This window comes from Dactylosporangium siamense, from assembly GCF_016862795.1.
In the GTDB taxonomy this organism is placed as follows: Bacteria; Actinomycetota; Actinomycetes; order Mycobacteriales; family Micromonosporaceae; genus Dactylosporangium; species Dactylosporangium siamense.
On the sequence record NZ_BONQ01000019.1, the window covers coordinates 1 to 53,136 of the forward strand.

40 protein-coding genes are annotated in these 53,136 nt (G+C 72.7%); 23 read left to right on the forward strand and 17 right to left on the reverse strand.

Annotation, left to right across the window (positions count from 1 at the left end):
• From Dsi01nite_RS05555 to Dsi01nite_RS05570, 4 genes are all read left to right on the forward strand, one after another.
• Positions 1–1,771 (forward strand): M14 family metallopeptidase (locus tag Dsi01nite_RS05555; protein ID WP_203844937.1); only part of this gene is annotated, 1,771 nt, incomplete at its 5' end.
• 69 nt (positions 1,772–1,840) lie between these two features.
• Entirely contained in the window at positions 1,841–2,344 is a 504-nt protein-coding gene (locus Dsi01nite_RS05560; protein ID WP_203844938.1) for a SigE family RNA polymerase sigma factor, read from the forward strand.
• Entirely contained in the window at positions 2,344–3,375 is a 1,032-nt protein-coding gene (locus tag Dsi01nite_RS05565; RefSeq protein ID WP_203844939.1) for a hypothetical protein, read from the forward strand. Before Dsi01nite_RS05560 ends, Dsi01nite_RS05565 begins: the two co-directional genes overlap by 1 nt.
• 73 nt (positions 3,376–3,448) lie before the next feature.
• Positions 3,449–5,749: a fibronectin type III domain-containing protein gene (locus Dsi01nite_RS05570; protein ID WP_203844940.1), complete on the forward strand. Its 2,301-nt coding sequence runs from the start codon at positions 3,449–3,451 to the stop codon at positions 5,747–5,749.
• Positions 5,750–5,807: 58 nt separating this feature from the next.
• On the opposite strand, the gene Dsi01nite_RS05575 is transcribed toward Dsi01nite_RS05570, so the two are convergent.
• The 6 genes from Dsi01nite_RS05575 to Dsi01nite_RS05600 form a co-directional block, all read right to left on the reverse strand.
• Positions 5,808–6,818, reverse strand: coding sequence for a sulfate/molybdate ABC transporter ATP-binding protein (locus Dsi01nite_RS05575; RefSeq protein WP_203844941.1), 1,011 nt, complete (start codon positions 6,816–6,818; stop codon positions 5,808–5,810).
• Complete coding sequence (locus Dsi01nite_RS05580) at positions 6,815–7,681, reverse strand: sulfate ABC transporter permease (RefSeq protein ID WP_239135713.1); 867 nt, start codon at positions 7,679–7,681, stop codon at positions 6,815–6,817. Before Dsi01nite_RS05580 ends, Dsi01nite_RS05575 begins: the two co-directional genes overlap by 4 nt.
• Positions 7,674–8,531, reverse strand: coding sequence for a sulfate ABC transporter permease subunit CysT (gene cysT, locus Dsi01nite_RS05585; protein ID WP_203844942.1), 858 nt, complete (start codon positions 8,529–8,531; stop codon positions 7,674–7,676). The genes Dsi01nite_RS05580 and cysT overlap by 8 nt, the downstream gene beginning before the upstream one ends.
• On the reverse strand, positions 8,528–9,565 hold the full coding sequence (locus Dsi01nite_RS05590) for a sulfate ABC transporter substrate-binding protein (RefSeq protein ID WP_203844943.1): 1,038 nt from the start codon (positions 9,563–9,565) through the stop codon (positions 8,528–8,530). The genes cysT and Dsi01nite_RS05590 overlap by 4 nt, the downstream gene beginning before the upstream one ends.
• Before the next feature lie 20 nt (positions 9,566–9,585).
• Entirely contained in the window at positions 9,586–10,014 is a 429-nt protein-coding gene (locus Dsi01nite_RS05595) for an RrF2 family transcriptional regulator (RefSeq protein WP_203844944.1), read from the reverse strand.
• 151 nt (positions 10,015–10,165) lie between these two features.
• Positions 10,166–11,977, reverse strand: a complete 1,812-nt coding sequence (locus tag Dsi01nite_RS05600) for a serine/threonine-protein kinase (protein ID WP_203844945.1) — start codon at positions 11,975–11,977, stop codon at positions 10,166–10,168.
• 403 nt (positions 11,978–12,380) lie between these two features.
• On the opposite strand from Dsi01nite_RS05600, the gene Dsi01nite_RS05605 reads away from it, so the two are divergent.
• The 13 genes from Dsi01nite_RS05605 to Dsi01nite_RS05665 all read left to right on the forward strand — a co-directional run bounded on the left by Dsi01nite_RS05605 (position 12,381) and on the right by Dsi01nite_RS05665 (position 29,906).
• Positions 12,381–13,433 carry a PstS family phosphate ABC transporter substrate-binding protein gene (locus Dsi01nite_RS05605; protein WP_203844946.1) on the forward strand — a complete coding sequence of 351 codons (1,053 nt, stop codon included), beginning with the start codon at positions 12,381–12,383 and terminating at the stop codon, positions 13,431–13,433.
• 34 nt (positions 13,434–13,467) lie between these two features.
• A complete protein-coding gene (locus tag Dsi01nite_RS05610; RefSeq protein WP_203844947.1) occupies positions 13,468–15,189 on the forward strand; it encodes an Ig-like domain-containing protein in 1,722 nt (573 codons plus the stop codon).
• A 95-nt stretch (positions 15,190–15,284) separates the two neighbouring features.
• Positions 15,285–16,316 carry a WxL protein peptidoglycan domain-containing protein gene (locus tag Dsi01nite_RS05615; protein WP_203844948.1) on the forward strand — a complete coding sequence of 344 codons (1,032 nt, stop codon included), beginning with the start codon at positions 15,285–15,287 and terminating at the stop codon, positions 16,314–16,316.
• Positions 16,313–17,131, forward strand: a complete 819-nt coding sequence (locus tag Dsi01nite_RS05620; protein ID WP_203844949.1) for an LPXTG cell wall anchor domain-containing protein — start codon at positions 16,313–16,315, stop codon at positions 17,129–17,131. Before Dsi01nite_RS05615 ends, Dsi01nite_RS05620 begins: the two co-directional genes overlap by 4 nt.
• Before the next feature lie 452 nt (positions 17,132–17,583).
• Complete coding sequence (locus tag Dsi01nite_RS05625) at positions 17,584–18,387, forward strand: phosphate ABC transporter ATP-binding protein (protein WP_203844974.1); 804 nt, start codon at positions 17,584–17,586, stop codon at positions 18,385–18,387.
• Entirely contained in the window at positions 18,384–19,433 is a 1,050-nt protein-coding gene (gene pstC / locus Dsi01nite_RS05630; protein WP_203844950.1) for a phosphate ABC transporter permease subunit PstC, read from the forward strand. Before Dsi01nite_RS05625 ends, pstC begins: the two co-directional genes overlap by 4 nt.
• A 14-nt stretch (positions 19,434–19,447) precedes the next feature.
• Positions 19,448–20,551: a phosphate ABC transporter permease PstA gene (gene pstA / locus Dsi01nite_RS05635; protein ID WP_203844951.1), complete on the forward strand. Its 1,104-nt coding sequence runs from the start codon at positions 19,448–19,450 to the stop codon at positions 20,549–20,551.
• Positions 20,552–20,598: 47 nt separating this feature from the next.
• Positions 20,599–22,236, forward strand: coding sequence for a phosphate ABC transporter substrate-binding protein PstS (locus Dsi01nite_RS05640; RefSeq protein WP_203844952.1), 1,638 nt, complete (start codon positions 20,599–20,601; stop codon positions 22,234–22,236).
• On the forward strand, positions 22,233–24,992 hold the full coding sequence (locus Dsi01nite_RS05645; RefSeq protein WP_203844953.1) for a hypothetical protein: 2,760 nt from the start codon (positions 22,233–22,235) through the stop codon (positions 24,990–24,992). Before Dsi01nite_RS05640 ends, Dsi01nite_RS05645 begins: the two co-directional genes overlap by 4 nt.
• Positions 24,989–25,921 (forward strand): sortase, encoded by a 933-nt coding sequence (locus tag Dsi01nite_RS05650; RefSeq protein ID WP_203844954.1) that lies wholly within the window; start codon positions 24,989–24,991, stop codon positions 25,919–25,921. Before Dsi01nite_RS05645 ends, Dsi01nite_RS05650 begins: the two co-directional genes overlap by 4 nt.
• Before the next feature lie 138 nt (positions 25,922–26,059).
• Positions 26,060–27,628, forward strand: coding sequence for a TerD family protein (locus Dsi01nite_RS05655; RefSeq protein ID WP_203844955.1), 1,569 nt, complete (start codon positions 26,060–26,062; stop codon positions 27,626–27,628).
• Positions 27,629–27,701: 73 nt separating this feature from the next.
• The gene (locus Dsi01nite_RS05660) at positions 27,702–28,487 is read left to right on the forward strand and encodes a threonine/serine exporter family protein (RefSeq protein ID WP_203844956.1); all 786 of its coding nucleotides are present in this window, start codon (positions 27,702–27,704) and stop codon (positions 28,485–28,487) included.
• Between the two features lie 15 nt (positions 28,488–28,502).
• A complete protein-coding gene (locus Dsi01nite_RS05665) occupies positions 28,503–29,906 on the forward strand; it encodes a TY-Chap domain-containing protein (protein ID WP_203844957.1) in 1,404 nt (467 codons plus the stop codon).
• A gap of 13 nt (positions 29,907–29,919) precedes the next feature.
• Here Dsi01nite_RS05665 and Dsi01nite_RS05670 read toward each other — a convergent pair whose 3' ends face one another.
• Together Dsi01nite_RS05670 and Dsi01nite_RS05675 are read right to left on the reverse strand one after the other, a co-directional pair.
• On the reverse strand, positions 29,920–31,116 hold the full coding sequence (locus Dsi01nite_RS05670) for an MFS transporter (protein WP_203844958.1): 1,197 nt from the start codon (positions 31,114–31,116) through the stop codon (positions 29,920–29,922).
• Positions 31,113–31,799: a FadR/GntR family transcriptional regulator gene (locus Dsi01nite_RS05675; RefSeq protein ID WP_203844959.1), complete on the reverse strand. Its 687-nt coding sequence runs from the start codon at positions 31,797–31,799 to the stop codon at positions 31,113–31,115. The genes Dsi01nite_RS05670 and Dsi01nite_RS05675 overlap by 4 nt, the downstream gene beginning before the upstream one ends.
• Before the next feature lie 65 nt (positions 31,800–31,864).
• On the opposite strand from Dsi01nite_RS05675, the gene Dsi01nite_RS05680 reads away from it, so the two are divergent.
• Positions 31,865–32,350: a DinB family protein gene (locus Dsi01nite_RS05680; protein WP_203844960.1), complete on the forward strand. Its 486-nt coding sequence runs from the start codon at positions 31,865–31,867 to the stop codon at positions 32,348–32,350.
• 72 nt (positions 32,351–32,422) lie between these two features.
• On the opposite strand, the gene Dsi01nite_RS05685 is transcribed toward Dsi01nite_RS05680, so the two are convergent.
• From Dsi01nite_RS05685 to Dsi01nite_RS05700, 4 genes are all read right to left on the reverse strand, one after another.
• On the reverse strand, positions 32,423–32,929 hold the full coding sequence (locus tag Dsi01nite_RS05685) for a DUF1269 domain-containing protein (protein WP_203844961.1): 507 nt from the start codon (positions 32,927–32,929) through the stop codon (positions 32,423–32,425).
• 115 nt (positions 32,930–33,044) lie between these two features.
• Positions 33,045–33,938, reverse strand: a complete 894-nt coding sequence (locus tag Dsi01nite_RS05690; RefSeq protein WP_203844962.1) for a polyphosphate kinase 2 family protein — start codon at positions 33,936–33,938, stop codon at positions 33,045–33,047.
• Positions 33,935–36,670, reverse strand: coding sequence for a cation-translocating P-type ATPase (locus tag Dsi01nite_RS05695; RefSeq protein WP_239135715.1), 2,736 nt, complete (start codon positions 36,668–36,670; stop codon positions 33,935–33,937). Before Dsi01nite_RS05695 ends, Dsi01nite_RS05690 begins: the two co-directional genes overlap by 4 nt.
• Before the next feature lie 150 nt (positions 36,671–36,820).
• Positions 36,821–40,648 (reverse strand): nSTAND1 domain-containing NTPase, encoded by a 3,828-nt coding sequence (locus Dsi01nite_RS05700; RefSeq protein ID WP_203844963.1) that lies wholly within the window; start codon positions 40,646–40,648, stop codon positions 36,821–36,823.
• Between the two features lie 347 nt (positions 40,649–40,995).
• Here Dsi01nite_RS05700 and Dsi01nite_RS05705 point away from each other — a divergent pair, with 347 nt between their 5' ends.
• The gene (locus Dsi01nite_RS05705; protein ID WP_203844964.1) at positions 40,996–41,856 is read left to right on the forward strand and encodes a hypothetical protein; all 861 of its coding nucleotides are present in this window, start codon (positions 40,996–40,998) and stop codon (positions 41,854–41,856) included.
• On the opposite strand, the gene Dsi01nite_RS05710 is transcribed toward Dsi01nite_RS05705, so the two are convergent.
• From Dsi01nite_RS05710 to Dsi01nite_RS05725, 4 genes are all read right to left on the reverse strand, one after another.
• Positions 41,853–43,925 carry a DUF4132 domain-containing protein gene (locus Dsi01nite_RS05710; RefSeq protein ID WP_203844965.1) on the reverse strand — a complete coding sequence of 691 codons (2,073 nt, stop codon included), beginning with the start codon at positions 43,923–43,925 and terminating at the stop codon, positions 41,853–41,855. The genes Dsi01nite_RS05705 and Dsi01nite_RS05710 overlap by 4 nt on opposite strands.
• 187 nt (positions 43,926–44,112) lie before the next feature.
• The gene (locus Dsi01nite_RS05715) at positions 44,113–44,472 is read right to left on the reverse strand and encodes a GntR family transcriptional regulator (protein ID WP_203844976.1); all 360 of its coding nucleotides are present in this window, start codon (positions 44,470–44,472) and stop codon (positions 44,113–44,115) included.
• Positions 44,473–44,477: 5 nt separating this feature from the next.
• On the reverse strand, positions 44,478–45,293 hold the full coding sequence (locus Dsi01nite_RS05720) for a hypothetical protein (protein WP_203844966.1): 816 nt from the start codon (positions 45,291–45,293) through the stop codon (positions 44,478–44,480).
• A 71-nt stretch (positions 45,294–45,364) separates the two neighbouring features.
• A complete protein-coding gene (locus Dsi01nite_RS05725) occupies positions 45,365–46,585 on the reverse strand; it encodes a DUF1444 domain-containing protein (RefSeq protein ID WP_203844967.1) in 1,221 nt (406 codons plus the stop codon).
• A 61-nt stretch (positions 46,586–46,646) separates the two neighbouring features.
• Here Dsi01nite_RS05725 and Dsi01nite_RS05730 point away from each other — a divergent pair, with 61 nt between their 5' ends.
• Both Dsi01nite_RS05730 and Dsi01nite_RS05735 read left to right on the forward strand, forming a co-directional pair.
• Entirely contained in the window at positions 46,647–47,456 is an 810-nt protein-coding gene (locus tag Dsi01nite_RS05730) for an SDR family NAD(P)-dependent oxidoreductase (protein WP_203844968.1), read from the forward strand.
• A complete protein-coding gene (locus tag Dsi01nite_RS05735; RefSeq protein ID WP_203844969.1) occupies positions 47,457–48,755 on the forward strand; it encodes an MFS transporter in 1,299 nt (432 codons plus the stop codon).
• On the opposite strand, the gene Dsi01nite_RS05740 is transcribed toward Dsi01nite_RS05735, so the two are convergent.
• Positions 48,752–49,456, reverse strand: a complete 705-nt coding sequence (locus Dsi01nite_RS05740; protein WP_203844970.1) for a hypothetical protein — start codon at positions 49,454–49,456, stop codon at positions 48,752–48,754. The two genes, Dsi01nite_RS05735 and Dsi01nite_RS05740, sit on opposite strands and share 4 nt — an antisense overlap.
• A 309-nt stretch (positions 49,457–49,765) precedes the next feature.
• On the opposite strand from Dsi01nite_RS05740, the gene Dsi01nite_RS05745 reads away from it, so the two are divergent.
• Both Dsi01nite_RS05745 and Dsi01nite_RS05750 read left to right on the forward strand, forming a co-directional pair.
• Positions 49,766–51,181, forward strand: coding sequence for a glycoside hydrolase family 15 protein (locus tag Dsi01nite_RS05745; protein WP_203844971.1), 1,416 nt, complete (start codon positions 49,766–49,768; stop codon positions 51,179–51,181).
• Positions 51,182–51,193: 12 nt separating this feature from the next.
• Complete coding sequence (locus Dsi01nite_RS05750) at positions 51,194–53,098, forward strand: GMC family oxidoreductase (protein WP_203844972.1); 1,905 nt, start codon at positions 51,194–51,196, stop codon at positions 53,096–53,098.
• The last annotated feature ends 38 nt before the right edge of the window (positions 53,099–53,136 follow it).

The following is a 53,136-nucleotide window of genomic DNA, read 5'->3' on the forward strand; positions in this document are numbered from 1 at the left end:
CGCGCCGACCGACGCGGCACCCGCCGAGACCTCCGCTCCCTACCTGGTGAGTGGCGTCACCACCCTCGACCAGCGCAACCAGATCGCGGCCACCGGTGCGGCGATCGACAGCGTCGACCACGGCGTCGTCGACATCAGCGCGACCCCGTCGGAGGTGGCGAAGCTGCGGCAGCAGGGCTTCACCGTCACCCGGGCGCTGCGACCCGCCACCCCGTCCGGCCCGGCCACGATCCTCGACTTCCCGTCGGCGGACTCGGGCTACCACAACTACGCGGAGATGACCGCCGAGCTCAACCAGGCCGTCGCCGACCACCCGGCGATCCTGAGCCGGACCAGCCTCGGCAACTCCTACGAGGGCCGGTCCATCCCCGTCATCAAGATCTCGGACAACGTCGGCGTCGACGAGAACGAGCCCGAGGTGATCTACACCGCGCACCAGCACGCCCGGGAGCACCTCACTGTCGAGATGGCGCTGTACCTGATCCGCCAGCTCACCGACGGCTACGGCACCGACGCGCGGATCACGAACATCGTCAACTCGCGCGAGATCTGGATCGTGCCGGACATGAACCCCGACGGTGGCGAGTACGACATCGCGACCGGCGCCTACCGCTCCTGGCGCAAGAACCGCCAGCCGAACAGCGGCAGCAGCAACGTCGGCACCGACCTGAACCGCAACTGGTCCTACAACTTCGGCTGCTGCGGCGGCTCGTCGGGCACCACCAGCTCGGAGACCTACCGCGGGCCGTCGGCGTTCTCCGCGCCGGAGACCCAGCGGGTGCGTGACTTCGTGCTCAGCCGGCGGGTCGGCGGGGTGCAGCAGATCAAGACGCACATCGACTTCCACACCTACGGCAAGCTGGTGCTCTGGCCGTTCGGCTACACCACCGCCAACACCGCGCCCGGCCTGGACGCCGACCAGGAGGCCACCTTCCGCACCCTCGGCATCCAGATGGCCGGCACCAACGGCTACACCCCGGAACAGGCCAGCGACCTGTACATCACCGACGGGTCCATCGACGACTGGATGTGGGGCGACCAGCGCATCTGGTCCTACACGTTCGAGATGTATCCGGGCAACTCCGGCGGCGGCGGCTTCTACCCGCCCGACGAGGTCATCGCGGCGCAGACGGCACTCAACCGCGAGTCGAGCCTGCAGATCGCCGAGTACGCCGACTGCCCGTACCGGGTGATCGGCAAGGAGGCCCAGTACTGCGGGGCGAGCCCGGGCACCACCGTGTGGTCCGACGACTTCGAGACCAACCTGGGCTGGACGGTCAACCCGGCCAGCACGGACACGGCGACCAGCGGCGCCTGGGAGCGCGGTGACCCCGAGGCCACCGACTCCAGCGGCCCCAAGCAGCTCGGCACCACGGTCAGCGGCAGCAACGACCTGGTGACGGCCCGCCTGGCCGGCGCGAGCGCCGGCGCCAACGACGTCGACGGCGGCACGACGAGCGTGCGCTCGCCGAGCATCACGCTGCCGGCGACCGGGACGCTGACGTTGAGCTACTCGTGGTACCTCGGCCACGGCAGCAACGCCTCGTCGGCCGACTTCCTCCGGATCAGCGTGGTCACGGGCAGCGGCACCACGGTGCTGTTCACGGCCGCGGGCGCCGCCACCGACCGGGACGCGTCCTGGGCGACCGGCAGCGTCAACCTGACCCCGTACGCGGGGCAGAGCGTCCAGATCCTGATCGAGGCCGCGGACGCCTCCACCGCGAGCCTGGTCGAGGCCGGCGTCGACAACGTCGTTGTCCGCCAGGCCTGACAGGCAGGCTTGAGAAACAGTGAGCCGCCCGTGTCTACGGCACGGGCGGCTCACCGCGTCTGTAGGGGCGTGACGTTCGAGGAGTACGCGTTCGCCCGCACCGCGGCGCTGGTGCGCTTCGCCCGGCTGCTGACCGGCGACGAGCACCGCGCCGAGGACCTGGTGCAGGACGTCCTCGCCAGGGCGTACGCCCGCTGGGGCCGGATCTCGCGCACCGACCGCCCGGACGTCTACGTCCGCCGGATGCTGGTCAACGCCCACCACTCGTGGTGGCGGCGGCGCAGCAGCGGGGAGGTGTCCGTGGCGGCGCCGGGGGAGCGGCCCACGACCACGGACGAGGCGGCCGAGGTCGCCGAGCGCGACGCGCTGTGGCGGCTGGTCCGCGACCTGCCCGCGCGCCAGCGCACCGTGATCGTCCTGCGCTACTACGAGGACCTGGACGACGCGCGCATCGCGGAGATCCTGGACTGCTCGACCGGCACGGTGCGCACCCACGCGAAGCGGGCGCTGACGGCGCTGCGCGAGCGGCAGGGCGCGGCCGTGCCGGCGACCACAACCACCGGAGGTTTCTGATGAGCACCGATCTCGACCAGCGGCTCGCTGCGACGCTGCGGGACCGCGCCGGCGGTGACGTGGATCCGGCACCGATCGTGGCGTGGGCCCGCCACCGTGGCGGCCGGCTGCGGTTCCGGCGCCGGATGCTGGCCGGAGCCGCCGCCGGGTGCACTGTCGTGCTCGCGGCGGTGGCGTTGGTACGGGTGGAGCCCCGGCCGCACACCCCGGCCATGCCACCCAGCACGCTCGCGCTGCCCGTGGCCCCCGGCCTGCCCGGTGCGCTGCAACGCCCCGGCGCGGTCGGTGCCGACCCCGGCGTGGTGCACTTCTCCGCCGACGACGTGCTCGGCGGCGCCGAGTACGCCACGTGGCAGGCCGGCCGTGGCACGGAGAGCGTCGAGATCCCGAACAAGGCCCGGGTCCTGCTCGCCACCGACGTCGCGGCGCTCGACGCGGCGGGGCTGCACCTGGCCTCGGCGAGGCAGCCGCGGCCACCGGTCGACGTGCTGGTCGGTGACCGTCCGGGGACGGCGTGGTCGGACGCGGCGCCGACCGGCGGCGGCACCCTGTGGACCGTCCGCTGGCAACCGGCCGGCGGCCTGTGGGCGCAGCTCGACCTGTACACCGGCGAGCGCGGCGAGGCGACCGCCGCCGCGGCCCGGGTGCGCTTCGACGCCGCCCACCGGTGCGTGGTGCCGTTCCGCCTGGACGTGCTGCCGGTGGGGGCCCGGATCCGCGAGTGCTCGGTCCGCCTCGGCGCGGGCGGCTTCGTCTCGGGCGCCCTCATCGTCGACGGCGGCGGCGGCCGCTGGCTGGCGGTCCGGGCGGAGCGCCGGCCGCCCGGCGTGGGGGAGAGCGGCGGTGACCTGGTGGCGGGGCCGTACCGGGTCAGGCGCGTCATCGACGGCCAGCTCGAGATGCTGGTCCAGCAGTGCCTCGTCGACGCGTTTCTCGCCGACCGCGGCGACGACTTCACCGAGCAGGACGCGCTCACCGTCCTCGGCGGCTACCGACCCGCGCTGGACCTGGACCATCCGGACACCTGGTGACACCCAATCCCCGTTTTCCTCCTCCTTTTCAGGTGATTTCTTCTAGATTGCCCGAAGAGGAGCGGGGGTCGAGATGGTGTTCGGCAGGCTGCTGGCGGCGGTGCTGATGGCGGGTGCCTGCGGGCCGGTGGCGGTCGCGGCGCCCGCGACCGCGGCCACCGGCGTCGCGACCGAGTTCGTGGCCACGGTCCAACCCGGATGGGCCGGCATCGGCGACCTCCAGTCGCTGGTGCTCATGTTCATCCACGACGCTCCGGGCAACCCCGCGGTCTCGGAGGGCAACGGCGCGACGTTCACCGTGCCGGTGGACATCGAGGTCGACGACGGTCACCCCAACTGGTGGCAGAGCACCTGCACCGGGCCGGTGACCGTGACGAAGGCGATCGTCGCCGGCGTCACCAAGGTCACCGTCGGCGGGGCGGCCGTGGCCAACGGGGACTCCTGCGACGTCCGCGTCGACATCACCAGCAGCGTCGCCAAGTACACCCTCTTCGCCGACGAGACCGTCAGCGCGCCGACCGCCGGCCTGTGGCACCTGTTCGGCGACCAGGGCATCTTCTTCCTGTCACCGCCGGAGCTGACCGCGAGCTTCGCCGCCGCCACCATCAACCCGGGCGGCACCACGATGCTGAACGTCCGCATCGACCGCACCGACAACACCGTGCCGAGCCTGCCGGGGTTCCAGAACGCCAACTACATGCTCACCCTCCCCGCCGGCCTGACCGTCGCCGCCGGGACGCCGGTGGTCGCCGACTGCGGCGGCGGCCCGGTGCTGACGGCCGCGGGCAGCACGATCACGCTGACCGGCAACACGGTCACGGTCACGGACCCCTGCGCCGTGCAGGTCCCCGTCACCGCACCGGCCGCGCAGCTGTTCGACGTCGACGACCTCGGCTTCACCTCCACCGGGCGGGCCACCCTCGTCGCCGACCTCGACGCCGACGTGTCCTGCTCCGACGTGGTGCTGTGCGGCTCGCCGACCCTGACCGTGGGCACCCCGGCACCGCCGGTGCCCCCGCCGCCGCCGGCTCCCGCCGTGACCGTCCCGGCCGCACCGGCCGCGCCGACGGCCACCGCCGCGCCGGGCGAGGCGACCGTCACCTGGACCGCGCCGGCGTCCACCGGCGGGTCGGCGGTCACCTCGTACACCGTGCGGGCCTTCCGCGACGGCAGCCCGGTCACGGGCAGGACGTGCACGCTCGGCGCCCCGTTCACGGCGCCGCTGCGGTGCACGGTCGGGTCGCTCACCAACGGCACCGCGTACACGTTCCGGGTCACCGCGACCAACGCCGCCGGCTCCGGGTCCGCCTCCGGCGACTCGGCACCCGTCACGCCGCGGGCCGCCACGACCGCCCCGGGCGCACCCGTCGCGGCCGCCGCCGTGCCGGGCAACGGTGCCGCGACCGCCACGTGGACCGCGCCGCCGTCCGACGGCGGGTCGCCGGTCACCACGTACACGGCGCAGGCCTACCGCGACGACCAGCCGGTGGCGGGCGCGGCCTGCACCATCGCCGCGTCGCCGCCGCTGGCGTGCACCATCACGGGCCTGACGAACGGCACCACGTATCAGATCCGGGTCCGCGCCACCAACCTCGCCGGCACGTCGACCGGCAGCGCCCCGGCGACCGTCGTCCCGCTCGCGCCGCCGGCCGTCCCGGGCGGGGTCACGGCCACCGGCGGCACCTCGTCCATCACCGTCGACTGGACCGCGTCCGCGTCCTCCGCCGGCGCCGCCGTCACCGGCTACACGGTCACCGCCGCGCCGGGGCCGTCCACCTGCACGACCCGCGTCACCGACCCGGACCCGACCCGCTGCGTCCTCGGCGGGGTCGCCGGCACCACGTACACGTTCACGGTCGTCGCCGACTCCGCCAGCGGCCCGTCGGACCCGAGCGCGCCGTCGGGCCCGGCAACCGTCGCGGCTCCGGTCGCCCCGCCGACCCCACCGCGGACCACGCTCGAGCTGACCACCGACAAGGGCCGCATCGACACCGCCGCGCCGGGGGAGCAGCTCGTCGTCATCGGCAACGGGTTCGCCGCCCACTCCACCGCCACCATCACCATCTACTCCGACCCGGTCAACCTCGGCACCGTGGTCACCGACGAGCACGGCGACTTCACCAGACCGGTCACCATCCCGGCCGGTCTGGCCGCGGGCGGCCACGCGGTCGTCGCCCAGGGCGTCGACCCGGACGGCCACCAGCACGCGATGCGCCTGGACGTCACCGTGACCACCGCCCTCGCGGTGACCGGCCCCGCCACGCCCCGCCTGCTGCTCACCGGCCTGCTGGCCCTCACCGCCGGCGTGGCCCTGCTGCGCACCCGCCGCCGCCCCACCACGCACCTGCTGCCGCCGGGCGTCGCGTACAACTGACCGGGGCCGGGAGCCCGGCTGTGCGCCGGGCCGTCGCCGTTGCCGGAAACCTGGTTGGTCAGTGGCTGGAGGTGGCCACCTCGAGCGGGACCTCGGCCGGGACCGGGCCGGCGGGAGTGGTGGGGCTGCCCGGGGTGATCCGCAGGTGCACCGTCGTGCCGACGTCGAGGCCGAGCGCGAGGAACTCGTTGCGGGTCAGCGTGACGATGACGGCCTGGCCGGTCGCGGTGGTCACGTCGATGCGGATCTCGAAGCCGATCCGGGTGATGCGCGAGACCTGGCCGGCGACGTCGTCGGGGCCGGCGGGGGTGGTGCTGATCTGCAGGTCGTGCGGGCGCACCAGGTGGTCGCCGAGCTGCGTGACCGGGCCGAGGAACCGCATGACGAAGTCGTTGGCCGGGCGGTCGTACAGGTCGTCGGGGGAGCCGATCTGCTCGATGCGCCCGTCGTTGATGACCACGATCTCGTCGGCGACCTCGAGGGCCTCCTCCTGGTCGTGGGTGACGAAGACGGTGGTGACCTCGACCTCGTCGTGCAGCCGGCGCAGCCAGTCGCGCAGCTCCTTGCGGACCTTCGCGTCCAGGGCGCCGAACGGCTCGTCGAGCAGCAGCACCGTCGGCTTGATGGCGAGGGCCCGGGCCAGGGCCATGCGCTGGCGCTGGCCGCCGGACAGCTGTGCGGGCAGCCGGTCGGCGAACTGCTGCAGGTGCACGAGCTTGAGCAGCTCGTCGACCCGCTCCGCGATCTCGTCCTTGGGGCGCTTGCGGATCTGCAGGCCGAAGGCGACGTTGCGGCGCACCGACATGTGCTTGAACGCGGCGTAGTGCTGGAACACGAAGCCGACGTTGCGCTTCTGCGGCGGCAGGTCGGTGGCGTCGATGCCCTCGATCTCGACCCGGCCGGTGTCGGCGCGTTCGAGGCCGGCGATGATGCGCAGCAGGGTGGACTTGCCGCCGCCGGACGGGCCGAGCAGTGCCGTGAGCCGGCCCGAGGGGATGCTCACCGTGACGTTGTCGAGCGCGACGAAGTCCCCGAAGCGCTTGCCGACTCCTGCGATTTCGATGCTCAACGGTCTTCCTTCGGCCGGAGGACGGATACGACGATGATGCTTGCCACGGCGACGAGGGCGAGCAGGAACGCGGTGGCGTAGGCGCCGCCCTTGTCGAAGTTCAGGTACTTCTCCTCGACCACCAGCGGTGCGGTGCGGGTGAGTCCCAGCACGTTGCCCGACACGATCTTCACGGCGCCGAACTCGCCGAGCGACCGGGCGAGGCTCAGCACGACGCCGTAGATGATGCCCCACTTGATCGAGGGCAGGGTGATGCGGCGGAAGGTCTGCCAGGCGTTGGCGCCGAGGCTGCGGGCGGCCTGCTCCTGCTCCTCGCCGACCTCCTCGAGCACCGGCACGACCTCGCGGATGACCAGCGGCAGGGCCACGAAGACGGTGGCCATGACCATGCCGGCCTCGGCGAAGATGATCTGCAGGCCCCAGCTCTCCAGGGTCGGGCCGAACCAGCCGTTGCGGCCGCCGTAGACCAGCACCAGGGAGAGGCCCACGACCACGGGCGACACCGACAGCGGCACGTCGAGCAGGGCGTTGAGGAACCGCTTGCCGGGGAAGCGGTAGCGCACGAGCAGGATCGAGATGGTGACGCCGAAGACCGTGTTGATGATGACGGAGATGATGGCGATCTCGACCGACAGGTGCAGCGCGTGCACGATGTCGGGGTCGGTGAGGATCGCCCGCAGGTCGTCGAAGCCCTTCTTGAAGGTGTTCTGGCCGACCAGGTACACCGGCCAGGCCACCAGGAAGAACAGGTAGGTGACGACGACGAGCCGGATCAGGTAGGTGACCGGGCCGCGCTTGCGGGTCCAGGCCTTGCCGGCGGACGCCTTCTTCACCGGGGCGGGCTTCACCAGGGTGTCAGCCACGGCGCACCGTCCTTCGCTGGATCACGTCGAGGATCACGATGACGGCGAACGAGATCACCAGCAGGACGGTGGCGACCGCCGCCGCGTTCTCCAGGTGGTCGTTCTCGATGCTGCTGAAGATGCGCACCGAGGTCACCTCGGTGCGCATCGGGAGGTTGCCCGACAGCAGGACCAGCGAGCCGTACTCGCTGACGCCGCGGGCGAAGGACAGCGCGGCCCCGGCGGTGATCGCCGGGGTGAGGCTGGGCAGGATGACCTTCCAGAAGATCGTGAACCGGCTGGCGCCGAGCGAGGCGGCGGCCTCCTCGACGTCCTGGTCGATCTCGGCGAGCACCGGCTGCACGGTCCGCACGATGAACGGCAGCGTCACGAACAGGAACGCGACGAAGACCGCGGTCCGCGTGTTGGCGATGTCGATGCCGAGCGGGCTGTTCGGTCCGTACAGCGACAGCAGCACCAGGCCGGCGACGATCGTCGGCAGCGCGAACGGGATGTCGACGAGCACCTCGAGGACCCGCTTGCCGAAGAACCGGTCCCGGACCAGCACCCAGGCGATGAGCGTGCCCATCACGACGTTGACCAGCGTGACGCCGATCGAGGTGAAGACGGTGAGCTCGATCGAGGCGAGCGTCTGTTCGGCGGTGATCGCCTCCCAGAAGCCGCTCCACCCCTCGGAACCGGCGACCGCGATGACCGCGGCGAGCGGGATGAGCACCAGGAGGCTGAACCACAGCATCGCGACCCCGAGCCCGAGCCCGGAGACGCGTGTGAGGGGGTGGCCGGAAACGGCCGACCGGGCCGGCCGGCGGTTGCCCGCCGGCCGACCCGAGTCAACGGTCGCGGATGTCACTTGGCTTTGCCCGACGCGGCGATGATCTTCACGATCAGGCCCTCTTTCTCGTCGAAGAACTTCTTGGAGAGCTTCGACCAGCTCTCGAAGTCCTTGTCGACGGTGAGCAGCTTCTTCGGCGTCGGGAACGGGCTGTTCGGGTCGATGGCACCCTCGACGCCCTTGGTGTCGACGCCGGAGATGATCGGCCGGAAGCCCTTGAGCACGAACTGGCGCTGACCGTTGGTGCTCAGCACGAAGTCGAGCCAGTCCTTCGCCTTCGGGTTGGCGTTGGTGAGGATCGCGCCCGGGTTCTCGATCAGGATCGTGGTGTCCGGGTAGACCCAGTCCAGCTTCTCGCCGCTCTGGCGGGCCAGGATCGCCTCGTTCTCGTAGGCGAGCAGGACGTCGCCGGTGCCGCCGATGAACGCGGTGGTGGCGTCACGGCCGCTGCCCGGGAGGGCGACGACGTTGCCGAAGAGCTTGGTGAGGAACTCGCCGGCCTGCGCGTCGGTGCCACCGTTGGCGGTGATGTGTCCCCACGCGGCCAGGGCGTTCCAGCGGGCCGCGCCGGAGGAGGCCGGGTTCGGGGTGACGATGCCGATGCCGGGCTTGATCAGGTCGTCCCAGCCCTTGATGTTCTTCGGGTTGCCGGGGCGCACCGCGAGGACCACGACCGAGGAGGACACGATGCCCTTGGTGGGGCCGGCGTTCCAGGTCGGGTCGACCAGCTTGGCGTCGACCAGGCGGGTCACGTCGCTGGACACCGAGAAGTGCACGTAGTCGGCCTTGAGGCCGGCCACGACCGCGCGGCTCTGGTCGCCGGAGGCGCCGTAGGAGGTCTGGAACTTGACGCCCTTGCCCGCCGGGGTCTTGTTGAACTCCGTGGCGATGGCCTTGTTCGCGGCCTCAGGCACCGCGAAGCCGACGATGCTGAGCGTGGTCGACTCGCCGCTGGCGCCGCCGGCGTCCTTCGCCGTGGTCCCCGCGCACGCCGACAGCAGTAAGCCGGCGGCGAGCATGAGAGCGGCGGTCGCTCTGATCGGGTGCTTCATGGGGAACCTGTCCTCCTGGGTCAGCGATGCGCAAGGGGGTCGTGCGGTGATTCGTCTGCGAGCAGGTCGGCGAGCGTGGCCTGATCGACGATCTCGTTGACGGCGGTGTCCACCGACAGCCAGACCCTCTGTAGGCCGCGCCCGACCCCTTCGTACGTGGCCTGCTGGGTTGGCAGTCCCCGCACCGTGGTCAGTGCGCCGTTCATGGCGCGCAGGATCTCGCCCACCGTGATGGCTGCCGCCGGGCGGGCGAGGCCGTAGCCGCGCTCGGTGCCGCGGTGGCTGTGGACCAGCCCGACGCGGCGCAGTTCGAGAAGGACCGTCTGCAGCGAGCCGATGGACATCTGCTCGCTCTGTGCCAGCTCCGCTGCCGTGATCCGGCCCGGGTCCGCTGCCGCGATGGCGAGCATGGCCCGGATCGCATAGTCGGCCCGCACGGAGATGTGCACTTCAAGGTCCCCCGTTGTGCTGCCATTGCCTATCTTGTCTAGTTACTAGGTAGGAATAGAATAATTGCAGGACGGCGGCTGTCAAGGTTGCGCACCGCAGTCGGCCCGTGTGGGTTGCGTTACATCGTTCGATCGGTGGGGGTGCCGCCGGTCAGGGCTTCGCCGCCCGCTCGTGCACCATCCGCAGCAGGATCGGGTCGATGACCAGGGGGTCGGCGCCGGCGAGGAGGCGCACGACGGCCGGCCCGGCGTCCCGGGCGACCACGACCGTCAGGCCCGTCGACTCGAACTGGGCCGGCGCGAGCCGGATGCCGTCGGACCGGGTGCCGTCCGTGGTGAGCACCACCACGCAGCCGGCGGCGACCCCGGCCGTGCCCCAGCCGAGGGGTTCGACGCGGCGCGCGAGCTCCTTCAGCCGGGTGTCGACCGAGGTGTTGGGGCGCCCGTCCGCATACACCCGGCAGGCGTGCCCGTGCGCCGGGTTGAGGTCGTACGTGCCCGGCCGCACGCCGTCGAGCACCGCGAGGAACACCACGCTGCGGTCGCACACCACGGCGGACCGGACCGTGCCGTCCCGCCACGGCATGGCCCGCGCCGCGGGCAGCGGGCCGAGGACGTCGTCGAGCCAGTCCGGCGGGTAGGTGTCGGCCAGCCAGTACCGGTCGCGCATGCCCTGGAACAGCTGCCCGCGCTCGTGGTTGGCCCGGACGGTCTCGGCCTGCGCCATGTCCTGCCGGACGTATCGCTCGACCTCGTGCACGGCGACGACCTGGCCGCCGGCGGCGATCAGGGTGAACAGGGCCATCACCAGGTTGATGAACGGGTGCTCGCCGACGCGGGACAGGTACACCACCAGCGGCACCGCGTAGGCCGCGAGGGTCGCCGCGGCCGCCGGCCCGGCCAGCCGCCGCAGGTCCAGCGCCCGCCGCAGGGTGAGCGCCGCGCCCAGTGGCAGGGCCACGAGCAGCGCGCTCGACCACCAGGTCCAGTCGAGCAGGGTCAGCAGGCCCAGGCCGCCGAGCCCGGCGAGCGCGCTCGCGGCGATGTTGCGGCCCAGGTCCGGGTCGGCGGCCGGCACGTCGAGCAGGCGCGGCCGGACGTCCGCCCCGGGGACGGCCGTCGGTGCCTCGTCCGGCAGGAGTTTGGTCGCGGCGGGCGGTGTCGCGGCGAACGCCTGCTGCGGCGCCTGCTCGGCCGCGCGGAGCAGGTCCTCGCGCAGCCGCCGGGCCGACTCCGGGCGATCGGCCGGATCGGGTGCGAGCGTCCGGCGCAGGACCGCGGCGACGGGCTTCGGGACGGTGGCGAGCGCCGCGTGCGGCTCGAGCGCCGACGGCGGCTCGCCGAGCAGCAGCGTGTGCAGGGTCGCGCCGAGGGAGTACAGGTCGGAGGCGACGCTGTCCGGCTGCCCGGCGTGGACCTCGGGCGCCATGTACCCCTTCGTGCCGATCCTGGCCGTCGCGGTGTACCGGCCGTCGTCGCGATGGATCGCGGAGATGCCGAAGTCCGACAGCACCGCGACGCCGTCGTCGGTGAGCAGGATGTTGTTGGGTTTGATGTCGCGGTGCAGGATGCGCGACGCGGCCTCGTGCGTGTGGATGAGCGCCTCGGCCACCTGCGCGCCGATGCGCAGCACGTCGGCGACGGGCAGCGTCCGCTCGACCAGGAGCCGGTCGGCGACCGACGCGGCGTAGAGGTCCATCACCACGTATCCGGTGCCCTCGGCGGTGAAGTCCGCCTCCAGCAGCCGCACCACGTGCGGCCGCCCGCGCAGCGCCTGCAATGCCTGGACCTCGCGCAGGAACCGCCGCCGGTCGGCGTCGTCGAGATCCCGTTTGTACACCTTGATCGCGACGGCCGACTTGTCCAGCGTCGTCTTGTGCGCCCGATATACCTGTGCCTGGCCGCCCTTGGCGCTGATCAGCGTGAGGTCACGGTAGCCGTGGATCTGCGGCACAGTGACCATGAAGCCTCCCGCCGGCGATTCTAGCCGCCGCCGCGCCGGGAATCCGCCCGTCCGCCGGGTTTTGCCACCCGATCTGTCACCCACGTCCCTTTCGCGCGGATGTGTTGATTAGCCCGGACCTCCGGTGCTGTTCATCTGTTGCATGTCCGGCGCAGGCCTTGAACAATGCCTTTCTTCATGCACCAGGAAAAGGCTGACTCCTTTACGAAGGTGCAGTTCATTGCCGCGCATATCGTCTATTCGTGAACGCACAATGGGCCGAATGGTCAGCCTCGGATCATGCATTGTGTATTTCGCCGGCACGATTCATCCGTCGTTCATTGTCGGAGCACTCGGCAGTGGTTCTTCACTGCGAAGGTCGGCGTCGCATTCAACTTTGAGTGCAAGGCGGAAAGGTCATGGAATGCGACACATCAGTAAGGTCGGGCTGGGGGTGGCGGGGGTAGCGGTGCTCCTGCTCACCCAGGCCACCGCGGCTCACGCCGATGTCGCGGCACAGGGCAACGACATCGTCGGCATCGGGTCCGACACCATCCAGTACGCCGCCGACTTCCTGGCCGACGGCGACTACCAGGGCAACCCCGGCTTCAACGCCGCGGGCGGCCGGGTGTTCAACTTCGACGCGACCGGCGACGCCAGCGGCAAGCTCACGGCGGGTGCCACCGTCGTGCTGCGGGGCGGCAACTTCCCGGTCACGCGCCCGAACGGCTCCGGCGGCGGTCTGACGTACTTCACCCAGACCGACACCGGCGCCACGAAGAAGGTCCAGTTCGTCCGCAGCTCGCGCAAGCCGAGCAAGGCTGAGGACGACCGCGCGATCGCCAACGGCTGGGGCGGCCTGCGCTGCTACCAGCTCGGCCTCGACGGTCTGCGGATCGCCGTGTCGAAGAACGTGGCGACGAACGCCGGCACCGCCGGCATCAGCTCCGCGGACCTGAAGAAGATCTACAGCAGCCCCCCGCAGATCACCACGTGGGGCCAGGTCAGCGGCTACAACGGTCCGAACCCGGGCGCCACGATCGTCCCGATCCTGCCGCCCGCGACCTCCGGCACCGAGCAGTTCTTCATCGCGCAGATCGGCCTCACCGAGGCTCAGGTCCGCACCACCGCTGAGGGCCTGGTCCGGGCCGAGGAGCACGACCCGACGCCGATCCAGGGCAACGCGAATGCCATCGCGCCGTTCTCGACCGCCCGTCTGGTCATGATCCACAACGGCTACTTCAACGCTGGTACCGCGCAGGACCCGGTGACGCTGCAGTCCGGTGGAGTCGCGTTCGACGTGACCCGGCCGGTGTACTTCATCGTCCGTAACAGCGAGATCAACACCTCGTGGAACAAGGCGCTCTTCGCGCCGGGTGGGTTCCTGTCCCAGTCGTTCCTCGCGCAGCCCCTGATCGAGGACTCGGCCGGTTTCACGTACCAGTACGCCGACGCGGGCCTCTGCCACACCGCCTGAGCCGGCGCACATCAACCTTCGAAACGGAGTCCCAGTGAAGATTCGCTCCAGGTCCCTGATGGTCGGGGCGGCAGCCCTGGCTGTCGCGGCCAGCGTCCTGGTCGGGGGAGGTGTCGCCTACGCGGCGGTGACCCCGGCCTTCGAGCCGGACCCCAACGCGATCGGCAGCATCACCCTGTACAACGCCAGCGGCGCTGTCATCACCGGCGGTAGCCTCACCGACAGCCCGATCGCGGCGTACGCGGCGGCTTCCGGCGCGGGCCGCACCGGGGACGTGAGGGCCTTCCTCCGGGTGGCCACCCCGAAGGCGGCCACGCCGACCGACCAGTTCGAGTCGGCCGTCGTCACCAACACCACCAATTTCCCGAACACGGCCGCCCCGGCGCCGCTCAACGGGCTGGGCACGACCCCGCTCGTCAGCGCCACGGCCGGCACCTCCCTGGGCGCCTACATCGCGTCCAAGCCCAACACCGAGACGGCCGCGAACCTGGCGAACATCTACCAGCTCCGCCTGATCACGACCGCCCCGGGCCAGTCCCCCGACGTGAACTACTTCCGCCTGGACCTCCAGGTCGACACCGCGGCCGGCACGTGGAGCATCGCGTACCCGGCGTCGGCGACGGCGACCACGACCACGCTGACCGCCAGCCCGGCCAGCCCGGTCAACAGCGGGACCGCGGTCACCCTGACCGCGAAGGTCACGCCGGCCAACACCGCCGGTTCCGTGCACTTCTTCGACGGTGCGACGGACCTCGGTGCGGGCACGTACAACCCGGCCACGGGCAACGCGACGCTCAGCGTCACGCCGTCGGTCGGCAGTCACTCGCTCACCGCACAGTTCACCCCGAGTGACACCTCCGCCTTCAACGGTTCCACCTCCACGGCGCTGCCCTTCACCGTGAACGCCCCGGGCACGCCGACCACCACCACGCTGACCGTGACCCCGCCCAGCGGGACCGCGGCCGGCACCGGTGGCACGCTCGACGCGACGCTCTCCGCGGTCGTGGCCCCGGTCGGCACCGCCGGCTCGGTCCACTTCTTCGACGGCGCCACGGACCTGGGCGCGGGCACCTACGACGTCGCCACCGGAACGGCGACGCTCGTGAAGACCCTCGCCACGGGCAACCACCTGCTCATCGCGACGTTCACCCCGAGCGTCGGCGGCTTCCAGTCGTCGTCCTCGGCGATCCTGAACTACGCGGTGGTCGGCGCGAACGGTGCGGCTGTGCCGCTCGACGCGCAGAACAACAGCGAGCCGTTCGCGGGCGCGCTGGTGCTCCAGGTCGCGGCGGGCACCGCCGTGCACCTGACCCAGGTCCCGGTGAACGACCCGAACGGCCACCCGGCGCAGGCGACCGACCCCACGGGTCACCGTCACGCCTGGGTGTTCACGGGCAACTTGACCGGCGTTTCGGTCAACGACACCCGGCCCACCCAGGACGGCTGGACGCTCAACGGGCAGGCCGCGGACTTCCGCAACGGCCAGACCGTCGTGCCGGCCACCAACCTCGGCTGGGTGCCGGCTGCCAGCGGCGGCGACGCCGAGGGCACCGTGGCCGCCGGCGCGGCGGTCGACTCGAAGCTCAAGACGGCCACCAGCAACGGTCTGCAGACCAGCAGCCAGTTCGCGAAGGCCGCCCCGGGCAACGGGCTCGGCACCAAGGACCTCACCTCCGCCCTGGAGCTGCGGATCCCGGACACGTCCCCGACCGGCCTCTACACCAGCACCCTCACGCTGACGCTGGTCAGCCCGTGACGGTGCGGTAACGCACAACACGCCAGGTCGGCCCGGGGCCACCCCGGGCCGGCCTGCGCCCATCTGCTGCACATCCGACGGACGGGAAACCTGCTATGAGACGCCTTTTCGCACTGGTCGCGGCTGTCGCCGTCGCCGCGGTGCTGACCCCCGCGGCCGCGCACGCCGAGCCCGCCGACGACGGCAACCGCGCCTGGTCGCTGCGGCCCGGCACGCCGGAGGGCAAGCCCGACAAGCGCACCCACTACACGCTGCAGGGCATCCCCGGCGCGGCAGTGGAGGAGAAGGTGCTCGTCACCAACAGCAGCAAGGTTCCCGCCTCGTTCGTCATCTACGGCACCGACGCGTTCAACACCTCGACCGGCGCGTTCGACCTGCTGCCGGCCGCGCAGAAGCCCACCGACATCGGCTCCTGGATGCAGTTCCAGGCACCGGCGATCACCATCGACGCCGGCGCCACCGTCGCGGTGCCGTTCAAGGTGGTCGTGCCGGCCAACGCGACCCCGGGCGACCACGCCGGTGGGGTCGTGGTCTCCCTCGCCACCGGCACCGACGTCAAGGTCGACACCCGGGTCGCGGTCCGGCTCTACCTCAGGATTGCCGGGCTGCTGCGCCCCGTACTCGCGGCCCAAAAGGTGGAGGCGCACTACTTCGGGGTGACCAACCCGTTCAGCGACGGCTCCGTGACCGTGTCGTACACGGCGGAGAACACCGGCAACATCCGGCTGCAGAGCCACGCGAAGCTGGTCGTGAAGTCCGCGCTGACCGGCATCACGCTGGCCGAGAAGAAGCTGCCCGACCTGCCGGAGCTGCTGCCCGGCCAGCGGGTGCCGCACGAGGCCGAGATCGACGGCGTCTTCCCGGCCGGCCCGCTGACCGTGCGGGTCGAGCTGGAGCCGTTCGGCGACCCGGAGCAGCCCGTCGGGCAGGCCGTGCCGAAGGCGGAGGGGCACACGACCATCTGGGCCTGGCCGTGGCTGCTGCTGATCGTGCTGCTGATCCTGGGCACCGGCGCCGGGTTCCTGGTGCGCCGCTGGCTGATCCGCCGCCGGCAGGCCCGCGCCGACGCCGCCGCGCTGGAGCGCCGCCGCGCCCGCAAGGAGAGCAAGGCCGGAGCGGCGGCATGACCAACCGGTTGACGGTTGCTGCGGTGGTACTGGCAGCAGCGGCCGCCCTGACCACCACCGGCTGCTCGGCGGACAAACCGGCCGCCGTGCCCTACACCGACAGTCGCTCGGCCGGCGGCATCGTGCTCTACGGCAAGGACGGCAAGCCCGCCACGACGGGAAAGACGGCCGACAAGCCGTTCGTCGCGAAGGCGATCGCCCAGGCGAAGGCGCCCGAACCCTACGACCGGGACGGCCGCAAGGCGACGCTGCTCGCCTTCCTGCCCCGCAAGGACGCCGACCCGACGCAGTGGCACGGCCGGTTCCTGACCGGCGCCAGCGCGTATCCCGACGCGGCGCACCCGACGGTCGTCGCACCCGCGGAGGCCGGTTCCCTGGCCGAGTTCCTGGACGTGTACCCGACCCAGTGGGACGGGCTCGTCCAGCTCCGCATCTACCTCGGGGTGCCCGGCGAGGAGACGCTCACCACGAGCTACGCGACCGCCGACATCCGGGTCAGCGGCGGCACCTGGACCGTGGTGCGCGGCGGGTCCACCAAGGCCGCCGGCCGGATCGGCGCCGCGATGGCGGGCGCGGCCGTGATGGACGGCGAGACGGGCGTGCCGATCGAGGTCCGCGTCGACGGTGGCTCCACCAGCCCCAGCCCCAGCCCGACCCCGGCCGGTGGCGGCGGCCCGCTGCCGCGCACCGGCGCCGACGTGATGACCCTCGCCGGCGGCGGCCTGCTACTCGTCGTCGCGGGCGTCGCCGCTGTCCTGCTCGGCCGGCGACGCCGTGCCACCGCCACCGCTCCCCGCGAGGAGGCCCACCGATGACGACCGCGCCGACCGAGGAGTCACACCCGCACGAGCCGCAGCCGGCACCGTTCGCACCACCGGACGGCGCCGCCCGCCACGCCGCGCCGGACGAACCGGGACCGGACGAACCGGGACCGCAGTACGCCGGTCCGCAGTACACGAGCCCGCAGTACGCGAGCCCCCAGTACGCCAGCCCGCAGTACGCGGGTCCGCAGCACCCCGGGCCACCGCATCCAGGCCCGCAGCACTCCGGGCCGCCGCATCCGGGTCCGCAGCACCCTGGGCCACCGCATCCGGGTCCGCAGCACTCCGGGCCGCCGTATCCGGGTCCGTGGTCCTCCGGGCCGCAGGAGACGCTGCCGTTCGGTCCCGTGCCGCCGCCGCAGTTCCAGCCGCCGGGTCACCCCGCGCCGCCACTGGGTTACACCGCGCCGCCGCTGGGCTACCCCGCGCCGCCGCTGGGCTATCCCATGCGGCCGGTCGCGGCGCCGGCGGCGCCCCTCGCCACGCTCGACGCGCGGGCGATCTCGGCCTGGTTCGGCAGCCGTAAGGTGCTGGACCGGGTGTCGCTGACGATGCAGCCCGGCCGGGTCACCGCGCTCATCGGCCCGTCCGGCTGCGGCAAGTCGACGTTCCTGCGGATCCTCAACCGGATGCACGAGCTGGTGCCGTCGGCACAGCTGGCCGGCGAGGTCCTGCTCGACGGCGCCGACATCTACGACACCGGCCGCCGGATCACCGACGCGCGGCGCCAGATCGGCATGGTGTTCCAGAAGCCCAACCCGTTCCCGACGATGAGCATCTACGACAACGTGGTCGCCGGGCTCAAGCTGACCGGCCTGAAGGTCCGCCGCTCGGAGAAGGACGCCCTGGTCGAGGAGTGCCTCATCAAGGCCGGCCTGTGGCGGGAGGTCAGCGACCGGCTGCGCTCGCCCGGCGGCGCGCTGTCCGGCGGCCAGCAGCAGCGGCTGTGCATCGCCCGGTCCCTCGCCATCCGGCCCCGGGTGCTGCTGATGGACGAGCCCTGCTCCGCGCTCGACCCGACCTCGACCCGGGTCATCGAGGAGACGATCGCCGAGCTCGCCGCCGAGGTCACCATCGTCATCGTCACGCACAACATGCAGCAGGCGCACCGGGTCTCGCAGCAGTGCGCGTTCTTCCTCGCCGAGCACGGCACGCCGGGCGCGATCGTGGAGAGCGGCGAGACCGAGCAGATGTTCGGTTCGCCCGTGGACCGGCGGACCTCCGACTACGTCAACGGCCGGTTCGGATGAGCGTCGTGTCACTGGAAAAGCCGCAGGACCCGGTGCCGGACCCGGAGCCGGACCTGGTGCCGGAGCCCGAGCAGGACCAGCCGCGCCAGCTGGCGGCGGCGCGCTCGCTGCAGGACCGGATCTTCCGGGGCGGGTCGCTGAGTGTCGGCATCCTGGTCATGGTCATCTTCGGGTCGATCGGCTTCTTCCTCGCGTTGCAGTCGATCCCCACGCTGTCGCGGTACGGCTGGGGCTTCTTCACCGAGAGCGACTGGCAGCCGGAGCGCGACGCGGTCGGCATGTCCGCCGTGCTGCTCGGGACCTTCCTGGTCGGGCTCATCGCGATGATCACCGCGTTCCCCCTCGCGCTGGCCTGCGCGCTGTACATCAGCGAGTACGCCGCGCCGGGGCTGCGCAAGTCCCTCGTCGCGATGATCGACCTGATGGCGGCCGTGCCGAGCATCATCTACGGGCTGTGGGGCTTCTTCCTGCTCGGGCCGCAGCTGATCCCGATCGCGCACTGGCTGCACCAGAACCTCGGCTTCATCCCGTTCTTCCGGGTCGAGACGGACCCGAACGAGCCGGTCTGGGCGCAGTCGCAGTACACCGGATCCGCGTTCGCGGCGGGTCTGGTCGTGGCGATGATGGTCATCCCCATCGCCTGCGCCGTGATGCAGGACGTGTTCTCGCAGGCACCGGCCGGCGAGCGGGAGGCGGCCCTCGCCCTGGGCGCGACCCGCTGGGGCATGATCCGCACCGTGGTGCTGCCGTTCGGGCGGGGCGGCATCGTCGGCGGCACGATGCTCGGCCTCGGCCGGGCGCTCGGCGAGACCGTCGCCGTGCTGCTGATCATCGGCATCGCGTTCGACCTCAAGGTCCGGGTGCTCGAAGTCGGCACGATCACGGTTTCCTCGCTGATCGCCAACCGGTTCGGCGAGGCGACGGCGGCGCAGCTCGCCGCGTTGCTGACCGCCGGCTTCGTCCTCTTCGTCATCACGGTGATCGTCAACACGATCGCCGCCATCATCGTCAGCCGCGGCCGCAGCGGCGCGTCCACCGAGATCTGAGACGGGAGGGGATCATGTCGACCACGAGCACGAGCGGCACCCGTACCGACGCCGCAGCCGCAACGAAAACGGACCCTTCGGCTCCCGAGCGGCCCCGGCGGTTGCGTGCCCGCACGCTCGACGACAAGCTGAGCCTCCTCGGCGCCACGGCCGGCTCGCTCGCGCTGACCTGGGTCCTCTACGGCAAGATCCTGCCGTTCTCCGGGCTGGTTGGCTTCCTCATCGTCTGGTATGTCGTGTTCCTGCTGATGTACGCGACCGTGACCAGCCTGTCCAGCCCGCGGCCGGTCGTGGTGGACCGGGTCGCCGGGGCCGTCGTGATGGCCGGCGCGGGCGTCGTCGCCGTCGCGCTGCTGTCGACCGTGTTCTACACGTTGGTCCGCGGCGTGCCGGTGGCCCTGCACTGGAACTTCTTCACCAAGGACATGAGCGGGGTGCGGCCGACGGCCCCGATGAGCGAGGGCGGCATCCTGCACGCGCTGGCCGGCTCGGCCGTGGAGATCGGCATCGGGGTGCTGATCTCACTGCCGCTCGGCGTGGTGACCGCGGTCTACATGGTCGAGGTCGGCGGGCGGCTGTCGAAGGTCGTGCGGACCGTCGTCGAGGCGATGACGGCCGTGCCGGACATCCTCGCCGGCCTGTTCGTCTACACGACGCTGGTGGTCGGACTCGGGTGGCCGAAGTCGGGGCTGGCCGCCGGTCTGGCGATCGCCGTGACGATGGTGCCGATCATCGCGCGGGCCTCCGACGTGGTGCTGCGGGTGGTGCCCGGCGGCCTGCGCGAGGCGGGTTTGGCGCTCGGCGCGTCGCAGTGGCAGGTGGTCCGCCACGTGGTGCTGCCGACCGCCCGGCCCGGCCTGGCGACCGCGCTGATCCTCGGCGTCGCCCGCGGCATCGGCGAGACGGCGCCGGTGCTGATCACCTCCGGAGCGTCCACGTTCCTCAACCTCAATCCGACCGAGAACACGATGAACTCGTTGCCGCTGTTCATCTTCATCGGTGTCCGAAGTGGACAGCCGCAGTTCATCGACCGGGGGTTCGGGGCCGCGGCGGTCCTGCTCACGGTGGTGCTGCTGCTGTTCTCCCTGGCCCGCTGGCTCGCCCGGCCGAAGGTGTGACCGCCATGCGACCGACCCGCCCCACGACCGACAGACGAGGAATCATCGTGCACACTTCCGCCGCCCGCACGCGGCTCGCCATCGTGGCCGTGCTGGCGATGGTCGCGACCCTGGTCGCGCCGGCCACCCCGGCCCTGGCCGTCGGCCACGCCCGGATCACCGGCACCGGCTCGTCCTGGAGCGCGAACGCGCTGAACCAGTGGGTCGCCGACGTGCAGAAGCAGGGCCTGCAGGTCGACTTCACGCCGACCGGCTCGGCGACCGGCCGCAAGGACTTCGCCGCGCTCGCCACCGACTTCGGCATCACCGACATCGGCTTCCGCGGCGAGGACCCGAAGACCAAGCAGAAGGACACCGCCCAGGGACGGGAGTTCGCCTACCTGCCGATCGTCGCCGGCGGCACCGCGTTCGTCTACCAGGTCCGGGTCGGCGGCCAGCTGGTGCGCAACATCCGGATGTCCGGCGAGACCCTGGCCAAGATTTTCTTCGGGCAGATCACGAACTGGAACGACGCGCAGATCAGCGCCGACAACAACGGCCGGAAGCTGCCGTCGCTGCCGATCATCGTGGTCGCGCACTCCGAGGGCTCGGGCTCCACGGCCCAGTTCACCTCGTACCTGGCCAACCAGTACCCCAGCCTGTGGCGGGCGTACAACGGATCGCCGGAGTTCACCGAATACTTCCCGCCCCTGCCGGCGACCGGCACCCGCGGCAACAAGGTCTACGCGGTCAACGGCTCCGACGGCGTCATCAACACCGTCACCGCCGGGTCGAGCAACGGGGCCATCGGCTACGACGAGTACTCCTACGCCCTCGGCGCCGGCTACCCGGTGGTGAAGCTGGAGAACAAGGCCGGCTACTTCACCTCGCCCAGCGAGTACAACGTCGCGGTCGCCCTGACCGCCGCCGAGCTCAACATGGACCCGAAGGACCCGAACACGTACCTGCTGCAGAAGCTGGACAAGGTCTACATCAACCCGGACCGGCGCACGTACCCCATGTCGTCCTACTCGTACATGCTGCTGCCGATCGGGGACAGCAAGAAGGACCCACGGATCAACAGCGAGAAGCGCCAGACCCTGGTCGACTTCATGGCCTACTCGATCTGCACCGGGCAGCGCTCGATGGGCGCCACCGGCTACTCGCCGCTGCCGGTCAACCTGGTGGAGGCCGGCTTCACGCAACTGAAACGGCTGAACGCCGCCGACGCGCAGGTCACCGTGGCCGCCAAGCCGGTCAACCAGTGCAACAACCCGACGTTCGACCCCGCCGACCCGGCCCGCAACCACCTGGCGCAGATCGCGCCGAATCCGGCGGACTGCGACAAGCGTGGTGCCGGCCCGTGCGCGGCCACCGGGGCGACCGGCGGCACCAACACCGCGGGCGGCAACGGTAGCGGCGGCACCGGCACCGGCACCGGTGGCGCGACCACCAACCCGTCGGCGTCCGGATCCGCCGCTGCGGCCGGCCAGATCGACCCCGACACCGGCGAGGTGATCAGCGGCGGCGGTGGCAGCGGCGGCGGGGACGCCAACGCCGTCGGCGTCCCGAACGACCTCGCGGCGTTCACCACCGGCAAGCACATGAAGGTGCTCGGCCCGGCCGCGGCGGCGCTGCTGCTGCTGGTCGTCTTCGGCCCCGCCCTGCTCGGTCGCTGGCTGCGCCGCCGCCGGGAGCAGCCGTGAGCCGCCGCCGGATCGCCAGCGTCGCCGTGCTGCTGGTCTGCTCCGGACTGATCCTGTCCGGGCCGAGCTACTCCGCGCCGAGCGACGAGCCGGAGCCCGAGTTCACCGCGACCAAGACCATGACGCGCTCGCACGTGGAGGCCGACGGCACCGAGTCCCCGGCCGTCACGAAGACCGTCACCGCCACCGTCAGCCAGGTCACCGGCCTGCGCAGCAACCAGCAGATCAGGGTGAGCTGGACCGGCGCCCAGCCGACCCGGGCCACGTCGAGCGCCCCCAACAGCGTGCAGGCGCCGCTGCAGGAGTACCCGGTCGTGGTGATGCAGTGCCGTGGCGTCGACACCCCGGCACATCCGCTGGACCCGAGCACGTGCTGGACCCAGGGGGTCGGCGAGCGCCGGTACACGGATCCGACCGTCAAGTTCCCGCCGTGGCGGCTCGACCGGTACGAGACCGCCGCCAACCGCCGGGGCACCGTCGGTCTCCCACCCTCGCCGCCGGCGAGCTGCGACCTGGCGTCGGAGGTCAGTCCACCGGCGCGGTACGTGCCCTTCGTCGGCCCGCCGCCCCAGAACATCACCTACTATCCGCTCAACCGGCGGGAGAACGACAGCTGCGGCCCGGTCCTCGCCACCGACATGGTCAACGTCGAGGACAAGGACTCGACGCCGACGAACACGACCTACGCGGCGAGCAACGCCAAGGGCGACGGCAGCATCAAGTTCGTGGTGACGACGGACGAACAGAACCAGTCGCTGGGCTGCTCCACGACGGTCCTGTGCACGCTCGTCGTGCTGCCGATCATGGGCGTGAGCTGCGACCTCGCCGCCGCGGCACTGCCGGCCGAGGACCGCCCCACGGGGGTCGACCTCAAGGACGGCGGGTCCAAGTGCAAGGCCAACGGGCGCAAGGGCGTTGGCGAGATCTACGACAACAACGACCCCGATCAGATCGACGTCGCGGTGACCGCCAGATTCTGGTGGAGCGCCTCGAACTGGCGCAACCGGATCACGGTCCCGCTCACGTTCGTCCCATCCGGGAACCTGTGCGTCCTCACCGACAACGACATCCCGCTGGACATGTTCGGCTCGGAGCTGATGGTGCAGGCCACCGACCAGTGGGCGACCGCGTTCTGCACCGACCCCACCCGCTTCAAGTTCCGGCACGTGCGGCTCGGCGAGCCGCAGGCCAAGGCCGCGCTGGTGGCCAGCGGCGCGAGGGCGGCACTGGTCAGCAGCCCACCACCGGAGCCGTACCCGATCCGGACGGTCAGCGCACCGATCGCGGTGACCGGTTTCGCGATCAGCTACACGATGGACGACGCGACGGGCAACGAGTACAAGGACCTGAAGCTCAACGCGCGGCTGCTCGCGAAGCTGCTCAGCGAGTCGTACCCGACGAAGGGTGACCTGAAGGCCGCCTACGGCAAGGCGGACAAGAACGACCCGTACCTGGCGATGGCCGACAATCCGCTCGCGGTCACCCTCGACCCGGAGTTCAAGGCGCTCAACCCCACCATCGGCGACGGCTACGCCACCATTCTGAGCTCCTCGACGCTGCTGGCGCTGTCCGTCAACTCCGACGTGATGTACGCGCTGTCGGCGTACCTCAACGCCGACCCGGAGGCGCGGGCGTTCCTCAACGGCGCCAAGGACCCGTGGGGCATGGTCGTGAACCCGGGCTACAAGGGCATCCAGCTGCCGTTGCCGGCCTGGCCGCTGCTGGACTCGTTCGTGTCGCCGAACTTCACGCCGTACACCGGCTGCTCCAACACCGAGTACACCGACACCCTGGCGCAGATCCCCTACCCGCCGCTGGTCGCCTCGCCGGTGGCGAGCCTCGCCAACGTCGCGCAGCGGGTCCAATACGCCCTGGCCAACGCCCACGTCAACTGCTCCCTGCTCCTCGACGAGAAGAGCACGCCGGTCGGCGTCAACATGAGCGCCATCGGCCGTCAGGAGTTCCGGGGCCGGTTCATGCTCGGCGTGACGAGCCTCGCCGACGCCGAGTTCCTCCAGCTCAACACCGCGGCCCTGCAGTCACACTCGACGGCGTCCACCACGGCGCAGTTCACCGGCCGGGACGGCCGCACCTTCGTCGCGCCGACCGGGGACTCGATGGCGGCCGCGATGCGGTTCGTCAAGCAGGACACGACCGCGAACACCTGGGTCATGCAGTACGACAAGCTCGTCAGCGCCGACGGCGCGAGCGCCTATCCGGGCACCCTGCCCGTGTTCGCGACCATCCCGACGGAGAACATCGGCGCCGACGGCGCGAAGCTGGCCCAGTTCCTGAAGTTCGCGGTCGGCCCCGGGCAGACCCCCGGGCTGGGCAGCGGCCTGCTCCCGCCCGGCTACCTGCCGCTGACCGCCGCGAACGGGCTCGGCGACTTCGCCGCCTTCACCCTGCGTGCCGCCGACGCCGTCGCGGCGCAGGCCGGCACGATCCCGCTGGTGCAGGGCGGCAACGACGTCAAACCCCCGCCGCCCACGACCGGCGGCGGCACGGGCAACACCGGCACGGGCACCGCCACGGTGCCGGCGACCGGCACCCGCCCCTCCGGCGCCGTGCCGTCCGCCTCCGCGTCCGCGGCGCCGCAAGCGGCGCAGCGGACGGCCGGGTTCACCGCCGGGCTGTCCTCGGCCCTGGCCGCCTGGGCATTGCCGGTCGCCGTGATCATCACGCTGGCGACCTTCCTGATCGGCTCGGTCACCCGTGCCGTGACGTTCGTCGTGACCTGGTGGAAGGCGACATGACCGCGACTGCCGTGCTCGAATCCCCGGCCGATGACGACGACGACTTCGAGGACCTCCTGCCGGAGCCGGTGGTCCTGACCAAGCTGCCCCCGCCGGCCGCCGTGACCGTCGTCGTGCGGTCGCTGCTGACCCTCGCCGTGCTGTCTGGCTGGCTCGTCGCGTACGCGCTCGGGGTCAGCGCCGTGCAGCAGGCCCGCACCCAGCAGCAGCTGTACAACGACTTCCGGGAGAAGCTGGCCCTCGCGACCGTGCCCATCGGCGGCGAGATCGATCCCGGCACCCCGGTCGCGCTGATCGAGGCGCCCGGCATCGGCCTGCGCCAGATCGTGGTGGAGGGCACCAGCTCCGGCGTCATGCGCGACGGCCCCGGGCACCGCCGCGACACCGCGCTGCCCGGCCAGCCCGGCACCTCCGTCGTCTACGGCCACGCGGCCGCGTTCGGCGGCCCGTTCCGCCGGGTCACCGAGCTGCAGCCCGGCGACCCCGTCACCGCCACCAGCGGCCTGGGCGTCATGCGCTACGAGGTGACCGGCGTACGCCGCGAGAGCGACCCCCTGCCCGCACCCCTGCCCTCCGGCGGCGCCCGGCTGACCCTGGTCACCGCCGAGGCCGACGGCTGGCGCAGCGGCTGGGCGCCGAACCGGGTCGTCTACGTCGACGCGGTCCTCAAGTCCGGCGACGTCCTGCCCGGCCACCCGGGCCGGCCGAGGTCGGTGGCGGTGGCCGAGAAGGCGATGCAGGCCGACCCGGACGCCCTGGTGCCGCTGGTGTTCTGGCTCCAGGTGTTCGTGGCCGCGGCCCTCGCGACCACGTGGGCCCGGCAACGCTGGGGCGGCCTGCAGACCTGGTTCGTCGGCGCGCCGATCCTGCTCGCCTGCCTCTGGGGCACCGTGGAGACCCTCGCCGAGTTCCTGCCGAACCTTTCCTGACACCTTCCGGCCATCGACCGTTCAGCCAGCACGGTGTGCGCATCGTGCCGTGGCCCCGGACGGACGTCCATATTCGTGAGTGGATGATCGCTGATGGTCACCCCGGCTCGATACGATCGCGCCGGAGGTGGCCCCACCATGACAACCATCGCGCTCGCCCGCGGTGCGAACACCGCCATCGACGAACCGGCCGTCCGCGCGTCGATCGCGTGGGGCGCGGGCTCGTCCGTGGACCCGTGTGCGCTGCTGCTCGCCGCGGACGACAAGGTCCGCAGCGACGCGGACTTCGTGTTCTTCAACCAGCCGCGCGACGCCGCCGGCACGGTCGAGCTGACCGAGGACGGCCCGCGCGGCGCGAGCCTCGAGGTGCAGCTGCACCGGCTCCCGGCACAGGTCAGCAGGGTCGTCGTCGCCGGTTCGATGGACGGCGGGACGTTCGACGCCGTGCCCGGCCTGGAGGTCACCGTCGCGACCCGGCACGGGCGGATCCTCGCCCGGTTCCCGATCGCCGGGGTCGAGCGGGTCACCGCGATGGTGTTCGGCGAGTTCTACCGGCGCGACGGGCGGTGGAAGTTCCGGGCCATCGGGCAGGGCTGGGACTCCGGCCTGTCCGGCCTCGCCACCAACTACGGGGTCACCGTCGACGAGGAGGAGCGCGAACCGGGCTGGTACCCAGTGCCCACCGACCCGCAGCACCAGCGCTGGTGGAACGGCACCGAGTGGGGCGTGCGGACCATCCGGCTCTTCCACGAGACGGCGACCGGCTGCGGGCGGTGCGGCGGCACGAAGACCCGGGCGCACGCGGACCAGCCGCTCTCGTGCGTCCCGTGCGCGACGGAGATCGCAAACGTGCTCAACGTGTGGAGCACCAAGGCCGCCAGGGTCCTCGCCGCCGCCGGTCCGCAGGGCCCGGAGTGGGACGCCCTGACCAACGAGCTGCGCTTCCACCGGGTGGGGGAGGCCGCCGGCCGCCGGGCGCTGCGGCCGGTCGCGTTGCAGCACCTGGAGCAGATGGTGGCGTTCGCGTTCGCCGACGACCTGATCGAGCAGCACGAGGTCGACGAGTTCGAGGACGCGGTGCGCCGCATCGGCATCACCGACACCGCGATCGCCGACATGCGCCGCCGGCTGCAGCGCGGCCTCGACCTGGCCCGCATCGCCGACGGCGACGTCCCCACGGTCACGCAGACCTCCCTGCATCTGGAGGCCAGCGAGATCCTCCACCTGGACCTGCCCGCCGCCAGCATCAGGTTCCTGGCCAACGGCCCGCGCCCCAACCCCGGCCGCCTGATCGCGACCAACACGAAGCTGCGCTTCCTCGGCGACACCGGTGCCGGGTCGGAGATTGCCTGGGGCAGGGTTATGGAGATCCGCCCGGAGAACGGCCGTGTCGTCATTACGGCGACCGCCAGGGGCGGCAACTACAAGGTCGACGACGCCGAACATGTGGCGGCCGTGCTCACCGGCGTGCTGCGGATCGCCAAACGGACCGCGAACGTCCCCGCCCAGCGCGACACTCGCGCCATCGCCCCCGCCATCAAGTCCGAGGTGTGGCGTCGCGACGGCGGTGCGTGCGTGGAGTGCCGGGCCACCGAGTATCTCGAGTTCGACCACGTCATCCCGTGGAGCCGCGGCGGCGCGACCAGCGTCGGCAACCTCCAGCTGCTGTGCCGCAAGTGCAACCTCGCCAAGGGCGCCCGCATCTGACCCGCACCGGGGCAGCCGCCGGGCGGCGCACCGCCTAAGCTCGCACCCGTTCACCGGGACGGGGGAGGTGCGGGTGCACGATCGGCTGTCGGTGCGCTGGCGCCAGGGGCTTTCGGCCGCCGGGATCGCGGTCGGCCTGCTCCCGCTGGTCCAGGGCGAGTGGCGGACCGCGCTGGTGGCCGCCGTCCTCGGACAGATCGTCGTCGGGGTCTGGGCGTGGGGAACCGGCTTCGGCCCGGTGGTCGGCATCACCGTCGGGGCGGTCCTTGCGACGGGGCTGGCGGCGGCGTTCGCCGTGTCGCAACGGCCCAGGGCCGGCCTGCTGCTCCCGCCGGCGGAGGACTACCTGGTCGTGTGGGTCGCCGTGGGCCTGGTCGCGGTGGCCGCGGTGCTGGTCGAAGGATTGACCCGCGGCCTGAAGCGAGCCGGATGGGCGGTCCTCGGGGCGGCCCTGGTGCTGCTGCCGTGCGCGTGCTGCACCCAGACCTTCTCGAGGATCGACGAGGACTCCTGGCGATTCCTGGTGCGCGACCAGGAGATCCTGCCGCTGCCGCCGACGTTCCAGCTGGCCTGGGGCGATCGTTGCGCGTCCGGCGGCACCAGCGGCAACTGCACGGCCGAGTTCGTGGTGACGGCCACCGACGGTGCCGCGCGGACCGTGATGATCGAGCGTCTGGCCGACCACCTGAGCACGCTCGGCTGGCGCATGGAGACCGACTCCGGGGGACCCCGCGGCCGGTTCGCGGTCGGCGGCATCCTGGCCTGGCGGGAGCACAAGCTGTGGTTCTCCGACGAGACCGCGCATCGGCGGCGCCCCGCGCCCGCCGGATCGGTCGTCATCTTCATCGACAACGGTTGAGACAGGAGCATATCGATGTCCCAGGAACACCAGGGATGGCCGGCGGTGCAGGATGAGCTCGCCGACGCGCTGCTGCGGTTGCGGCCCGAGGACGCGATCTCCCTCGACGGTGCGGACGGCTTCGTGCAGTTCATCCGGTTCGGCCGCGGCATCACCGTCAAGGGGCCGTCGGTGCTGGTCCACACCAAGCCCGGCGAGCCGGGCTCGCCGACCGAGGCGGCGCTGACGGCGCTGGGCTGGACGCCGTCCGCCGAGACCGAGACCACGGCCCAGCCGGAGGCGCCCGCGCCGCTGGACCAGGCCACCGCTGCCCGGTGGGCCGACGTGATCGTGCGGACGCTCCGGGACGTGCGCGGGATCGCCGACCCGGCCACGCTGACGTACAGCTCGTTCAACAACAACGGGCTGCGCGCGCCGCGGCTGCACACCGTGACAGCCGATGCCGAGCAGGCGGCGCCGGACCCGGACCCGGCCACCCTCCTGCCGCCGCCGTCACCCGCGTGGCGGCAGTGGTGCACGCTGTTCGCCGACGGGATCGGTGACTGGTCGCAGGCCGCGTTCGACCGTCTCGTGGCCGAGCAGGGCTGGCAGGACTCGTCCTCCGGCCGGCACCCGCGACTCACCGCGGCCGGCGGCGAGCGGGTCAGCGCCCTGACCTACCACGCCGGCCACCGCGGGCACGGCGAGGTCAACGCGGTGAGCGTGGCCCTGCCGGTCGCCGAGGCCGACCTGGCGCAGGTGTTCCGGCAGGCCCTCGCCGGGGCGGCCGCCGCGCTCGGGCACCCGCCGCTCGTCGGCGACATGGACCGGGAGCCGTTCGCCCGCTGGCGCGGCGCCCGCACCACGCTGACCCTGTCCGCCCACCTCAGCGGGGAGGTCCAGCTCCTGGTCGAGCCGACCGAACCGCGGGAGACCGTCATCTACAACGACCACAAGTGGATGATGTCGCCGGACGACTGGAGCCCGGACGAGCTGTGGATGACCGAACCGGACGTGGAGGCGCCGGAGGCCAAGCAGCTGCTCGGGATGATGTCCTACCCGCACTCGACGTCGACCACCCTCGACGGGACGATCGAGGAGCTGCGGCTGCTGTTCACGTCCTGGAGTTCGGCGTTGCCGCTGCTGCACCCGTACGCCCGCACCGCCCGCTGGCGGCTTTCCCGCCGCAAGGGCGACATGATCGCCGAAGGCCGGTTCTCGCGGGAACGGGTGACGGCCCGGTTCGGCTGGTCCGACCAGTACGGTGCCCGGCTGGCCGCCGCGCCGGGCCCCGACGTCACGGCCGATCTGGTCGAGCGGGTGCGGGCGGCGCTGGACCAGGCCGGGATCACCACCCCGGAGGAGCTGGGCGGCGCCGCCTGGTCCGACACCCCCGCCGAACGCATGTACGCCAACCGCCTCACCCTCGAACACGGCTGACGGACCCAGCCGGTCAGCCGATCACCCGGTCCTGGCCGGCCCGGACCGCGAAGCCGCCCATCACCGCGATCACCACGCACAGCACCGTCAGCGGCAGGGTCCAGCCGCCGCTGGCGTCGCGCAGTGCCCCGATGAGCACCGGACCGGACGCGGCGAGCAGGTAGCCGATCGACTGCGCCATCCCGGACAGCGCCGCGGCCTGCCGGTGGTCGACGGCGCGCAGGCTGAACAGGGACAGGCACAGCACGAGTGACAGGCCCGCCCCGAAGCCGGCGCTGACCAGCCAGAGCACGGCGGCGCCGGGCGCCAGGAGCAGGCCGCCGACGCCGATCAGGATGAGCGCGGCGCACAGGAGGGCGACGAGTCGCTGGTCGCGCAGGCGGCGCATGAGGTGCGGCGCGGCCAGGTTCGCGGCGACCGCGGCGATCAGGTAGCCGAACAGGTGCCAGCCGGCGGCCGTCGCGGTCACACCATGGGACTGCTCGATGGTGGGCAGCCACGCGACCATCACGTAGAAGACGAGTGACTGCAGGCCCATGAACAGGGTGACCTGCCAGCCGATGGCGCTGCGCCACGGTGAACGGTGCGCCGCCTCGGCGACGGAGGCCGCGGCGAAGGACCGGTGGGCGCGCAGCTGCGGCAGCCAGAACGCCGCCGCGACGACGGTCAGGCCGACCCAGCAGCCCAGCGCGATCCGCCAGCCGCCGGGGGAGTCGCCCGCGATCGGCACCGCCACGCCGGAGGCGACGGCCGCGACGATGCTCTGGGTGGCGGAGTAGGAGCCGGACAGCTGCGCCACCCGGTCCGGGAAGTCGCGCTTGACCAGGCTGGGCAGCAGCACGTTGAAGCCGGCGATCGCCGCGCCGACCGCGACGGTGCCGGCCCAGATGGCGCCGGTGACCGGCACCGAGCGCAGCACGATGCCGGCGGCGAGCACCGCCAGGGCGAGGCCGATGGTGCGTTCCAGCCCGAGCCGGCGCGCGACCAGGGGCGCGAGGGGGGAGAAGCCCGCGAAGGCGAGCAGCGGCAGCGCGGTCAGCACGCCCGCGGCGGTGGCGGTCAGGCCCAGGTCGGCGCGGACGTCGTCGAGCACCGGGCCGACGGAGGTCAGCGCGGCCCGCAGGTTCGTGGCGATGAGCAGGATGCCCACCACGAGCAGGCCGACCCGGGGGCGGGTCCCAGCTGATGGCGAGGCGACAGAGACGGTCATGAGGCGCTCCCGTGCAGGATGTCGCGACCCTCGTCGACGAGCGCGACGCTGCACGCCTCGGCCACGGTGGGGTCGCCGGCGGCGATCGCGTCGACGAGGCGGTGGTGCAGCTCGTGCACGGCCCGGTCCTCGTCCAGCGCGGCGGTGTCGTTGATGGTCTGGGTGATGACCGGGCTGAGGTGTTGGTACAGCTCCGCCAGCAGCGGATTCCCACCGGCGATGACGACCGCGCGGTGGAACGCGAAGTCGGCCTCGACGAAGCCGGGCAGGTCACCGGCGGCGCGGGCGGCGTCGCGGTGTTCGAGGAGCTCGCGGAGCCGGGCCACGTCCTCGGCGGTGGCGTGCAGGGCGGCCCGGCGGGAGCCGCGGTGCTCGAGCAGGGCCCGGACCTCGAACGCGTCGTCCGGGTCGGCGGCGGCGACCCGGCGGCCGAGCGAGACCTGCAGCTCGCTGTCGGCCCGCACGTAGGTGCCGTCGCCCGGCCGCGCCTCCAGCAGCCCGAGGTGCACGAGCGCGCTCAACGCCTCCCGCACGGTGTTGCGGCTGACCCCGAGCTCCTCGGTGAGCCGGTGCTCGGGCGGGATCCGCCCACCGACCGGCCAGTCGCCGGCCGCGATCAGCGCCCTGAACTGCGTGGCGACCTGCGTGGCGAGCGGCACGCCCCGCCGGGGACTCGACAGCATCCAGTGACCTCCAAATGTAGGACAGCTGGATTGTAGGACATTTGCAGCAAGATATCGTGGGCGGCGTGGATCATTGCGGTGAGTGCGGGTTCGCCTACGACAGCGTCACGGCGCGGGACCTGCCGGGCCGGCTGGCGGCGGCGGGGCCCCGCTTCGGCGCCGCGCTCGCCGGGATCCCCGATCCCCGGCGGCGGCCCTCGCCCGAGGTGTGGTCGCCGCTGGAATACACCTGCCATGTCCGGGACGTCCTGCGGGTCCAGGGCCGGCGGCTGGACCTGGCGTTGCGCACCGACGACCCGGAGTTCGTCGCGATGGGCCGGGAGGACCTCGTCGTGTCCGACGCCTACAACGCGCAGGACCCGCGGGTCGTGGTGGCGCAGCTGGCGGCGGCCGCGGACGAGCTGGCGCGGGCCTTCACCGCGCTGAGCCCGGCGCAGTGGGAGCGCACCGGGATCTACAACTGGCCGGTCGTCGAGTCACGCACGATGCTGTGGCTCGGCCGGCACACCGTCCATGAGGTCGAGCACCACCTGCTGGACCTGACCCGCTGAGCCAGCCCTGACATGCGACAACCCGGGACCCGCGGCGATGCGGCCGCGATCCCGGGTTGCCCAGCCGGGGCGTCAGACGTGGGCCAGGCGGGCGGCCTGGACGGCGTCGTTCAGGTGCTGCTCCGCGTCGCGGCTCAGCGAACTGTGCAGCAGCCTGCCGCCGAGCTGCAGCGACGCCATCTCGGCCACGACCTTGTCGACGGTGACCTGATCGACGAGGAGGAAGAGCGCCGCCGTGCCGGGCTGCAGCGTCGCGGCGAGGTCCTTCATGAACTTGTCGTCGACGCCGACGTCGACGCTCTTCCCGGCCAGCGCGCCGGCCCCGGCACCCACCGCCATGCCGATGAACGGGGCGAGGAACAGCAGTCCGATGAGACCGCCCCACATGGCGCCGCTGGCCGCTCCGACGCCGGTCGCGGACGCCGCCTGGTGCACCTTGATCTTGCCGCCGGCCTCGACCTGCACGACGGCGGCGTCGCGAACGCTGATGAGTCCCTGTCGCTGCAGGTCGATGATCTTCTCTCGGGCGGTCTTCGCCGTGTCGACGTCGGTGTACTCGATCGCGATCATTTCGCTCATGCTCGTTCCCTCCTGCGGTGTCGAACGGCCGGGATCCTCAACCCGGCGGGCGTCTCAGCCACCTGCAACGTTGGCCAAACGGCCGTCGAACCGCCTCGCCCGAGGGGAGTGACGGTCAGCCTTCCGCCCGCAGCGCCGTCCTCGCGCACAGCAGCTCGCGGCGGGCCGCCGGGTCGACCGTGGGGTAGTGCGGGTCGAGCGTGATGAGCGCGTCGGCGATCACCGCCGCCGCGGCGATCCGGGCGAACCACTTGCGGTCGGCCGGGATGACGTGCCAGGGCGCCCAGTCGGTGCTCGTGTGCGACAGCATGTCGGAGTACGCCGACTGGTAGGCGTCCCAGCTCTGCCGTTCGCGCAGGTCGGCGGCGGAGAACTTCCAGTTCTTCTCGGGCCGGTCGATCCGGTCGAGCAGCCGGTCCCGCTGCTCCTCGCGGGACAGGTTGAGGAACAGCTTCACCACCTGGAAGCCGTTGTCGGTCAGGTGCCGCTCCCAGTCGTTGATGGCGCGGAACCGCTGCTTCCAGATGCGGGACGAGGTCGACGGCAGCCTCTGCGGGTCCAGGAGCTCGGGGTGGACCCGGACGACGAGCACGTCCTCGTAGTGCGACCGGTTGAAGATGGCGATCTCGCCGCGGCCGGGCAGCCGTTGCGCGAAGCGCCACAGGTAGTCGTGGTCGAGCTCCTCCGCCGACGGGACCTTGAAGCTGTGCACGTGCACGCCCTGCGGGTTGACGCCGCTCATCACGTGCCGGATGGTGCCGTCCTTGCCGGCGGCGTCGGGGCCCTGCAGCACGACGAGCAGGCCGCGCCGGTTCTCCGCGGCGAGCCGGGCCTGGAAGTCGGTCAGCAGGGTGACCCCGCGCTGGAGCAGCTCGGCACCGTCCTGCTTGCTCGCCAGGGGTCCGGTGTACGCGGGATCGTGGTGCCGGGGCAACCGGACCCTGGTGCCCGGCTCGACCCGCAACGGTGCGATCAGCTCGGCGATGCGCTTGGCGACCCGGTCGGTCATGGACGCTCCTCCTGCCCGGCGGTGGCGCTGCGGTGGCGCAGCACCAGTTTGCGCAGCTCGGTGACCACGATGATCGACAGGCCGGCGGCGATGCACACGATCCACTGGGTGAGGTCGAGGCTGACGGTGTGGAGCAGGCGCTGCAGCAGGCCGAGTTCGGTGGCGACGATGATCGCGATCACCGACATGCCGCTGGCGACGAGGAACCGGTGGTCGTCGAAGGTCTCGATGGTGAAGACGGACCGCACGTCGCTGCGGACGGTGAACGACAGGAACAGGTTGAGGATCGAGAAGGTCGCCAGGCCCATGGTGCGGGCCACGTCCATCCCGTGCGTGTTGCCGGCCCAGGCGATGACCGCGAGGGTGGCCGCCCCCATGACCAGGCCGAGGAAGGCGAGCCAGAGCAGGGTGCGGGTGGGCAGCAAGGGCTCGTCGGCGCGGCGCGGCGGTCGCCGCATGATGTCGGCGTCCTGCTTGCCGGAGCCCAGGCCGATGGCCTGGAACACCTGGGTGGTGAAGTTGACCCAGAGCGTCTGCAGCGGCAGGAACGGCACGCCGGTGGCGATGTTGAAGATGCTGGCGCCGAGGAACGTGGCGATGAAGCCGACGAGTGCGCCCATCTGGAAGAAGACGTAGCGCTTGAGGTTGTCGTACAGCGCCCGGCCGATCTCCACCGCCTTGACGATGGTGGCGAAGTCGTCGTCGGTGAGGATCATCGCGGCGGCCTCCTTGGAGACCTCCGTGCCGGTGATGCCCATCGCGATGCCGATGTCGGCGCGTTTGAGGGCGGGCGCGTCGTTGACGCCGTCGCCGGTCATCGCGACGATCTGGCCCTGGCGCTGCAGGATGTCCACGAGGCGGACCTTGTGCTCGGGGGTCACCCGGGCGATCACCCCGATGTCGCCGACGTCGCGGAGCAGCTGCTCGTCGCTCATCGCGGCGAACTCGGCGCCGGTGATGACCCGGCCGTCGATGCCGAGCTGCGCCGCGATGGCCGAGGCGGTGCCGGCGTGGTCCCCGGTGATCATGCGGACGCGCAGGCCGGCGGCCTTCGCCGTGGCGATCGCGGCCTTCGCCTGCGGCCTCGGCGGGTCGACGATGCCGACGAGGGCGAGCAGGGTCAGCCCGTCGAGCGAGTCGAGGAGCGCAGCCTGCGGGTCGAACGTGGCCGGCGCGAAGTCCTTGCGGGCCGTGGCCATGACCCGCAGCCCCTGCGCGGCGAGCCGCTCGTTTTCGGCCAGGTAGCGCTCCCGCAGCCCGTCGTCCAGCAGGGTGGTGGCCACGCCGGGGGAGACCACCGCCGCCGCGCGGGCCAGCAGCTGGTCCGGGGCGCCCTTGACGTAGGCGCGCACGACGTCGTTGCCGGCGTCGTCGGTCATGCGGTGGAACGTCGCCATGAGCTTGTACGCGGCGTCGAACGGCACCTCGGCCAGGCGGGGGTACCGCTGCCGGGTCGAGACGACGTCGAGGTGCCCCTTCTCGGCGAGGACGACCAGCGCGCCCTCGGTGGGGTCGCCGATCAGCTCGCCGTCGCGGACGACCGCGTCGCCCGCGAGCGCGAGCGGCAGCAGGAACGGTTCGAGGGGGATGTCGGGTTGGCCGGCCGCGTGCCGGATGTCGCCGTCGGTGCGGTAGCCGCTGCCCGTTACGACGTACCGCCGGCCGGGGATGGTCAGCTCGACGGCGGTCATCTGGTTCAGCGTCAGCGTCCCGGTCTTGTCGGAGTTGACGGCGGACGTCGAGCCGAGCGTCTCGGTCGAGCGCAGCCGCTTGACGATGGCGTTGGACCGGGCGAGCAGCTGGGTGCCCATCGACAGGATCGTCGTCACGACCGCGGGCAGGCCGGTCGGGATGGCCGAGACGGCGAAGGCGACGGCGGCCAGGAACACCGCGTTGAAGGAGTTGCCCCGGGACAGGTTCAGCCCGATCGACAGGGCGAGGGCGACGCCGGCGACGATGAGGATCTGGTTGGTCAGCCGCGCCAGCTGCCGGGTCAACGGCGTCTCGGTGTCCCGCTCCGCCTGCAGCATCCCGGAGATGTGGCCCACCTCGGTCGCCATCCCGGTGGCGGTGACCACGAACTCGCCGGTGCCCCGGGTGACGTTCGTGTTCATGTACACCATGTCGACCCGGTCGCCCAGGGCCGCCTCGGCTCCGGCGACGGTCTCCGCGTCCTTGGCGACCGGGAGGCTCTCACCGGTCAGCGCGGACTCGTCGACCTCGAGCCCGGCCGACCGGACCAGCCGCCCGTCGGCCGGCACCAGGTCGCCGGCCTCGATCAGCACGACGTCACCCGGGACGAGCTCCTCGGCCGCGAGCTCGGCCAGCTGGCCGTCCCGCCGGACCCGCGCCCTGACGATCATCATCTGCTGCAGCGCGCTGACGGCGGCCGCGGCCTTGCCCTCCTGGCGCAGCCCCAGCACCGCGTTGAGCAGGGTCAGCAGCAGCAGCAGGAGGCCCGTGCCGAGCTGCCGCAGCGGATACAGGCAGCCGATGCCGGCGCACAGCAGGACGATCTGCATCGGATCGGCGTACTGCCGGGCGAACGCCCGCCACCACGGCTCCTTCCGCGTCTCGACCATCCGGTTCGGGCCGTAGGCGGCGCGCCGGGCCGAGACCTCCTCGGCCGGCAGACCGGCCCGCGGCTCGACGTGCTCGACGGCGAGCGCGTCCTCGACCGACAGCGCGTGGAAGGGCGGGGCCTCCGCCTCCACGGCCGGCATCGTGACCATGAGTCTGTCGCCTCCTGCAGTCCGGCGCACGTATCTCGCAGCGTCGGGCGGCAATACCCACTCGCCGGCCGTTGACCCGTCGCCGGGCGATCCTTGTCGATCACCCGCGCCGGGGGAGGCGGCCCGGCGCGGGACGGCGGCCGGAGCGGTTCAGCGGCCGGTGCAGATGGGGTGGTACGGGCGGGAGCCGAGGTTCGCCGCCCACTCGGCGCGGCTCAGGACCCGGCCCGCCGCGCAGATGCGGTGCTCGGCGGCCCGCACGTCGAGGGTCCAGCCGATCAACCGGCCGTCGTCACCGCCGGAGACCAGGTCGCCGTCACCGCCGGAGACCAGGTCGCCGTCACCGCCGGGGACCGGGCCGCCGCCGGGACCGGAGCCGGGGTCGGTGGAGGCGCCGCCGGTGGTGAAGGCCAGGCCGCGGACCCGGTCGGCGTGCCCGCTCAACCGGGCCACCGGCCGGCGCCCGGCGACGTCCCAGACGACCACGGTCCGGTCGTCGCCGGCCGAGGCGAGCATCCGCCCGTCCCGGCTGAACGCGACCACCTGCACGGCCGCCGTGTGCCCGGACAGCTCGGCGAGCTGCTGCCCGCTCGCGGTGTCCCACAGTTTGATGGTCCGGCTGTCGCCGGCGGTGGCGTACAGGCGGCCGTCGGGGGACACCGCGATGGACTGGACCGCCCGCTGCCCCGTGTTGACCCGGCCGAGCTGCTGCCCGGTGGTGACGTCCCAGGTGTTGACGTAGCCGCCGACGCTGGCGCCGAGCAGCCGCCGCCCGTCCGGGGTGAAGGCGAGGGACGTGACGATGCGGCTCGGGAACCGTGCCGTCACGTCCGCCGGCCGGTCCAGGGTCCGCACGTCCCAGACGACGGGGGCGAACGTGGCGGTGGCGAGCAGCCCGCCGTCCGGGGCGAACGCCACGTCGGTGGTCGGCCCCGACGGCCGGGCCGCGAACGGCGGCGCCGCAGGCCCGAAGACCGGGCCACCGGGCGGCGCCTGACCGGGTGCGGCGACGTCCCAGACGGTGACGACGCTGGTCCGGGTGACCGCGGCGAGCAGCCGGCCGGTGGGGTCGAACGCGACCGCGGCCACCTCGTCGGGGTGTCCGGTGAGCGTGCCGAGCGGGCGGCCGTCGGCGTGCCAGAGCCGCACCACGCCGTCGCCGCCGGCCGTCGCGACCGTCGACCCGTCGGGGCTGACGGCGACGTCGCGGACGGGTGCGGTTGACCCGCCGAACGCGGCGGCGGTCAGGTCGCGCACGACGATGGTGCCGTTGAACCCGGCGGAGGCGAGCGTGGTGCCGTCGGCGCTGAGCGCGACCGAAACGGTCTCGGAGCGGCCCCGGTCCTGGAACGTGCGCAGCGGCAGCCGGCTGCCGAGGTCCCACACGGTGACCGCGCCGTTCTCGTCGGCGACGGCGAGCCGCCCGGCGGACGGTGCGGAGATCGTCCACGCGGTGCGGCCGCCGACCGGCAGCTGCGGCAGCGGCCGCGGTGTCCCGCCGCCGACGTCCCACAGTTTCACGCCGTCGGTCTCGGCGGAGCCGGCCAGGACGGTGCCGGTGGTGGCGAAGGCGAGCACGGCGACGGGCCCACCCGGCAGCGCCACCCGTGCCGGCGCGGCATCGAGATCCCAGAGCCACCCGGTGCCGTCGGTCGCCGCGAGCCACCGCCCGTCGGCGCTGAAGCTCAGCGACGCGACCGGGGCGGAGTGTCCACCGAGGACGGTGCGCTGTCCGGTGCGCAGGTCGTGCACCGCGATCCCGGTGGGCACGCCGACGGCGACCCGGCCGCCGTCCGGGCTGAAGGCGAGCGCCGAGGTCATGCCCTCCTCGGCGAACCGGGCCACCTCCCGCCGCGTCGAGGTGTCCCAGATCGCGACGGATCCGGCGGTGCCGTCGAAGCCCGCCGTCGCCAGCCTGGACCCGTCGGCGGTGAAGGCGAGCCCGGCAGCGCGTCCGGCCGGCCCGGACAGCGTGCCGAGGCGGGCGCCGCGCACCGGATCCCACAGCCCGATCGTGCCGTCGTTGGCGGACGCGGCGAGCAGCGCACGGCCGGGGCTGAACGCGACCGCGGCGATGGGCGGGCCGCCGGCGTTGAGCTCGGTCCGGCGGGGCGCGGCGGCGGCGCTCAGCACGCTGCCGCGGGTCTCCACGTCCGGGTGCAACCTCATGGCCTCGACGGCGAGCAGCCCGGCCAGCTCGGGGTCGGTGCCCAGCAGCGACCGGGCCCGCAGCGACAGCTCGCCGGACAGCGCGGCCAGCTCCTGCCGGCGGGCGTCCTGCCGTTGCCGCACCGCGATGCCGCCGCCGAGCAGCGCCAGCACCAGCAGCGCGGCCACCCCGGCGACGAGCCGCCGCAGCAGCCGGGCGCGGCGCCGGGCGGTGCGCTGCTCGGCCTCCGCCCAGACGTTGCTGGCCCGCAGGAACGCCTGCTCCAGGCGGTTCAGCTCGCCGGGCCGTTCCTCGGCGAGGCCGCGGGCGGCGACCAGCTGCGCGCCGCGGTACAGCGCGCCGGCGTCGTTCGACAGCGCCGCCCAGGTCTGTGCCGCTCCGGTCAGCCGCCGGTGCACGGCCAGGTCGGCGCGGTCGTCGGTGAGCCACCGGTGCAGCCGCGGCCAGGCCCGGATGAGCGCCTCGTGGGCGACCTCGACGGTGCCGTCACCGAGCACGACGAGCCGGGCGTCGGCCAGCTCGGCGAGGACCCGCTCGGTGACCGCCTCGTCGGCGATGCCGTCCAGCTCGGCCCGGGCGATGCGCCGCCGGGTGTCCTCGGTGCCGTCGCCGAGCGCCGCCAGCCGCACGAAGATCCGCCGGGCGGCCTGCCGCTCCGCCTCGTCGAGGCCCGCGTGGACCCGTTCGGCGCTCTGCGCGATCGCGCCGCGCACCCCGCCGCTCGCCTGGTAGTCCCGCAGCGTCAACGCCGCTGCGGTGCGCCGCTGCCAGGTCGCCAGCAGCGCGTGCGACACCAGCGGCAGCGTGCCCGGCTCGTCCGCGACGTCGGCGAGCAGCGTCGCGAGCAGGTCCGGGTCGACCACCAGGCCGGCCCGCGCGGCCGGCCGCGTCACGATCTCGCGCAGGTCCGGGCCGCCGACCGGGCCGACCAGCACGGTGGCGTCGTCGCCCAGCGCGGCCAGCAGGTCGGCGTGCTGGGCCAGGTGGCCGAGGAAGTCGGCCCGCACCCCGAGCACGACCGTGGTGTGCCGGTCCGGGCCGTGGCCCAGGTCCAGCAGCACGTCGACGAACCGCCGCCGGGCGACCCGGTCGGTGCAGCTGGTGTAGAGCTCCTCGAACTGGTCGACGACGAGCAGCGCGCGGGTGCCGGGCGGGCCCGCGGCGAGGGTCCCGCGGATCGCGACGTCGGCCGCGGCCGGGTCCCGCTCGAGCTCGTCGCGCAGCCGGTCCCGGTCGGTGCCGGACAGCTTCGCGATCTCGGCGGACAACGCCTCCAGGGGCTGCGCGGTCGGCGTGAACAGCATCGTGCGCCACTGCGGGTCGTCCGCCAGGGCGCCGATCAGCCCGGCACCGAGCAGGGAGGACTTGCCGCTGCCGGAGGCGCCGAGGACGGCGACCAGCGGCGTACGCCGTACCCTGGCCAGCAGCCGGTCGACGAGCGCGTCCCGGCCGAAGAACCAGCCGGCGTCCTCGGCCCGGAACGCGGTGAGCCCGAGGTAGGGCACCGGCTCCAACGGCTCGACCGGCGGTCCGGCCAGCCGGGTGAGCGCCTCCTCGGCGGCGGTCCAGCGGGCCGTCCACTCGTCGGCGTCGCCGCCGCACGCCACCGCGTAGGCGACCGTGACCTCCCGCGACGGCAGCCGGTCGCCCTTCGCGGCCTCGGCGAGGGTGCTCGCGGAGAAGTGCGCCCGCCGGGCGAGCAGCCGGTAGCTGGGCGCGCCGGCCCGTTCACGCAGCTGCCGGAGCTGCCAGGCGAGCCGCTGCACCGGGCCCGCCTGCGGATCGACGGGTTTCTCCGGCCGGCCCACGGTCACCTCGCTGCTGCTGCTGGGTTGTCCGGCGTTGTTTGTCCGGCGCCGCACAACCTACCGGTCAAGCCGCGCAGCGCCCAACGTTGATTCCCGAACGACCTCACGTACTGGAGAAGGGAGGCCGACGGTGGTCCGGGACCACCCGGCCGAGATCGGGGGAGCCGCCGGCGGTGTGCATACCGCCGGCGGCTGCGGCCGGCGCGACCGACCGTCAACTTGCCGACTTGACGCTGGACGCCGGCCGCGGCGCGGAGCACCTTGCTGGTTGTACGGAACGTGTCCGTACGGTGACCGGTGACTGGGGGGTTCCGGTGCATGAGACATGGGCAAGGTCATACCGCTACGTGCGGATCGCCATGGTCGCGCTCCTGGTCGGCCTGGGCGTGTCGGTGATCTACCAGACCGCGCAGCAGGGCTGGCACCTGCTGTCGTCGGTGAGCGCGTACTACTACACGCCGGCGCAGAGCATCTTCGTCGGTTCGCTGATCGGCCTCGGCGCGTGCATGATCGCGCTGCGCGGGACGACGGACCCGGAGGACGTGCTGCTCAACATCGGCGGCATGTTCGCGGCCGTGGTCGCGATCGTCCCCACCGGCCGGGACAACGACTTCCGCACCGCGGTGCGGCTGTGCGGCGTCGCCACCGACAAGCTGCCCGACGGCGTGGACTGCCTGTCGGTGCGCGCGCTGGAGGCCGCCGCCCGGGCGAACGTGGAGAACAACATGTTCGCCCTGCTGGTGTTGGGCGGTCTGGGCATCCTCGCCACCGTCGTGATCGTGGCCCGCGAGCGCCGCCCGGGGCGGCACGGCCGGTCGACCTGGATCGGCATCGCGGTGGCGCTCCTGGTGTACGCCTCGGCGCTGGGCTTCTTCGTCGCGGCCGAGGACCGGTTCATCTCGACCGCGCACTACGTCGCCGCGCTCGGCCTGTTCGCCTGCATCCTGGCGGTGGTGTTCATCAACGCCCGCCGGCACCAGCAGGAACGCACCCCCGACGCGCCGCCGGCGCAACTGCCGAGGAACCGGTACAGCGTCATCGCGCTGGTGCTGATCGGCGCCACCGGCCTGCTGCTGGTGCTGTGGCTGACCGGCGTGCTCACTCTGTTCTGGCTGGAGATCATCGTGGCCGGCCTGTTCGCCGTGTTCTGGACGGTGCAGACGGTCGAGCAGATCCCGGCCGAGACCGCGGAGGAACCGCCGGCTTAGCCGCGCAGCCCGTACACCTCGACCAACGCCTCGGACAACGCGGCCGGGTCGCACCGTCCCATCGGGATCTGCCGGGTGGGCTGCCAGTGCTCGGACCAGGCGTGATCGGCCCAGAGTTCCGTGATCCGCTGCTGATGGGACACGATGTGGGCCGACCGCGCCAGGCCCGGGTCCAGCTCGACCAGCAGCGTCAGCCCGCCGCCCAGGTCGCGGGCCAGCTGGGTGTGCGTGTCCTGCTCCAGGTCGTAGGCGTTGCCGCGCCACCCGTCCCGGTGCATCAGAGCGATCACCTCCCGCGTCGGCACCGGCCCGAATCCCGCCAGGCTCGTCGCCGTGCGCTGCGCCCCGGTGAGCGCCACCGCCGGCCGGTGCACCTGCGGGAACGGTTGCAGGATCTCGTAGTCGGTGAAGATGCGGGCCCATCGTGCCCGGTCGCCGCGCAGCTCCGCCGGGTGCGCGATGCCCAGCGGCGCGTCGCCGGCGACGGTCGCGGTGGCGTCGTGGAGGTCGGCGAAGCTGCCGTCCTCCGCGATCCGCAGCGCCCGGATCAGCCGGTGCCCCGGACCGTACTGCGCCCACAGCAGCCGCCGGGCGATCGGGCCCAGCACCGGGTGCGGCAACAGGACCGCCGTGACGTGCCGGGCCGGCCGGAGCCGGTGCGCGAACATGTCCCGCTCCAGCCGCGCGGTGTGCGCCGCCGCGGTCACCCGCAGGTGCCGTTTCAGGCGCAGGAACTGTTGGTGCGCCCCGGGCTCGGTGTCCCTGACGCCCGGCCGGGGCGGCCTCGCCAGCCGGCGCCCGCCGGCGTCGACGGCGAACGGGGTGAGGTGCTCGTCGACGGCGACCCGGAACGCCCGAGGTCCATAGTGGAGGGTGACGCCGGTGTCGAGTCCGTGCGGGTCCGCGAGCCGGTCCGCCAGCTGCGGCACCGACAGCCCGCGCCGCGCGGCGGCCTGCGCGAGGTAGTCGCCGACCCGGTCCTTCGTCGGGCCGCCCGAGATGCGCCCCTCCATCGCCAGCACGTGCCGCAGCGCGACGTCGGTGCCGACCGTGGCCAGCACCGCGACCCCGTGCCGCGACCGCTCCCACCGGCCGCCGGCGGGCCACGTCCGCACCAGCGGTGCCAGGACGTCCATCGTGGCGTCGTCGCCGACGTGTGCCTGCGCCGGCACCACCCACGCCTGCGCCGGCGGCATCCCGTCCGCCAGCCACTGGCTCAGCAGCCACCGCCCGAACCCGGCCAGGCTCCCCGGCTCGCACTCCGCGAGCAGTTTCTCCGTGTCCGGATCGGGCGGGTGCACGAGTGGCTGCACGGCCGCCGCCGACGCCACCGCCAGCGGCGGCCCGCCGTGTGCCGGGGCCGGATCGCCCGGCGGCGGCTCGGGCGGGTCCGCCAGCCGCGCCCGGGTCAGCGCCTCGACCAGCCGCGCGACGTCGCGCCGTGGCATCGTCCCGCCGCCGGCGAGCCGGATCCGCGGCAGCGTCCACGCCGCCGGGACCACCGTGCGCGCGGGGGCCGGCGCCGGCTCCCCGGCCAGGTGCCGCAGCGCCTCCTCGGCCTGCCGGCGGGCCCGGCCCGGGCGCCCGCCCGCGACCGGCGCGAGGGCCCGCGCGGCGAACCCGGCGTGCCGCCGGAACCACAGCCGTGCCCACAGCCGCGCGGACCCGAGGTGCCCCAGCCACCCCGCGACGAGCTCGGCCACCTCCGGCGCCCGGAACGGCAGCACGACCGAGCCCAGCAGGTCCGGTTGCTCCGCCGCCTCCTTGAGCGCGAACCCCAGCGCGTCCAGCTCGAACCGCGCGACCGCGACCCGGCCCAGGTCGGCGCGTTGCCGGCGCCACATCAGCTGCAGCGGCCACCCGAGCACCGCCTTCGCCGGCGCCTCGGGGCCCTTCGCGATCAGCCACGACAGCTGCGGCGGACTCAGGTCGGCGACCCGCTCCGCGCGGGCCGCCACCGCGTCCCAGTCGGGCCGTTCCAGGCCGTGCTCGAGCGCAGCGGCCCGCGACCACCACCGCTCCCGCTCCCCGTCCTCCCACGCCATGCCCGCCGCCATGCCCGCCGTCATCCTGAGGAGGGTAGCGGCCGCGACGGTCAGCGGATCGCTGAAGACAAACGATTCCGACCGGGTGGATATCCAGGCGCCGGCGAGCCGGTCGACGACGCCTTCGCCCGGGCCGGCGGCGACCCGCTCGCGGTCCTGCACGGCGGGCGGGTCCGCGCCGTCGTGCCCCGGCCGCCCGCCGCGGGCCCGGTCATCCGCCCCTGGTCAGCGCCGCCCGGACGATGCGGATGGCCTCGTCGGTGTCGAGGCCGACGCTGGCGATGATGGCCGCGTACTCGGCGGCGGCGCGGCCGGCCCGTTCGCGGCCCTCCTCGCCGGCCGCCGACACGAAGGACCCGGCCGCGCCGCGGGTCTCGATCAGCCGCGCCTCCTCCAGCTCCCGGTAGGCCCGGCCGACGGTGTTGACGGCCAGGCCGAGGTCCGCGGCCAGGCGGCGGATGGTCGGCAGCCGGGTGCCCACGGCGAGGGTGCGGTCCTGGATCTGTGCGGCCAGCTGGGCGCGGAGCTGCTCGAACGGCGGGACGGGCGAGGCCGGGTCGATGACGAGCATCCGGCTCACCGGGCGCTCGTGGCCTGCCGCGCCACCACGCCGCTGCGCGCGGTCCGCAGGTTGACCAGCACGAGCGCGACGGTGGTCAGGACGATGAAGGCCATCCAGGCGGCCAGCCACCAGCCGAGCCCGGTGGTGAACACCGACGCGACCGGCAGCGACCAGACGGCGGCCGGCGTGGCGATCTCGCGGGCGTCCTCGACCCGCATCGCGAGGTCGGCGGTCAACGAGTCCTCGTCGTCCGCCACCGCCGGATGCGTCAGCACGTGCCGCAGTTGTGCGACCGTGCCCACGGCGACCCCGCCGAGCCCGATGAGCAGCACGACCGCCGCATACCTCGTGGTGGGGTCCCGCACGGTCAGGGCGCCGACCGCGAGCGCCGTCGCGCCGGCGAACGTGGTCACGGCGACCGCGGCCCGCGGCCGGCCGAGCACGGTGCGCCAGCCGGGCCGGACCGAGTGCGCCGCCCGCCGCGGCAACGTCGCGGCGGCCCGCCCGTCGACCCGCCGCACCCACCGGTCCAGCAGCGACTGGGCCAGCACCAGCCCGATCACCAGCGCCGTCAGCACCAGCAGCGACCCGCGCCGCAACGGCTCGAACCCGTCGGCCGGGATGGGCAGGTCGCTGACGTAGGTGAGGGCGACCGCGAGGATGAAGACGGCCAGCAGGACGGCGCCGGCCAGCCGCGCGCGGCGCCGGACCGCCAGCCGGGCCGCCAGCACCGGGGTCGGCGCGACGCCGGCCAGGTCGTGCCCGGCCAGCCACTGGCGGGCCTCCTCGAGGTCCGGCGCACCGACCTCCCGCAGCGATTCGTCCGGCATGACCCCTCCTATGTCGCAAGCCTTGTCTCAACATCGTGCGACAAGACTTGCGACAAGTCAATCGGAAGGGCTCAGAGCTCGACGGCGACCCTCCGGAGCCGCTCCACGACCTCGGGCGGTGGCCAGGTGCGCAGCCGGAACCGCTCCGGCAGGAGCGCCGCGTCCGGCACCAGGTCCACCTCCCGCGCGGCGTCGTCCCAGGCGACGAAGAACACCTCGGGCCCGTCGGCCCCGTCGGAGCCGAATGCCACGATGTCGGCCCGCGGCAGGAGCGTGTCGACCCGGTCCGCCCAGCTCGTGGCCGAGAACACGGACCCGTCCGGCTGTTCCGCGACGCTGTACCGCGCCACGAACGGCATCATCAGGTCGTCGCCCCAGATCGGGTCGTCGAACTCGAACTGCTCCAGGTGCTCGGCCTGGGCGGCGTACTCCCGCGCGGCCAGCAGCACCTCCGACCGGTGGGTGATCGCGTGCAGCGGGTGCCCGGCCGGGACGGTGAACGGCACCACCGCGCCGGTGTCGTCGACGGTGTAGGCGACCGGCGAGATCTGGCGCGGGGCCTCGCGGTACTGGGACTCGATGAGCTCGAAGATCGGGGCCAGGTCGCCGGGCCCGTCATCGGGGGAGGTGCCGACGAGGAGCGCGCCGGTGGTGTCGGGGACGAAGAACAGGGGACGGCCGCCGTCCGTCGGGGCGATGGCGGCCAGCCAGCCGTCGACGAAGAGATGCGACGCCCAGTACGCGTTGCCGTCGTCGACCAGCCGGATCAGCCGCTTCGACTCGGCGGTGAGGTCGGCCGCGGTGGCCTGGGCCGAGCCGGACAGGTTGTGGCGGGCCTGGTCGAAGACCGCGGCCTCGGGAACGCCCCACTGATCGAGGTCCTTGGTGGTGACGAACGCCATCTTCGTGGGCAGGTCGACCACGACGAACTCGGACACGAACGGCCACGCCGGCCGGCGCACGTGTTCGATCGTGTCGGCGACGGCGAGGTGGTGGGTGTCGGGGCGCAGCAGGGGGCGCAGCAGCGGCCAGGCCTCGTCCCACGTGTCGGGGGTCTCGGAGACGTCGACGATGGCGGCCACGAAGGCGGCGACGCGCTCGTCGCGCTCGTCGGGTTCGACGCCCTCGCACTCGCTGTAGAGGTTGCCGAGGTAGATGTGGGTCGGCGACTCGTCGGGGGAGTCGCGCCGGACGGCGATCGTGAACTGGTCCCGTTGGTACTGCGCGTCGGCCACCCCCGCCGCACGGATCGCGGCGAGCACGATGCCGGCGAAGTCCTTTTTGGAAGACATCTGCGGCACGGTACCGGTTCGCCGCCCGTCGCGCGGGGCCGTGGTGAGGGATACTGCATCGATGGATCGAACTGTGGTGATCACCGGTGCGAGTTCCGGGGTGGGGCTGGCGGCGGCGGTGCGGTTCGCCGCCCAGGGCGATCAGGTGGTGGTCGTCGGGCGCACCACGGAGCGCCTGGACGCGGCGGTCGCGCGGGTGCGGGCCGCGGGCGGCGGCCGCGAACCGGGCCGGTTCCAGGCCGACTTCGAGCGGCTCGCGCAGGTGCGTGACCTCGCCGCGTACCTCCTCGACACGTATCCGGTGATCGACGTCCTCGCCAACAACGCCGGCGGCATGGTCGGCGGCTACCGGCGCACGGTCGACGGCTACGAGGCGACGATCCAGGGCAACCACCTGGCCCCGTTCCTGCTGACGACCCTGCTGCGGGAGCGGCTCACCGGCGGCCGGGTGGTGAACACCGCGTCCCGGGTGCACACGCAGGGCCGCCCGGACCCCGACGACTTCACCGGCGACCCGGAGAAGTTCCGCTGGGGACGGGCCTACGGGGCGGCGAAGTCCGCGAACATCCTCTTCGCCGCGGAGGCCGCGCGCCGCTGGCCGGACATCACCAGCGTCTCGTTCCACCCCGGGGTCGTGCGCACCAACTTCGGCGAGGGCGCGGTCCGGCTGGTCTACCGGTTCGCGCCGTTCCTGACCACCCCGGAGAAGGCCGGCGCGCTGCTGGTCTGGCTGGCCACCACCCCGGCCGCCGAGCTGACCGACGGCGGCTACTACGTCGGGCACAAACTCACCAGGCCGGCCGCGCACGCCGGCGACCGGGAAGCGGCCACCGCCCTCTGGGACGCGAGCGCGGCGGCCGTCGGCGTCTAGGTGAGCGAGCTCGGCACCGACTTCCGGCGGCTCTGGATCTCCTCCGGCGTCTCCAACCTGGGCGACGGTGTCCGCCTCATCGCCGTGCCGCTCCTGGCCGCCACGATCACCCGCGACCCGATGGCGGTCGCCGGCATCACGATCGCGGCCGAGCTGCCGTGGCTGCTGGTCAGCCTCTTCGCGGGCGCGGCCGCCGACCGGTACGACCGCCGCTGGCTCATGATCGGTGTGCAGCTGGCCCGCTGCGCCGTCGCCGCGCTGCTGGCGCTGACCGTGTTCACCGGCACGACCCGGATGCTGCTGCTGTACGGGTTCGTGCTGGCGCTCGGGATCTGCGAGGTCCTCTACGACGTGGCGGCCCCGACGATCCTGCCGCGCGTGGTCGGCAAGGACCAGCTACCCCGCGCCAACGCCCGGCTGTCCGCCGTGGAGCTGACCACCAACGAGTTCCTCGGCCCGCCGCTGGGTGGCCTGCTGTTCCGGCTGGCACCGGCCGTCCCGTTCGTTCTCGACGCGGTCAGCTTCGCCGCCAGTGCCGCGGCGCTGCGCCGCGTGCGCGGCACGTTCCGGGCCGATCAGGGTGAGGATCAGAGCCGCGGCGGCGTCCGCCGCATGCTGCGCGACATCGGCGAGGGCGCCCGCTGGCTGCGGCACCGGCCGCTGCTGGTCGGGATGACCGCGGTGGTCACGGTCATGAACCTGGCCCGCGCGATGACCCTGGCCGTCTTCGTCCTCTACGCCCTGGAGCTGCTCCGCCTCGGCGCGATCGGGTTCGCGGTGCTGAGCAGTGCGGTCGCGGTCGGCGCGGTCGCGGCGACCTTCGTCGCCGACCGGCGGGGGTGGCGGCACGCCGGTCCCGTCATGCTGGCGTCGGCGCTCGGCCACGGCGTGACCACCGCCGCCACGGGCCTCACCACCAACGCGTGGGTCGCCGGCGCGGCCGGCGCGGGGTTCGGCTTCGCCACGATGACGTGGAACGTGCTGTCCTCCTCGGTGCGCCAGGCGGTCGTGCCGGACCGGTTGCTGGGTCGGGTCGGCAGCGTCCACCGCTTCGTCAGCTGGGGCAGCCTGCCGATCGGCGGCGTGCTCGGCGGCCTGCTCGCCGAGTGGCTCGGGCTACGGGCGCCGTTCCTCGCCGGCGGCGCGGCCGTCATCGTCGCCGCCCTTGCCGCGTCGCCACTGCTGCTCGGCGTCGCCGCGCTGCTCCCCGAAGCCGAAGCCGGCGGCGAGAGCAACAGCGGCGGCGAGAGCGGCAGTGACGGCGAGAGCGGCAGTGACGGCGAGAGCGGCGGCGGCTAGGCCGCCTCCCAGACGACGGCGTCGAAGGTGACCGAGCCCGCCTTGGCGTCGATCTTCTTCGCGGTGAGCCTGGCGACGCGGCCCTCGGTGGTGCGCACGCAGAGCACCGCGCCGACCTCGACCATGGGCGCCTGGTGCACGCCGCGGGCCGTCGCGGCCTCCTTGCACTGCGCGAACTCCGGCGCGCCGCCGCCGTCCCAGACCATGAACGACGCCGAGGAGCTGAAGGGCGGCGTTCGCATCTCGAACCGGTCGCCGTCGATCTGGCCGACGCTCACATCGGTCTTGTATTCGGAATTGTCCATGGACTGCGGCGGTTTCGTGTCGAGCTCGACGGCGTCGGCCAGGCCGGCGCCTGCGGCGTTCGAGCCGACGAGCGGCCCGGACCACCGGACCGCCCCGGCGCCGCCGGGTGCGGCGGCGGTGGTGTTGCCCGGATCCGGCGGCTGACCCGCCGAGGTCGTCTGCCGGGGGGCCGGCGGCGCGGCGCCGGTCGCCGCCGGCGGCGGGCTGTCGCCCCGGCGGGCCGCGACGACGGCGAAGCAGCCGCCGATGATCGCGGTGATGATGGTGCCGGCGAACGCCAGCCAGATGCTGAGCTTGGTGTGGTCGCGTTGCGGCGGCCGCACGGTGTTCTGGGGCGGTGGTCCCCACTGGTTCGGTGCCATGTTCCCCCGCTGCTCGTCCATCGATGGAGACATCGTCGATCGAGGACTGTAGCCAACGCGGGCGAGGGAAACGACCCGGCGACCCGCGTTGCCCCGGCGCGATGTGATCAAACGTCGGATAACCGGCCTCTGACCTGGGAGAATTTGGGTCGTCGGGCCCGATCGTGACGAGTCCCGGCGGGGCCGATCGATGCCCCTGAGCGGCACCGCATGAGTCGACAGTTGTCACTGGACCGCACCGCGCAGCCAACCGCCCCTAGAGCACACAACCCACCGCCCGACGGCGCCTCAGCCGGTGCCGGCGTCGCGGGAGCGTGCTCGAAGCACGAAAGGCGTCATCGAATGTCCACCAGTACGATCACCGCGCCCGCCCGGACCAACCGATCGGACGCGACGTCGCAGCCGCGGGCCCAGGTCCAGAACTCCCTGGCGCCCGGGACCGTCGACCTGCCATCCCTCGTGCCACTGATGTACGCCCTCATGTTCCGCAACATCGCCAGTGACGGGTTCACCTTCAGCGACCCGCAGGCGCCGGGGGACTACTCCAAGGACTCCAGGCCGGGCTGCGTCATCGCCGCCCCGTCGTTCCCGGCCGACACCGCCGGCATCGACGAGGACTACGTCTTCAACTGGGTGCGCGACGGCGCCATCACCGCCATGGAGGTCGCGCACGCCGGCCTGCCGGAGCGGCCGGGCGGGTCGGTCCAGACGCTCAACGACTACGTCCAGTTCGCCGACCTCTGCCACGGCAACGCCCAGCCGACCAAGGGCCACGCCTGCTTCACCATCGCGGGGGAGTCCCGGCCGTGGACGGAGCAGAACGACGGGCCGGCCCTGCAGTCGGTCACCATCCTGGCCGCCTACGACCAGCTCGACCCCGGCGTCCGGAAGACCGCGGTCGCGCTCGTCAACGCCAACGTCGCCTTCCTCCTCGGCGTGTACAGGGATCCCACGACGAACCTGTGGGAGGAGCACGTCGGCTACAGCTTCTTCGCCCGCGCCGCGCAGCTGCGCTGCTTCCTCGAGGTGCAGGCGACCCGGGTCCAGGGGATCGACAAGCCGGACGGGCTGCAGCCGGCGATCGACTGGCTGCGCCAGGCCCTCGACTGGCACTGGGACGGCACGAAGTACGTCAGCATGGTGGCCGACCCCGGTGACGGCAGCGCGCCCTCGCCGCAGCGCCCGGTGGTCAGCGGGTACGACCCCAACATCGACATCGTCCAGGCGGCCGTCTACGGCGCGGTGCCCTACGACGACCCGAAGCTGCTGGCCACCGCCGCCCAGTTGCGGGCCCAATGGGAGGAGGGCGGCATCGCCTTCTACCCGATCAACCGGGCCGACCGGGCGCTGGGCCTCGGCCCGATGTTCGGGCGCTACCCCGGCGACGTCTACGACGGCGACACCGCCCACCCGGTGCTCGGCGGCCACCCGTGGGCGTTGTCCACCTGCAACGTGGCGGAGCTGCACTACCGGCTGGCCGCCGCGGTCAGGTCGAGCGGCCGGATCCCGATCGACGACCTGTCCGCCCCGTTCTTCGCCCAGTCCGGCATCACCGCCACGACCCCCGCCGACGCCGCCGCGAAGGCCCTGGTCGCGACCGGGGACGCGATGGTGCGGGCGGTCGTGTACCACAGCGACAACTTCGAGATCTCCGAGCAGTTCGACGGCACCACCGGATATGAGCGCAGCGTCCACAACCTCACCTGGAGCTACGCCTCCTACCTGTCGGCGATGCGCGCCCGCGCCGCCGCCGTCTGAAGGGGTAGCTCGATGTACGTGAAATTCCCCGAGGGCGCGGCGAACCGCACCGACCACGACGACGCCGCCGAGGTCCTCTACGACGCGGTCATCGTCGGTGCCGGGATCGCCGGCGCCATCATCGCCGCGCGGCTGAGCGAGGCCGGCAAGCGGGTGCTGATCCTCGAGGCCGGACCGGCCGAGGACCTGACCCTGCGCGGCTACGAGAGCTACCTCGACCGCTTCTACTCCGCGACGAGCAAGGACAACCAGGCGCCGTACCCGGTCAGCCTGAACGCGCCGATGCCGCGGGGGACCGACGCCCGCAAGATCTTCCCCGGTACGCCGGACGCCTCGGCGTACATCGTGCAGAGCGGGCCGTTCGCCACCGACACGACGTACACCCGGGTGCTCGGCGGCACGACCATGCACTGGGAGGCCAAGACGCTGCGGATGCTGCCCGACGACTTCCGGATGCGCACCCTGTACGGCGAGGGCAACGACTGGCCGATCGGCTACGACGACCTCGCGCCGTACTACAACGAGGCCGAACGGGAGATCGGCGTGTCGGCCGACGTCGAGGACCAGGCCTACCTCGGCATGACGTTCGACGACGGCTACGTCTTCCCGATGAAGGGCCTGCCGCTGTCGTACCTGGACAAGATGGTGGCCAAAGACCTGGACGGCATGCCCGTCGAGCTCGACGGCGAGCGGACCGAACTGAAGGTGCGGCCGTTCCCACAGGGCCGCAACGGCATCCCCAACCCGGCCTACGACGGCGGTGACGGCTACCTCCCGAAGGGCGCGGTCAGCACGTACCAGGTCGAGGTTGGCGGCCGCTGCCAGGGCAACAACAACTGCGTGCCGATCTGCCCGGTGCAGGCGAAGTACAACGCCGGCAAGACCCTCGCCCCGGCGCTGCGCAGCGGCCTGGTGGACCTGGTCGCGCAGGCGGTGGCGTACAAGGTGCACATCGACGAGGAGACCGGGCGGGTCAGGGAGATCGAGTACCGCCGCTACGAGCGCCCGGACAGCACCGAGTGGACCACGGTCCGGGCCAGGGGCCGGATCTTCGTGCTGGCCGCCAACGCGGTCGAGAACCCGCGGCTGATGCTGGCGTCCGGCCTGCACAGCTCCAGCGGCATGATGGGCCGCAACTTCATGGACCACGCCTACCTGCTGGCCTGGGCCCTGATGCCGGAGGTCGCCGGCACGTGGCGGGGCACCAACTGCACGGGCGGCATCACGGACCTGCGCGGCGGCCGGTTCCGCCGGCGGCAGGCCGCGTTCAGCGTCGACATCCACAACGACGGCTGGGGCTGGGCCCGCGGCGCGCCGACGACCGACCTGATCGACCTGGTGGACAACGGCGGCCGCTACGGCGAGACGCTGCGCCAGGGGCTCGTGGACCGCCTGTCGCGGCAGCTGCAGCTGGCGTTCATGGTCGAGGTCCCGGCCAACCCGAGCAACCGGGTGAGCGTCGACCCGGCGTACACCGACCATCTCGGCAACATGCGGCCGATCCTGAGCTACTCCACGCCGGACTACACCATGCGCGGCATCGCCTACGCCCGGCAGCTGTCCAAGCGGATCTTCGCCCGGCTCGGCGCGGAGGACCACACGGACTACGACCCGAACTTCTGGGGCTACGCCACGTACGACGGGCAGGGCTACGAGGTGCGCGGCGGCAACCACCTGGCCGGGACGCACATGATGGGCACCGACCCGTCGATGTCGGTGGTCGACGTCGACCAGCGGTCCTGGGACCACCGGAACCTGTACCTGGTCGGCGGCGGGAGCCTGCCCACCATCGGGACGGCCAACGTCACCCTCACCATCGCCGCGCTCTGCCTGCGCAGCGCCCGGGCCATGCTCACCCAGCTCGACCAGGAGCAGTCGCCGATCCGGATCGCGCAGCTGCAGGGGGTGGGAGCATGACCGGCCAGCGAAGCGTCTCGGGCCGGTCATCAGGGGGT

What these genes read in the sequence shown, in the direction of transcription:
- Dsi01nite_RS05615 (WP_203844948.1), top strand. Translation starts at nt 15,285, where the DNA reads ATGAGACGCCTTTTCGCACTGGTCGCGGCTGTCGCCGTCGCCGCGGTG.
- Dsi01nite_RS05675 (WP_203844959.1), bottom strand. Translation starts at nt 31,799, where the DNA reads ATGCTGTCGAGTCCCCGGCGGGGCGTGCCGCTCGCCACGCAGGTCGCC.
- Dsi01nite_RS05665 (WP_203844957.1), top strand. Translation starts at nt 28,503, where the DNA reads ATGTCCCAGGAACACCAGGGATGGCCGGCGGTGCAGGATGAGCTCGCC.
- Dsi01nite_RS05600 (WP_203844945.1), bottom strand. Translation starts at nt 11,977, where the DNA reads ATGGTCACTGTGCCGCAGATCCACGGCTACCGTGACCTCACGCTGATC.
- Dsi01nite_RS05620 (WP_203844949.1), top strand. Translation starts at nt 16,313, where the DNA reads ATGACCAACCGGTTGACGGTTGCTGCGGTGGTACTGGCAGCAGCGGCC.
- Dsi01nite_RS05570 (WP_203844940.1), top strand. Translation starts at nt 3,449, where the DNA reads ATGGTGTTCGGCAGGCTGCTGGCGGCGGTGCTGATGGCGGGTGCCTGC.
- Dsi01nite_RS05725 (WP_203844967.1), bottom strand. Translation starts at nt 46,585, where the DNA reads ATGTCTTCCAAAAAGGACTTCGCCGGCATCGTGCTCGCCGCGATCCGT.
- Dsi01nite_RS05650 (WP_203844954.1), top strand. Translation starts at nt 24,989, where the DNA reads ATGACCGCGACTGCCGTGCTCGAATCCCCGGCCGATGACGACGACGAC.
- Dsi01nite_RS05695 (WP_239135715.1), bottom strand. Translation starts at nt 36,670, where the DNA reads ATGGTCACGATGCCGGCCGTGGAGGCGGAGGCCCCGCCCTTCCACGCG.
- Dsi01nite_RS05565 (WP_203844939.1), top strand. Translation starts at nt 2,344, where the DNA reads ATGAGCACCGATCTCGACCAGCGGCTCGCTGCGACGCTGCGGGACCGC.
- Dsi01nite_RS05670 (WP_203844958.1), bottom strand. Translation starts at nt 31,116, where the DNA reads ATGACCGTCTCTGTCGCCTCGCCATCAGCTGGGACCCGCCCCCGGGTC.
- Dsi01nite_RS05605 (WP_203844946.1), top strand. Translation starts at nt 12,381, where the DNA reads ATGCGACACATCAGTAAGGTCGGGCTGGGGGTGGCGGGGGTAGCGGTG.
- pstA (WP_203844951.1), top strand. Translation starts at nt 19,448, where the DNA reads ATGTCGACCACGAGCACGAGCGGCACCCGTACCGACGCCGCAGCCGCA.
- Dsi01nite_RS05745 (WP_203844971.1), top strand. Translation starts at nt 49,766, where the DNA reads ATGTCCACCAGTACGATCACCGCGCCCGCCCGGACCAACCGATCGGAC.
- Dsi01nite_RS05720 (WP_203844966.1), bottom strand. Translation starts at nt 45,293, where the DNA reads ATGCCGGACGAATCGCTGCGGGAGGTCGGTGCGCCGGACCTCGAGGAG.
- Dsi01nite_RS05690 (WP_203844962.1), bottom strand. Translation starts at nt 33,938, where the DNA reads ATGACCGACCGGGTCGCCAAGCGCATCGCCGAGCTGATCGCACCGTTG.
- Dsi01nite_RS05740 (WP_203844970.1), bottom strand. Translation starts at nt 49,456, where the DNA reads ATGTCTCCATCGATGGACGAGCAGCGGGGGAACATGGCACCGAACCAG.
- Dsi01nite_RS05625 (WP_203844974.1), top strand. Translation starts at nt 17,584, where the DNA reads ATGCGGCCGGTCGCGGCGCCGGCGGCGCCCCTCGCCACGCTCGACGCG.
- Dsi01nite_RS05590 (WP_203844943.1), bottom strand. Translation starts at nt 9,565, where the DNA reads ATGAAGCACCCGATCAGAGCGACCGCCGCTCTCATGCTCGCCGCCGGC.
- Dsi01nite_RS05710 (WP_203844965.1), bottom strand. Translation starts at nt 43,925, where the DNA reads ATGACGGCGGGCATGGCGGCGGGCATGGCGTGGGAGGACGGGGAGCGG.
- Dsi01nite_RS05750 (WP_203844972.1), top strand. Translation starts at nt 51,194, where the DNA reads ATGTACGTGAAATTCCCCGAGGGCGCGGCGAACCGCACCGACCACGAC.
- Dsi01nite_RS05685 (WP_203844961.1), bottom strand. Translation starts at nt 32,929, where the DNA reads ATGAGCGAAATGATCGCGATCGAGTACACCGACGTCGACACGGCGAAG.
- Dsi01nite_RS05655 (WP_203844955.1), top strand. Translation starts at nt 26,060, where the DNA reads ATGACAACCATCGCGCTCGCCCGCGGTGCGAACACCGCCATCGACGAA.
- Dsi01nite_RS05730 (WP_203844968.1), top strand. Translation starts at nt 46,647, where the DNA reads ATGGATCGAACTGTGGTGATCACCGGTGCGAGTTCCGGGGTGGGGCTG.
- pstC (WP_203844950.1), top strand. Translation starts at nt 18,384, where the DNA reads ATGAGCGTCGTGTCACTGGAAAAGCCGCAGGACCCGGTGCCGGACCCG.
- Dsi01nite_RS05715 (WP_203844976.1), bottom strand. Translation starts at nt 44,472, where the DNA reads ATGCTCGTCATCGACCCGGCCTCGCCCGTCCCGCCGTTCGAGCAGCTC.